The following is a 54,293-nucleotide window of genomic DNA, read 5'->3' on the forward strand; positions in this document are numbered from 1 at the left end:
TCCTGATCCTGGATCTCGGCGAGATCTCGTTCTGCGACTCCATGGGGATGAACGAACTCGTCGACATCATGCAGCGCTGCGAGTCCAGGGGCACCAGGCTGTTGCTCGGAGGCGTTCAGGGGGTGATGGCCCGCGTGTTGTCGATCACCGGGTTGCGCCACGCTTTCGAGGTGTTCGCGGTGTTCGACGACGCGCTGCGGACGGCCATCGCCCACGCCTGAACGGTCGCTAGGTGAGCGGGATCGGGCGCCCGCTGCGCCCGTCCGCCGGGGTCAGCCGTTTCTCACGGTGTAACGGGACCGTCAGCGACGCCGTGCCGTCCCTGACGTGGACCGGCAGTGTGAGCAGGCCCTCGCGGGCCTCGTGGCGTCCGGTGCGCGGGGTGGTGCGCAGCCAGATCAGCAGCTTTCTGTCACTGGCGAGCAGGGCGACCTCGGCGCAGCCGCACTCGCGCGGCGCGGCGGGCCAGCTCAGCAGCAGTTCGTTGCCATGCCTGACCTCGGCGGTGTGGGGGACCTGGGCACGCTCGTCGCAGGAGGCGGGCATCGGGGTGGCGGTGGTGCGGGTGGGCGGGGTGGCGGCGGTGCGGGTGGGCGGGGCCGGCAGTGGGCGGGCGGCGGCCGGCCGGACGGGGATGGCGGGGTGCGGGAGGGAGGTCATCGCGATCGTGCCGGCCTCCAGCAGGGCTAATGTCGCGATCGCGGCCGCCCGCTCGCGATTGCTGCCCTTGATGAGCAGCCAGAGGCAGAGGGGTGCGAGCAGGAGCCAGGCCATGCCGAGCGAGAGGGGCAGCAAGTCGAACCTCCCACGGGATGGAGAGTGGTCACTCTCCGTGTTACTCCGGTTTCGGAGTGGGTTCGCCCTCTTCGATATCACATGACCGCAGCGTTGCCCAGTGCATACCCTTCGTGATCACCCCAGGGCGGGCGCGCCTCGCAGGACGGCGCCCGCGTCGCGCAGCTCGGCCATCGCCGCCTCCGTGGTGGCCGCGGCGACCCCGGCCGTCAGGTCCAGCAGGACGCGCACCGCCAGCCCGTGCTTGACCGCGTCGAGGGCCGTGGCGCGCACGCAGTGGTCGGTGGCGATGCCCACCACGTCCACCTCGCGCACCCTGCGCTCCCTGAGCCAGTCGGCCAGCGTCTCGCCGTCGCCCGACGTGCCCTCGAACCCGCTGTACGCGGCCTCGTACGCCCCCTTGCTGAAGACCTCCTCCACCGCCGACACGTCGAACGACGGGTGGAAGTCGGCGCCGGGGGTGCCGGCCACGCAGTGGGCGGGCCAGGTCGCGACGTAGTCGGGGGAACCGGAGAAGTGAGTGCCGGGGGAGATGTGGTAGTCGCGGGTCGCCACGACGTGGTCGTAGCCGTGGTCGGCCACGTGGCGGGTGATCCCCGCGGCCACCTCCGAGCCCCCGGCCACGGCCAGGCTGCCACCCTCGCAGAAGTCGTTCTGCACATCGACGATGATCAACGCGGTGCCCATACGCAGCACCATACGTCAGGCGAACTCGGTGGGGATCGCCGCGTACCCGCGGCCGAGGTGGAGGGCCTCCTGGGGGAGGGTGGCGACGGCGGCGGCATGGCGGTCACGGGCCGCCGCCAGGGGCTCGCGGCCGACGACCTCGCCGTCGCGCACCAGCTCGTGCAGCAGGGGGACGCCGCCCTCCGGGGCGAGGCCGCCGGTGGTGATCAGCTCGGTGTCGGCGTGCCCCTGTTCGTCGAGCAGCCGGTACGCCTCCTTGCGGCCCCCGCGGGACGGCTTGCCCACCGACCGCTTGGCCACGGCCTCCAGCTTGCCCGTGGCCGTCTCGCGCGCCACCAGCTTGTACACCAGGGCCGCCGTCGGCACGCCCGAGCCGGTCACCAGGGAGGTGCCGACGCCGTAGCCGTCCACGGGGGCGGCGGCGAGCGCGGCGATGGCGTACTCGTCGAGGTCGGAGGTGACCAGGATGCGGGTGTCGAAGGCGCCGAGCGCGTCGAGCTGCTCGCGGACCTCCTGCGCCGCCGCGGCCAGGTCGCCCGAGTCGATGCGGACCGCGCCCAGCTTGTCGCCCGCCAGCTCCACGGCGATCCGTACGGCGTCGGGCACGTCGTAGGTGTCGACCAGCAGCGTGGTCTCCGGCCCCAGCGAGGCGATCTGGGCCTCGAACGCGGCCCGCTCCGAGTCGTGCAGCAGCGTGAACGCGTGCGCCGCCGTACCGGCCGTGGGCACCCCGTACAGGCGTCCTGCCATCAGGTTGGAGGTGGAGGCGAACCCGGCGATGTAGGCGGCCCTGGCGGCCGCCACCGCGGCGGCCTCGTGCGTGCGGCGCGAGCCCATCTCGATGAGCGGCCGCTTGCAGGCGGCGTTGGTCATGCGGGAGGCGGCGGAGGCGATCGCGCAGTCGTGGTTCAAGATGGACAGCGTGACGGTCTCCAGCAGCACGGCCTCGGCGAACGTGCCCTCCACCACCATGATCGGGGAGGCGGGGAAATAGAGGTCGCCCTCGCGGTAGCCGTAGATGTTCCCGGAGAAGCGGTAATCGGCCAGAAACGCCAGAGTGGGCTCGTCCACGACTCCGTGCTCGCGCAGATAGGTGAGTTCATCGTCACCGAAACGGAACCGTTCGAGCTCGTCCAGGACACGTCCCGTGCCGGCGACAACCCCGTATCGCCGCCCCCCTGGCAGGTGGCGGGCGAACACCTCGAAGACCGCGCGGCGGTGGGCCGCACCGCTCCGCAGAGCGGCCTGCAGCATCGTCAGCTCATAGTGATCTGTGAGCAACGCAGTGCTCATGGTCATTGTCACGACTCGAAGACTACGGCTCACATAGGGCAGACTGCGGGATGTGGGTAGCACCGCTCCAATCGCCGTCGAGCGTCCGTCATCGGACGTCCGGCCCGATCTGCCATGGGTGACCATCGTCTGGAATGACCCGGTCAACCTCATGTCCTACGTGACCTATGTCTTCCAAACGGTCTTCGGCTACACGCGGGAGAAAGCCGAGAAACTGATGATGGACGTGCACCACAAGGGCAAGGCTGTCGTGTCCAGTGGCACGCGCGAGGAGATGGAAAGAGATGTGCAGATTCTCCACTCCTACGGCCTGTGGGCGACGCTCCAGCCGGACTCGGTCAAGTGAAGCGCAAGAGGGCAGTGAGGCGGCACCGGTGAGCTCGGGGTTCTCGCGGGGAAGAAACGGCGGCGTCGTGGCGGTGTTCGAGGCGGCGGAGATCTCGCTGCTGCGCTCGCTCGTCTCGATGATGCTCGGCATCGTCTCGCCGGGGCAGACCAGCGACGACCCGCTGGAGCGGGCCCTGGGCATCGGTGACGGCGCGGCGCCGTCCGATCCGGTGCTGGCCAGGCTGTTCCCCTCGGCGTACGAGGACGAGAAGGAGTCGTCGGAGTTCCGCCGCTACACCGAGGCCACGCTGCGCGACGGCAAGCGGGCCGACGCGCAGACCGTGCACGAGACGGCCCGCTCCGGGCGCTTCGAGCTGTCGCCCGAGGAGGCGCAGGCGTGGCTGCGGTCGCTGAACGACCTGCGCCTGACGCTCGGCACCAAGCTCGACGTGACCGAAGAGGTGCACGACGAGATCGCCACGATGTCCGAGGACGACCCCCGTTACCCGGCCTACGTGACCTACGACTGGTTGACCTACCTCCAGGACAGCCTGGTCCGGGCGCTCTGGTAATTTCCGGGCATGCTGTCGATCCCGCAGGAACTGGTGGACAAGATCGTCGCCCATGCCCGGGCCGATCACCCGGACGAGGCGTGCGGCGTCATCGCGGGCAAGAACGGCGTTCCCGAGCGGTTCATCCCGATGGAGAACGCCGAGCGTTCCCCGACCTTCTACCGCTTCGACTCGATGGAGCAGTTCCGGGTGTGGCGGGAGATGGACGACCTGGACGAGGAGCCGGTCGTGATCTACCACTCCCACACCGCCACCGAGGCGTACCCGTCGCGCACCGACGTCTCCTACGCCTCCGAGCCCGAGGCCCACTACGTGCTGGTCTCCACGAGGGACGAGAACGAGGTGGAGTTCCGCTCCTACCGCATCCTCGACGGAGTGGTAACGGAGGAAGAGGTAAGGTTTCTCCCATGATGGCCAGGCCGGTGCAGAGCTTCCTCTTCGCCCATACTCCTGCTGTCGTCGTCTACGACTGTCTCTGACGCGGAATCCGCATCCAGCCATCGGCGTTGCATGCCGATGGGACGACGACCTGATCTGAGGAGACTGACCGCGATGGCCATCGAGGTTCGCATTCCGACCATCCTGCGTAACTACACCGACGGCGCCAAGGCCGTCAGCGCCGAGGGCAAGACCCTCGACGAGCTGATCAGCAATCTCGAGGCCGCGCACCCCGGCATCAAGGAGCGCCTGGTCGACGACGGCAGCCTGCGCCGCTTCGTCAACGTCTACCTGAACGACGAGGACGTGCGCTTCCTCGGCGGCCTCGGCACGCCGGTGTCCGACGGCGACACGGTGACCGTGCTGCCCGCAGTCGCCGGCGGGTGACATGCGTTTCGACTCACTGATCGACTCGGTCGGCCGCACCCCCCTGGTGGGGCTGCCGAGGTTGTCGCCCTCCGCCGACGTGCGGATCTGGGCCAAACTGGAGGACCGCAACCCGACCGGCTCGATCAAGGACCGGCCGGCCCTGTGGATGATCCAGGAGGCCGAGAAGGACGGGCTGCTCACGCCGGGCTGCACGATCCTGGAGCCGACGAGCGGCAACACCGGCATCTCGCTGGCCATGTCGGCCAAGCTCAAGGGCTACCGGCTGATCTGCGTGATGCCGGAGAACACCTCGGAGGAGCGCCGCCAGCTCCTGCGCATGTGGGGCGCCGAGATCATCTCCTCCCCGGCGGCCGGCGGCTCCAACGAGGCCGTGCGGGTGGCCAAGGGGCTGGCCGCGGAGCACCCCGACTGGGTGATGCTCTACCAGTACGGCAACCCGGCCAACTGGCGCTCCCACTACGAGACCACCGGCCCCGAGATCCTGGCCGACCTGCCCACGGTCACCCACTTCGTGGCCGGGCTCGGCACCACGGGCACCCTCATGGGGGTCGGCCGGTTCCTGCGCGAGCGGGTGCCGGACGTTCAGATCGTCGCGGCCGAGCCGCGTTACGGCGAGCTGGTGTATGGGCTGCGCAACGTGGACGAGGGGTTCATCCCCGAGCTCTACGACGAGTCGGTGCTGACCACTCGCTTCTCGGTGGGCTCGGCCGACGCGCTCAAGCGCACCCGCGAGCTGCTGGCCGCCGAGGGCATCTTCGCCGGCGTCTCGACCGGGGCCGCGCTGCACGCCGCGCTGGGCGTGGCCAGGAAGGCCGTCAAGGCAGGTGAGCGGGCCGACGTCGTGTTCGTGGTGGCCGACGGCGGCTGGAAGTACCTGTCCACGGGCGCCTACGAGGGCACCCTGGAGGAGGCGGAGGAGCGCCTGGAGGGCCAGCTCTGGGCCTGAGAGCGTAAGAAGAAGGGCGGCCGGTCATCGTCGACCGGCCGCCCTTTCGTTTTATCGCTGTCAGTTGAACAGCAGCCGCAGGGAGAACGTCGCCTCGGTGTCGGTCTGCGTGCCGCTCAGCCCGACGGCCCGCAGCACCTGGGCGTTGGCCTTGTCGTCGCCCTCCATGGAGGCCAGGTAGAGCTTCTCGACCTTGTCGAGGTCCACGAAGAGCGCGTAGTTCACGTCGGCCGCGTTGGGGATCGCCGTCTGGAACGTCTCCGAGTCGGCCAGCGTGCCCTCCGCGGCCAGCGCCTTGGCGTACTCGTCGGTGGTCGCCACCGTGAAGACGCCGTCGCCGGAGACCTTGGCGATCTGCGGGGCCGCGCCGCCGTTCTGCGTCAGCGCCGCCTGCACCTTGTCGAGGATGGCCTGTGCCTTGGCCGGGTCGGTCATGATGCGCACGCCGCCCTTGATCTGGTCGCTGTCCAGGCCCTGGCTGTCGACGGCGACGGTGAAGTTCTTGCCGAAGACGGTGGCCAGGTCGCCGGGCAGCTCCAGGCCGAACTGGGTCTTGGCCTGCTGCAGCATCTGGCTGATCTCGGTGCTGCCGGCCGCCGTGGCCTGCTTCTCGATCTCGGCCCACTGCTTGGTGACGATCTGGTCGAGGCCGGAGATCGACAGGGCGCCCGCGGTGGAGGCGGGCAGCGTGCCGAGGTCGGCCTTGGGCAGCTCGCCCTGCGGGGTCATGCCCTTGGCGCCGCGCACGATCCCGGCCAGCTCGACGTAGGCGCTGTCGAAGCGCAGGGCGCCGGCGAACCTGGCGTCCTTGACCTGGTCGACGGCCGCCTGCTGGTCGGCGGGGATCTCCTTCTTGGCCAGCTCGACCAGGCCGCCCATGTCGGCCCAGAACGACAGCACGCCCTGCTCGCCGACGGTGCCCATGTCGTCGCTGAACTCGGCGTTGTCGGACAGGCTGCCCTCGGCCTGGGCGTACTTGTCGGCCAGCGCCTGGGTGGAGCTGAGCAGCGCGTAGTCCTCGCGGAAGGCCACGCCGTACTTGTCGCCGTCCATCAGCTTGGCGATGCCGGCCTTGGCCAGCTCCTGGTCCTTGACCTGAACGGCCACCGCGACGTCGGGCTCCTCCTTGCCGGAGGGGACGGCGGCGAAGCCGATCCGGCTGCCCAGCCACGGGTCGACGTCCTTGGCGAAGTCCAGCTTGCTGTCCTCGTCCTGCTCGTTGACCAGGTCGAAGAGCGCCTTGCGCGGGTCCTCGCCGGAGAAGGAGTCCTTGGTGACCGTGAACTTCCTGGCGAGCTGGAACAGCGCCAGCTTCTGGTTCGCGGCCGGGTCCAGGTCGAGGCGGGCGTAGGCGATCGAGTTCGCGGGGAGCACGTCGTTCGGCTGGGTGCCGCCGCCGCCGAAGGCGCCCACGGCCCAGACCGCGCCGCCGCCGAGGAGGATCACGGCGAGCGCCGCCGAGACGGCGATGATCCAGCTCTTGCGGCCCTTCTTGACCGGCGCGGGCGGGCCGAAGCCGTCGGGGCCCTGCTGCTGCCAGCCGCCCTGCTGAGGCTGTTGCTCCTGCTGCCAGCTCTGCTCCTGCTGCCAGCCGGCCTGCTCCTGCTGCCAGCCTTGCTGAGGCTGTTGCTCCTGCTGCCAGCCGCCTTGCTGAGGTTGCTGCTGCCAGCCGCCCTGCTGGGGCTGCTGCTCCTGCTGCCAGCCCTGCTGGGGCTGCTGGCCGCCGTACTGGGGCGCGCCGCCGTAGGAGGGCTGCTGCTGCCCGTACTGGGAGCCGTAGGAGGGCTGCTGGCCGTAGGACGCCTGCTGACCGTAGGCACCCTGACCTTGAGCGTCGTACTGCGGCTGGCCGTACTGCTGCTGCTGGTACGGCTGCTGCGGCGGGTAGGGCGGGCCCGGGTACTGAGCCGTCGGCTCCTGCTCCGGTTGCTGCCCCTGGTTCCAGTTGTACGCCGTGGTCCGGTCAGGATCCTGGCCATAGGGGGGATTGTTCGCAGACATCACTCAACTCACAATGTGGACTTTTGACCACAGAGAAAGTAGCTGATGTTGCTAGACGGGCGCTTGCAATGTGCTGAAGTTGGAATTAGACCCTGTTCAGCTCTTTTCTCAGGACATCGATGTGCACCTCGCCGTCCCCGTAGTCCGTGACGTTCTCCCACGGCACGAACGTGCAGCCGGCGTAGACCAGGCGTGCCAGCGTCTGGGACAGCCAGGCCGATCGGCCCTGACGATCACGGGTGAGACCGAGCAGCAGCGGGGCGCGGCGGCCGGAGACGACCAGGCCGTAGACCGTGTGGCTCTGCTGGAGCTCGCCCCTGTGCCTGACGACCCGGATGTCCACCACGAAACCGACCCACACCCCGTTGGAGTCCCAAACGGACTGACCGATGAGTTCGGTGACACTTGCCATGATCAAACGTTGTCAGCCGAATCACGTTTTCGCAGGTAGGCGCGCTGAGGGAAGAATGCTCTAGAGTGTCTAGAACATAGTTCCAGATATGAGGCAGGGCGGATGACCAAGTTCGACGAGGCCACGCAGGCGATCCGGGTGGACGAGAACACCTACGACGTGTGTCTCGACCCTGGATACGCGATCGGCGGCCCGCTCAACGGCGGCTACCTGATGGCCGTGATCCTGCGCGCGGCGGTGGACGCCTCGCCTTTCGAGCACCCCGTGAGCCAGACGGCCCAGTTCCTGAAGGCGCCGGTCGCCGGGCCCGCGCAGGTCAGGATCGAGCCGCTGAAGGCGGGCAGGACGGCCGCGTTCGCCAGGGCGACGCTGGTGCAGGACGGCGTGGGCGTGATCGAGGGCCTGATCACCACGGCCACCTTGCACGACGCCGAGCCGCTCTACCGCGACGAGGCGCCGCACCGCATGCCCCCGATCGAGGACTGCGTCAAGCTGCCCGACCCCAAGCCCGAGTCGGGCATGACGCTGAACGCCCAGATGGACCTGCTGTTCGACCCGCCCACCATCGGCTGGCTGAAGGGCGAGCCGACCGGGCGGCCGGAGTCGCGGGCGTACTTCAGGATGGCCGAGCCGCAGGACCCCGACCCGTACGTGCTGGCGCTGGCCGTGGACGCGCTGCCGCCCGTGGTGTTCTCCGCCGGCGGGCGCGGCTGGGCGCCCACCGTGGACCTCACCTGGCACCTGCGCGCCCTGCCCGCGCCCGGCTGGCTCACGCTCATCGGCAGCGGCCGGCTGGTCGCCGACGGCTGGTTCGACGAGGAGGTGGAGGTGCGCGACTCGGCCGGGCGTCTCGTCGCCCAATCCCGTCAGCTCGCCCGGGTCGGAAGGGGCTGAAATCTCGCACTGAATGCGCTTCCGGTGTGAGGAAGGCAACAGCCTTCCACGCCACACGCGCCGCAGTGTGAGCATTCTTACGCAGTGTTGATCGTGCAGGTCGCCTACCCTCTAGAGCGTGCCGGACGCAAGTATTGGGATCTTCGACAGCGGGGTCGGCGGCCTGACGGTCGCACGTGCGATCATCGACCAGCTCCCTCACGAATCCATCACCTACGTGGCCGACACGGCCCATCAACCGTATGGGCCCAAACGCATCGCGCAGTTGCGCGCGTACGCCCTGGAGGTCATGGACCACCTGGTCGAGCAGGACGTCAAGATGCTCGTGATCGCCTGCAACAGCGCCAGCTCGGCCGTGCTGCGCGACGCCCGCGAGCGCTACGACGTCCCCGTCGTCGAAGTGATCATGCCGGCTACCCGGCGCGCGGTACGCGCCACCCGCAACGGCCGGGTCGGCGTCATCGCCACCAGGGCCACCATCGACTCCATGGCCTACCACGACGCCTTCACCGCGGCGCCCGACGTGCAGCTCACCGGCGTGGCCGCCCCACGCCTGGTGGACTACGTCGAGCGCGGGGAGACGACGAGCGACGAGCTCATCGAGGTCGTGCGCGAGTACCTGGAGCCCGTCAAGGCCGCCGGATGCGACACGCTCATCCTCGGCTGCACGCACTACCCGCTGCTCACCGGCGCCATCTCCTACGTCGCCGGCGAAGGGGTCACGCTGATCTCCAGCGCCGACGAGACGGCCAAGGACGTCTACCGGATCCTGCACGACCGCGATCTGGCGGCGGGAAGCGGAGCCACCCCCCGGCACCGCTTCCGCGCCACCGGCGACTCCCTGCTCTTCGCCCGGCTCGGGCGACGATTCCTGGGCCCGGAGATCGACGTGGTCGAAGTAGCACCAGTGGGGGGTACTACCTATAACGGGAGGCCCACATGAAGGTGACCATCGTCGGATGTTCCGGGAGCTACCCCGGCCCCGACAGCCCCGCATCCTGCTACCTTCTCGAAGCCGACGGGTTCAGGCTGCTGCTCGACCTCGGCAGCGGGTCGCTGGGCGCGCTGCAACGCCACATCGGCCTGTACGACGTGGACGCCATCTGCCTATCGCACCTGCACGCCGACCACTGTCTCGACGTGTGCGGATACCACGTGGCACGCACCTACGGCCCTTCCGCGCCGTATCCCCTGGTGCCGGTCTACGCGCCCGCCGACGCGCCCGCCCGGCTGGCGGCCGCGTACGGCATGCCGGAGGAGCCGGGGCTGGAGACCGCGTTCGAGTTCGTGACGCTGACGCCGGGCTCGTACGAGATCGGGCCGTTCACGCTCACCGCCGGGCTGGTCAACCACCCCGTCGAGGCGTACGGCTTCCGCGTCGCCAACGGCGGCAGGAGCATGGCCTACTCCGGCGACACCGGCGAGTCGAGCGAGCTGGTCAAGCTGGCCGCCGGCACCGACCTGCTGCTGTGCGAGGCGTCCTTCGTGGAGGGTCCCGACCTGCCGCCCGGCCTGCACCTGACCGGCCGCCAGGCGGCCGAGCACGCGGCCAAGGCCGACGTGGGCAGGCTCGTGCTGACGCACCTCGTCCCGTGGAACGACCAGGCCACCGTGCTGGAGGAGGCCTCGGGCGGCGGTTACGCGGGGCCGGTGGAGCTGGCCCGCAGCGGCGCCGTCTACGACCTCACCTGACGGCCCGATCTCGACAGCCCGGGCCCGGCAGTGCGGTCAGGCCTTGGCCTGGAGGTCGGTGTAGTCGCGCGCGTGCGGCAGCGGCGAGAACAACAGCGGCACGAACGCCACCATCCGGCCGATCATGAGCAGCCACAACGCCTCCCGTACCCCGATCTGCTGCGCGACCAGCCCGCCGACCAGCGCGCCCAGCGGCATCACGCCCCACGTCACGAAGCGCACCGACGCGCTGACCCGGCCGAGCAGGTGGTCGGGGGTGACGGTCTGCCGGTAGGTGGTCTGGCCGACGTTCGACATGGCCGCGGCCCAGGAGATCATGATCGAGGTGACGGCGAAGCACACCACCCGCCAGTCGGCCTGCGTCATGGGCAGCAGCAGCCCGGCCGGAGCGCCGATCAGGACGGCCAGCCAGGTCGCCCTGGCGCTGCCCAGCCTCCTCGACAGCCAGCCGCCGGTCAGCCCGCCCAGCACGCCGCCGATCCCGCCGGACATGAGCAGCACGCCGACCGCGCCGGGCGACAGCCTGACGGTCTCGGCCAGGAACAGCACCGACAGGCCGAGCACGCCGCTCACGCACAGGTTGTTGATCCCGGACGTGGCCACGAAGGCCCTCAACAGCCGGTCCCGCCACACGTACGACAGGCCCTCGCGGATGCCCCGCAGCAGCGGCCCGTGCTCGGCGTCGGCGGGCGGTTTGTCCGGCACCTTGATCGCCAGCAGCAGGAACGCCGAGGCCAGCGCGCCGATCGCGGTGGCCACGATCGTGCGCGGCGCGCCCAGCAACTGCACCAGCGCGCCGCCCACCCCCGGCCCCGCCAGGAACGCCCCCGACCGGATGATCTCCAGCTTGGCGTTGCCGTCGCTGAGCTGCGGCGTGCTCACCAGATGGGGCAGGTACGTCTGGTCGGCCACGTCGTTGAACACCTGTGAGACCCCCGCCAGCAGCGCCACCGCGAACATCATCTCGATCGTCAGCACGTCGAGTGCGGCCGCCGCCGGGATGCTTCCCAGCAGCACGAACTTCGCCAGATCGGACGCCATCATCACGCGGCGCTTGCGCAGCCGGTCGACCCACACCCCCGTGGGCAGACCGATCAACAGGAACGCCGCCGTCTGTAACGACGACAGCACCCCCACCTCCGCGGGTCCAGCGTGCAACACCAGCACGGCTACCAGCGGAAGGGCCACGCGCGAGATATTCGCCCCAAGTTCGTTCGCCACATGCGAACTGAGGAACCGGAGGAAGTCAGGGTTTCGCAACACCCCCGTTGTCATTGCGTAAGGATCCATGTGGCGGACACATTTGGTCAAGAGTGTCGTGCCGCGGAGATAGGGTGATCTGCATGTCCAGACAGGATGGCCGCAACCCCGACCAGCTACGCGCGATAACCATCACCAGGCAATGGCTGACGCATGCCGAGGGGTCCGTGCTGGTCGAGTTCGGCGGCACCCGCGTGTTGTGCGCGGCGTCCGTCCAGGACAGCGTGCCGCGCTGGCGCAGGGGCAGCGGCCAGGGCTGGGTTACGGCCGAATACGCCATGTTGCCGCGGGCGACCAATACGCGTAACGATCGTGAATCGGTCCGCGGCAAAATCGGCGGGCGCACGCACGAGATTTCCCGCTTGATCGGCCGTTCACTGCGCGCCTGCGTCGATTACAAGGCGTTGGGGGAAAACTCCATTCTGCTCGACTGCGACGTGCTGCAGGCCGACGGCGGCACCAGGACGGCCGCCATCACCGGCGCCTACGTCGCGCTGGCCGACGCCGTCGCCTGGATGCGCGAGCGCCGCATGTGCCCCGGCGACCCGCTCATCGGCTCCGTCGCCGCCGTCTCCGTCGGCGTGGTCGGCTCCGTGCCGATGCTCGACCTCTGCTACACCGAGGACGTCGCCGCCGAGACCGACATGAACGTCGTGATGACCGGCGACGGCAAGTTCGTCGAGGTCCAGGGCACGGCCGAGGGCGCTCCCTTCGACCGGCGGGCGCTCGACCAGCTCCTCGACCTGGCCGTGGCCGGCTGCGAGGAGCTGACCCTGATCCAGCAGGAGGCCCTGGAGTCATGAAGATCGTGCTGGCCACCCGCAGCGAAGGCAAGATCGCGGAGCTGCGCCGCATCCTCGCCGGGTTCGACATCGTCGGGCTCGAAGAGTTCCCCTCGATCGGCGAGATCGCCGAGACCGGCGTCACGTTCGAGGAGAACGCCCTGCTCAAGGCGCACGCGGTCGCCCAGGGCTCGGGCCTGCCCGCCGTCGCCGACGACTCAGGGCTCTGCGTCGACGTGCTCAACGGCATGCCGGGCGTCTTCTCGGCCCGCTGGGCCGGCCGCCACGGCGCCGACGACGCCAACCTCGACCTGCTGCTCGCCCAGGTCTCCGACGTGCCCGACGACAAGCTCACCGCCCACTTCGCCTGCGCCGCCGCGCTCGCGCTGCCGTCCGGGGAGCACCGGGTGGTGGAGGGCACGCTGCCGGGCAGCCTCGTCCGTACGCGCCGCGGGTCCGGAGGGTTCGGGTACGACCCGATCTTCGTGCCAGAGGGGGAGACGCGCACCACGGCCGAGCTGACGCCCGAGGAGAAGGACGCCATCAGCCACCGGGGCCGGGCCTTCCGCGCGCTGGCGCCCGTGGTGCGGGAACTGCTCGCGTCGTAACCCCCGCGTAAGGATTGCCCTGCCCGCGGGGACGTACCTTCGTGGTTGTGCAGAGGAAAACAACGGTTCCCGCGTGGGCGGGGGCCCTGGCGGGATTGGTCTCCGGGGGCGTCGCCCTCGGGGTCGCGCAGCTCGTGGCCGCCCTCGTGGGGCCCACGACCTTCCCCGTGGTGGCCGTCGGTGACGCCACCGTCGATCTGACGCCTGCTCCGGTCAAGGACTTCGCCATCCGGGCGTTCGGTGAGAACGACAAGGCCGTGCTGGTGGGCGGGGTGCTGGTGGTCCTCGCCGCCGTGGCCGCCGTCATCGGGCTGGTGGCGCGGCGGCGGGTGTGGATCGGGTATCTGGGGTTCGCGCTGTTCGGGGTCGTCGGCGTGCTGGCGGTGGTCACGCGTCCGGACGCCGGAGCCTTCGACGTGGTGCCTACCGTGGTGGGGGTGGCGGCCGGGGCCTGGGCGCTGGGGTGGCTGCTGCGGCGTGCGGTGGCCGGCGAGACGACTGGCGTATCCGGCGAGACGACTGGCGTATCCGGCGAGGCGACTGGCGTATCCGGCGAGGCGACTGGCGTATCCGGCGGCGCGGAGCCGGAGCCGGAGGTGGAGCGGCCGGCGGTCATGCGGGCCGGCGGCGAGGCGCTCACGTTCGACCGGAGGCGGCTGCTGACCGGCGTCGCCGGAGGCGTGGTGGTGGCCGGGGCGGGCGCGGTGCTCGGGCAGCAGCTCGGCAGCCGGCGCACCGTGGACGCCGCGCGCGGCGGGGTGACGCTGCCCAGCCCGGCGGTCGCCGCCAAGCCCATCCCGGCGGGCGCGGACCTGCGGATCGGCGGGCTGTCCCCGTTCATCACACCGAACAAGGACTTCTACCGGGTGGACACCGCCCTCGTCGTCCCCCAGGTGGACCCGGCCGACTGGACGCTGCGCATCCACGGCCTGGTGGACCGCCCCGTCGAGCTCACCTTCGCCGACCTGCTGAAGCTGCCGCTCACCGAGGCGGACGTCACGCTGACCTGCGTCTCCAACGAGGTCGGCGGCCCCTACGCGGGCAACGCCCGCTGGCTGGGCGCGCGGATGGCCGACGTGCTGCGCAGCGCCGGCCTGCGGTCCGGCGCCGACATGCTGCTGTCCACCTCGGCGGACGGCTTCACCTGCGGCACCCCGCTGGACGTGGTGATGGACGGCCGCGACGCGCTGTTCGCCGTGGCGATGAACGGCGAGGCGCTCCCCGTCGACCACGGCTTCCCCGTGCGGCAGGTGGTGCCCGGCCTGTACGGGTACGTGTCGGCCACCAAGTGGGTCGTGGACGTCAAGGTGACCAGGTTCGACCAGGACGAGGCGTACTGGACGCCGCGCGGCTGGTCCGCCAAGGGCCCGATCAAGACGCAGTCGCGCATCGACGTCCCCAAGCCGGGCGGCTCGCTGAAGGCGGGCTCCGCGACGATCGCCGGGGTGGCGTGGGCGCAGCACACCGGGTTGGACGCGGTGGAGGTGCGGGTGGATCGCGGGCAGTGGCGGCAGGCCAAGCTGGCCGAGGTGCCCGGGCCCGACACGTGGCGGCAGTGGTCGATCGACTGGGCGGCGACGCCCGGCGAGCACACGATCGAGGTGCGGGCGACCGACGCCGCCGGGCGTACGCAGACCGAGCAGCCCGCCCCGCCCGCGCCCGATGGCGCGACCGGCTGGCACTCGATCACCGTGCAGGTGGCGTGACGCCCCCGTTTGGGGTGTTTTCGCAGGTGAAGACACTGGTGAGGGCGGAGATTCTTCGCGGAGTCCGTCCCCTTGACACGGCGCCGCCTCTACGATCGATCGTCGAGCATGACAGGAGGCAGGCCGTGGTCAGCGAGCGCAAGCCGAGTGTCCGGTGGGCCCTTCAGGATGGGCGGTACAACCCTGTGGTGGGCGAGGGCGTGCGGTGGCTCGACTACGAGCTGGCCGCCGCCCCGGCGCGGATTGACGCCGATCCGGCCGCCGACGAGGTGTGGGCGGTTCAGGCGCGACCGGGCGAGGCACTGCCCGGTTATGAGCCGGTCGCCCGCCGGGGGTGGGACGGTGGTGCGGAGTTCGGCGTGCCCGTCGCCGTCGCCGAGCAGGACTGGTTCGACGGGCCCAACCGGCCGCCCAAGCTCGCCGACAGCCGCCCGTACGGGATGCCGGGCGGGCTGGCCCAGCCGGACCCGCAGGTGGAGCGGGACCTCGCCGACGCGCTGCGGTCCGGCGCGAGATTCCCTGACCCGCGCGGCACCTGGGTGCGCCTGGTGAACGGCGGCGGCCCTGCGGACGACCCGTTCCGTTCGTCCAACGCCGCCGACTGCGCGCTGGCCGTGCTGTCCACCTGGCACGGCGAGCCCGCGACGGCCGCGCCGAGGCTGCCCGAGTACGACCGGATCGGCCGCCCGGTGCTGACGGGCGAACAGGGGAGCGTGGCCAGGATCGAGCGCTGGACGGGCCACCGTCTCCAGTACGCGGGCCAGGGCAGGCACGCCTACCCGCTGATCGCACGGCGGTTGCTCGACGCCGGGCACGGTGCGGCGGCCGTGATCGTGGTGCGCTGGCCCGGCGGCGGCTCGCACGCCTGGAACGCGGTCAACCACGACGGCGAGGTGATCTGGATCGACGCCCAGCGGGGTCACATGTCGGTCGAGCCGCCGTACCGGACGGTGACCGGGGTGTTCTGCGTGATACTCGATCGGCGGGGGCGTCCGCGATGAACCTGGAGGAGGCCAGGGCGCTGGCCGAGGAGTACTACAACGGCGTGCGCCCGCCTGAGGAGGCGCTGCCGGTGGGGGTGTTCGGGTTCGACGGCGGGTACGTGGCGTGGGTCCGCGACTTGGAGCCCGACGATCCGGCGAGGTTGCCGGAGACGGTCGGGGGCGGGTGCGTGGTGATCGACCGGTTCACGGGTGAGGTGGTGGCGCGGCCACTGCTGGACCCGGAGACCGTGGCCGACCTGTGGCCCGGCCGCACCCCGCGCTGACCCGCACTGCCCGCGCTTGACCCGCCCCCGACCCGCACTGCCCGCGCTTGACCCGCCCCCGACCCGCACTGCCCGCGCTGACCCCCGCAGGGACGAGGCCGGGCGCCGCCCCCATAAGACGCCCGACCTGCACGTACCCTCTATCCGGGTTTTTCGTATTTATTCGGCAAAGGGGTATTCGTCCGGGTCAGCCGGTGGCGAGGGAGTCCACGATCGAAGCCCGGGCAGCCCGCCGGCCAGGCAACACCGCCGCCAGCACCCCCGCCACCCCCGACAGCACCACGAACAGCACGATCTGCCCCACGGGCGCCGAGAACAGAGCCCCGTTCAGCATCGCGCGCATCGCCGCCCACCCGAAGGCGACCCCCAGCGCCACCCCCACCAGCGCCCCGATCAGCCCGAGCACCAGCGCCTCCACCGACAACATGCGGCGGAGCTGCGGCCGGGACAGGCCGAGGGCGCGCAGCAGGGCGGACTCTCTGGTCCGTTCGTGGACGGAGAGCGAGAGCGTGTTGGCGATGCCGAGCAGCGAGATGAGGATCGCCAGCCCCAGCAGCCCAGTGATGATCATGAGCAGCATGTCGAGGGTCTCGTCGAACTGCCCGCGTACCTCCGTCGAGCTGGACACCAGCACGGTCGGATAGGGCGCGGCGGCGGCGTCCACGACCGCGCGGGCCTTGTCGGCGGGCACGCCGTCCGCGATGGTCACCATCACGCGGGAGTCGGGCACCGCGCCGAAATACGACTCGAACGGCTGCTCCGCGACCGTGACGGGCGGCAGCGACGACTGCTCGCCGTCGAGCAGCGCGACCACCTTCAGCGACACGGTGCCCGCGCGCTCGGTCCGCATCGTCACCGTGCCCCCCACCCGCGCGCCGACCCGCTCGGCCGTGACCTCGTCCAGCGCCACCTGGCCCGCGCCGAACCCGCTCATCGAGCCGGCGGTGACGAACGGGTCGATGCCGCCGCTGAACGTCCCCACGGTCAGGCGCTTTCCCGCCACCCGCGTCTCGACCTCGCGGATCTGCCCCACCGACGACAGCTCGGGACGGCCGCGCAGCTCCTCGGCCACGGACCTGGGGATGACGGAGTCGCGTTCCTGGGCGGCCAGCAGGTAGTCGACGGGGAACTGCTCGTCCAGCTTGGCCGTCATCGTCAGCCTGGTGGACGCGGTCACCACCGTGATCAGCGTCATCAGCGTCACCCCGATCGTCAGCGCGACCGTGGTGGTGGCGGCCCGGCGCGGGTTGCGTCCTGAGTTGTCCACCGCCAGGCGGCCAGGCACCCCGAACAGCCGTCGCGGGATCCAGCCCACCAGCGCGCTCAGCGGCTTGACCAGCACCGGGCCCAGGATGAGCACCGCCAGGAAGGTCAGCGTGCCGCCGCCCATGACCGCGAAGAGCGCGGGCTCACCGGGCTCCAGCACGAACGCGCCGGCGACTGTCACGCCGAGCCCCGCCACCAGGAACAACGCCGCGAATCCCGTGCGCACCAGGCCCGTGCGGAACGTCTGCTCCTCCGGCTGGCCGCGCAGCGCCGCGATCGGCGGCACGCGGGTGGCTGAGCGGGCGGGCAGCAGGGCCGCGCCCATCGTGACGACGACCCCCACGGCCAGGCCGGTCGCGATGGTCAGCGGGGTGAGCGAGACCGCCGCGTCCGTGGGCAGCGGGGCGTCGAGCGCGCCGAGCACGGTCAGCGTGAGCGTCGCCAGGCCGTACCCGATGAGCAGGCCCAGCACGGAGGCGAGCAGGCCCACGACGGCCGACTCCAGCACGATCGAGCCGAACACCTGCCCGCGCGTGGCCCCGATGCAGCGCAGCAGCGCCATCTCCCGGGTGCGCTGGGCGACGAGGATGTTGAAGGTGTTGTAGATGACCAGCGCGGCCACCATCATCGCGACGACGCCGAACATCAGCAGCCCCAGCGTCAGCATCTGCGACTGCACGCCGGCCGCCGCCGCCAGGTCGTCGGCCAGCTCGGCGCCGGTCTTGACGGTGTACGCGCCGCCGATGGCCGCCGCCACGGCCTGCTTCGACACCGTGCCCGCCACGTCGATCTCCGCGTACCCCTTCGCGCCCGTCATGCGCTGCGCGACGGCTGGGGTGAAGCCGACCGCGCCGGTGTAGGTGAGCATCTGGTCCACGCCGGTGTCGATCAGACCGACCAGCCTGAACGTGTGCCGCTCCTGCCCGGGGTCGAGCACCGTGATCGAGTCGCCGATCCGGAAGCCCTGGGCCTTGGCGGTGTTCTCGTCCAGGACGGCGGCGCGGTCGTCGGTGCCGGGGCCGGTGCCGGAGACCACGTCGGTGCGGTCGAGCGGGCCGCGGACGACGGACAGGGCCGTGGTGGGCAGGTTGCCGGCGGCCTTGCCGTCCTTGCCGAGGACGGGCGCGCTCGCCTTGATCAGCCCCTGCGCCTCGGTCACGCCGGGCAGCGCGCGCACCCGTTCCAGCACCTCCCCGGGCACCGTCCCGTCGCGGCCGGCGGGCAGCACGGCGACGTCCACCTTGCCCGCGTCGGCCGTGACGCGCTGGTCGAAGCCGGACTGGACGGTGTCGTTCAGCACGAACGTGCCCGCGATGAACCCCACTCCGAGCATGATCGCCAGCGAGGTGAGCAGCAGCCTGAGCCGGTGCGCGCGCAGCCCGGCCAGCGCGGTCCTGAGCACCTCACGCCTCCAGCCGGACGAGGGTGTCCAGCACGCTCTGCGGCGTCGGCGCGGCCAGCTCGGTGACCAGCTCGCCGTCGCGCAGGAACACCACCCGGTCGGCGTACGAGGCCGCGACCGGGTCGTGCGTGACCATGACGATGGTCTGGCCCAGCTCGCGGACCGAGGTGCGCAGGAAGGACAGGACCTCGGCGCCGCTGCGCGAGTCCAGGTTCCCCGTGGGCTCGTCGGCGAAGATCACCTGGGGTTTGCTGATGAGCGCCCTGGCCACGGCCACCCGCTGCTGCTGGCCGCCCGACAGCTCGGCGGGCCGGTGCGCGAGCCTGTCGCGCAGCCCGACGGTCTCGATCACCCGGTCGAACAGCACCTGGTCGGCCTGGCGGGCGGCGATGTCGAGGGGCAGGCGGATGTTCTGCTCGGCGGTGAGCGTGGGCAGCAGGTTGAAGGCCTGGAAGATGAAGCCGATCCGCTCCCTGCGCAGCAGCGTGAGCTGCTTGTCGCCCAGCCCGGTCAGCTCCACGTCGCCGATGTGCACCGTGCCGGACGTGGCGGCGTCGAGGCCGGCCAGGCAGTGCATGAGCGTGGACTTGCCGGAGCCCGACGGGCCCATGATGGCGGTGAACGCCCCGGTGGCGAAGGACACGTTCACCCCGCGCAGCGCGTGCACCCGGGCGTCGCCCTGGCCGTACACCTTGCTCAGGTCGGTGGCCACCACGGCGGGCGGGGCCTGGCGCCGGGTCTCTGTGAGCGTCACTTTCACTCCTTGTCGTGATTTGCAGCCGCGACTCACGCTAGGAGTGGAAATTAGGTATCTCGTGGGCCTTGAGGAGGGACTTCGGGTGCGCCGCTGGATGACCCCGCTCAGACTTTCGGCCGATGCGTGGGCACCACCAGCCCCGCCTCGTACGCGAACACCACCACCTGCGCCCGGTCGCGCAGCCCCAGCTTGGCCAGCACCCGCCCCAGATGCGTCTTGACCGTCGCCTCCGCCACCTCCAGGCGCGCCGCGATCTCCAGGTTCGACAGGCCGCGCGCCACCATGAGCAGCACCTCCCGCTCGCGCGGCGTCAGCTCGCCCACCGCCGGCGTCACCGGGGCGTCGGCCGGGAGCTGCGCGGCGAAGCGGTCCAGCATCCGCCGCAGCGTGGCAGGCGACACCACCGAGTCGCCCGCGTGCACGACCCTGATCGCGCTGACCAGGTCGGCCGGCGGCACGTCCTTCAGCAGGAACCCGGCCGCGCCCGCCTTGACCGCCGCGAAGGCGTACTCGTCGAGGTCGAACGTGGTCAGGATGAGCACCTTCGGGCCCTGGATGTGCCTGGTGGCCTCCACGCCGTCCATGGTCGGCATGCGCACGTCCATCAACACCACGTCCACCTCGGTGGTCTTCAGCAGCTCCAGGGCCGTGACGCCGTCGCCCGCCTCCGCCACCACCTCGATGTCGGGCTGCGCCCCGAGCACCATCCTGAACCCGGCCCGCAACAGCTCCTGGTCGTCGACCAGCATCACCCTGATCATCTACGCCGCCTTCGCCATGGGCAACCTCGCCAGCACCTCGAATCCGCCGCCCTGCCGGGGGGCAGCCGACACCGCGCCGCCGTACATGCCGACCCGCTCGCGCATGCCGATCAGGCCGTGGCCGCCGGAGCCCGGCGGAGCCGCCGCGCCCCGGCCGTTGTCGGTCACGCGGACGACCAGCTCGGAGCCGAGGTAGTCGATCTCCACGGCGGCCTCGACGCCGGGGCCGCCGTGCTTGAGCGCGTTCGTCAGCGCCTCCTGGACGATGCGGTAGACCGTGAGCTGCTGGCCCTCCGGCAGCTCGGCGGGCGCGCCGCCGACCCGCAGGCTCGCGGGCACGGCCGAGCCGCGGACGAGATCCTCCAGCTGGCCCAGGCCCGGCTGGGGCGTGTAGTCGGTGCCCTCGTCCTCGTTCTCGCGCAGCACGCCCACCATTCTGCGCATCTCGGCGAGCGCGGCGCGGCCGGTCCTGGAGATGTTCCTGACGGCCAGGCGGGCCTGCTCCATGTCGCTGTCCATGGCGTAGCCCGCGCCGTCGGCCTGCACCACCATGACGCTGACGTTGTGGGCCACCACGTCGTGCAGCTCCCTGGCGATCCTGGCCCGCTCGGCCGCCGCCGCCATCCTGGCCTGCTGGTCGCGTTCGCGCTCCGCCCGTTCCGCGCGCTCCTCCAGGCCCTCCAGGTAGCGCCGGCGCGTGTTGGCGTACAGGCCGGTCAGCCAGATCGTCACCACGAAGATCGAGCCGCTGAAGAACATCCCGAACGTGGCGATCTCCCAGTTGAGCAGCGCCAGGAACACCCCCAGCTCCGCCACCAGGCACGCGGCCAGCGCCCAGCGGAACGTGCACTGGTAGGCCACCGCCCACAGCGCCACCAGCACCGCGAGGTTGGCGGGCTGCAGATCGACCTCCGCCAGCCACTGCCCGAAGCTGACCAGCGACACGACGGCGAACGAGACGAGCGGCCTGTCGCGCCACCACAGCGGCACGATCAGCGCAGCCGCCAGCCCCAGGTAGGCGGCCACGTGGAGGTGGACGTCGCCGCTCGGGGGAGTCATCGCCGCGTACGGCACCGCCAGGAGGGCGCACAACGCCCCCAGGGGGCCCACCCGGAGGACGCCCGCCCACTTTGCGTGGCGCGTGGACCACGCCCGTACCCTGCCGAACACATCATCACGATATGTAGCACCGATCGGACATTGGTCCACCTGAAGGCGGAAGTGCGAGTACGACCCAGGTCTTACATGGATTTGCTCTTACATGGGGCTTACGGTGGCTTTGGCATCCTCTATTACTGGGAGCGCCCCCTGCGGGGCGAGTAAAGGGAGATCGTGATGGCGGATCATGATCGCGACGCCGGGTCGCGCGGCGAAGAGGAAGCGCCGCGCGACCCGACCTTGTCTCAGCCGACGCGGGAGCTGCCTGAGCCGGGACCGCTGAAGTACGGCGAGCAGGCCGACCAGGCCTACGCCTACATCCCGCCCACCAAGCCGAACCCCGCCCCGTGGGAGCGCGAGTCCTCCTCGTCCTTCGGCGACTACCTGCGCCGCAGACGCACCCAGGTGATGGGTGCCGGGCTGATCGGACTGCTGGTCGGCGGCCTGCTCGGCGGCGCCACCGTGGCGGCCTTCAACGACGTCGCGCACGAGGGCGACAGGTACGACATGTTCGTGGAGGAGCCGGGCTGGGGGCGGCACCGCCATTGGGGGCCCGAGCTGAGAGCGCCCGACTGCTACCTCGAAGAGGACCGCGGCGCCTGTGTCCTGCCGCCGTATGACGAGATCGTGCCCGACGAGTCGTCGGACTCCGACTATCTCTATCCGGAGCCCACCTACACCGGCTGACAGGTGTGCGGGCGGGGGGACTCGAACCCCCACAGTGTCTCCACCAACAGGACCTAAACCTGCCGCGTATGCCATTTCGCCACGCCCGCGCATCCCCGCCGCAGCGGGCTGGACACAGTTTAGCGCTCCACATGCGGGCTGGAGGCGTTTGTGACGACGAGGGCCCTTCACGCGGAAGGGCCCGCCGGCTGTCAGGACAGGCCGAGCTTCTTCGTGAGCGAGGCCACGTGGCCCGTCGCCTTCACGTTGTAGAGCGCCTGCTCCACCTTGCCGTCGCCGTCGATGACGAACGTCGAGCGGATGACCCCCACGACCTCCTTGCCGTACAGCTTCTTCGTGCCGTACGCGCCGTACGCCTGGTGCACGGCCAGGTCGGGGTCGGACAGCAGCGGGAAGGTCAGCGCGTCACGCTCGGCGAACTTGGCCAGCTTCTCCGGCTTGTCCTTCGACACGCCGAGGACGACGAAGCCCTCGTCCGTGAGCCTGCCGAGGTTGTCGCGGAAGTCACACGCCTGCTTGGTGCAGCCGGGAGTCATCGCGGCAGGGTAGAAATAGAGGATCACCCGCTTGCCGCGGTAGGTGTCGAGCGAAACGTTACCGCCGTCGGCTGTGGGTAGCGTGAACTCCGGCGCGGCGTCGCCGGGCGTGAGTCTGGTCTCGGTCAATGGGCCCTCCTGGGTTCTTCCAGCCAACCTACCGGCCCGGCCGTTGTGCCGTACGGCGCGCCGACCTGACAGACTGATCACGACCAGAACGGACGGAGCCCGCTCGGCACGCGGCGCGGGGCACGCGCGTACGGTCGAAAGGAGAGCCATGGCTGACACCGATCCCGACGAGCTGGAGCGGCGGATCGCACGGACGCGCGCGGAGTTGGCGCACACGGTCGACGCCATTGCCGACCGGGTGAGCCCCAAGCGGGTGGCCGAGCGCACGGTGGCCGACGTCAAGAGCAGGGCGGGTTACTTCGTGGCGTCCGTGGGCGACGCGCTCGGGGTGACGCCGCGGCCGGTCGAGTTCGGCGACAACCCCGAGCAGGTGTGGGACGAGGAGCGTCCCGAGGTGGGGCCGCTGCTGATCGGGGTCGGCGCGGTGCTGGTCGTGGGGGCGGCCATCGTGCTGTGGCGCCGCAGCCGCCGCAGGCGCGGCCTGCGCTAGAGGAACGTCCGGCCCTCGCCCCGGTACGTCGGCACCGACTCCGCGACGGTGTCGCCGTCGATGAGGTGCAGCGCGTCGAAGTGCTCGCACAGCTCGCCCGCCTTGGCGTGCCTGAACCACACCCGGTCGCCGATCCGCAGGTCCTGCGCCGCCTGGCCGAGCAGCGGCGTCTGCACCTCGCCCGCGCCCTCCTCGGGCGCGTACCGCAGGCCCGGGGGCAGGTACGGCTGGGGCGCCCGGGCAGGGCCGACCGGCCCGGAGGCGAGGTAGCCGCCGCCCAGCACGGTCACCACGCCCGCGGCCGGGCGGCGCACCACCGGCAGCGCGAACAGCGCGGCCGGCTGCCCGGTGAAGCGGCGGTAGAAGTCGAACAGCCGCGGATGGAAGAACCCTGAGCCCGCCGCCAGCTCCGTCACGGCCTTCTCCCTGGTGGTGAGCTCGACGGAGCCGGTGCCGCCGCCGTTGACGAACTCCAGGTCGGCGAACTGGCGCACGGCGTTCACGACGCGGCCCCTGCGCACGATCAGCTCCCTGGCGGACAGCGACTGCATGACCCGGATGAGGCGGGTGCGGGCGGCGTTCGAGGGCGGGGCGTCGCCGACGCCGGCGATCTGCGCCTCGTACGCCAGCAGCCCCGCCAGTCGCAGCCCCGGCCGCTTGGCGATGGCGGCGGCCAGCTCGGCTGCCTCGTGCGGCTCCCTGATGGGGGAGCGCAGGGCGCCCGCCCGGCGGCCGAAGGCGACGAAGGCGGCGTCGAGATCGAGGCACAGCCGGATCTCGGCCCGCGGGCGCACCTCCGACACGGCCGCCTCGATGTGATCGAGGTGAGCGGCCGAGTCGACCGTCACGGTGATCTCGGCGGCGGCGCGCGCGTCACCGGCGAGAGCGGCCAGCGCCCGCCGGTCGGCCGTGGGGTAGGCCACGAGGATGTCGGTGAGGCCGTTCCCGGCCAGCCAGAGCGCCTCGGGCAGCGTGTACGCCATGATGCCGCGGAAGCCGTCCATGGCCAGGATGCGCTCCAGCAGGGGGCGGCTGCGGATGGACTTGCTGGCCACCCTGATCGGCTTGCCCGCGGCGCGGCGGACCAGGTCGGCCGCGTTGGCGCGCAGGGCGGCGAGATCGACGACGGCGAACGGGGGTTCGAGGGCCGCTGTGGCGCGGTCGTAGCGCTGGCGGTCATCCATACCGGCAGCGTAACCGCATAAGGGGCAAATGAATATGAGACTTGTTCGCGTTAGCTGTCCTCCCCGTAATGATCGGGCAAATCGGCGGCGAGGGCGCGGTTCAGGCCATGCGGGGCCCATGTACCTCTGACGTTGTGATGACCACGCTTCAGCAGATACTGCCCGGCGCCGTCGTCGCCCCGCGGGACACCGGGCTGCGCAGGGCACGCAGGGTCCTCAGGCCGGCGCGAGCCGTCCCGGGAGCCCTGGTCGCGCTCACGCTGACCGCCGGACTGGGGGCGACCGCGGCCGAAGTGGTGTCCGCGCTGCTCGGCGCGCCGCTCGGCTGGGTGCCGGTGAACGAGGTGGTCGAACTCGCGGGCCGCACCACCTGGCCCGACACCGCCACCTCCGCCCTGGTGTCGGCCGCCGCCGGCACGCTGATGCTGCTGCTGGCGGCCGTGCCCGGCCGCTCGGGGCTGGTGCCGGTGGAGACGTCCGACCCGCTGATCGTCATCGGCATCACCCGCTCCGGCCTGCGCCGCACCCTGTGTGCGGCGGCGCGGCAGGTGGCGGGGGTGGACAAGGCCCGCGTACGGCTGCGCCGGCGCACCATCGAGGTCACGGTCACGACCGGGGCGGAGAGCTCCGGCCAGATGCTCAGGCAGGTCGGCACGGCCGTGGGCGACCGGCTGGCGGGCGTGGGCACGCTGGGCACGGGCGAGGTCGTGGTACGGCTGCGCAGGAGGGCCGTGTGAGCGCGATGAAGTGTCACCCACCGGTCGGGAGGGCCGTGTGATGCGTCAGTACCCCGGTAACCGCGTCGGCCTGGCGGTCGTCGGAGCGACGCTGCTGGGCGTGGGTGGATACGCCTGGCTCCGCGGCCACGACCGCTTCTTCGACCTCCCGCCCACCGCCAAGGTCCTGCCCGCCCAGGCACACCGGGCGCTGGCCGAGGACCCGTGGCCGCTGTGGTTCCTGGCCCTCGGCCTGCTGCTGCTGGCCCTGGTCTCGCTGCGCTGGCTGCTGGTCGGCCTCGGCTGGGGCCGCCGCGGCACCCACAACGGCACCGGCACGGCCATGCTCTTCGTCGGGCTGAAGGGCGTGGACGGGCTGAGCAGGACGGGCGTGCGGGTCGCGGAGGACGGCCTGCGCATCGGCCTGACCTGCCCGTCGGCGGCGGACATGGGTGCGGTGGTGAGCAAGCTGGACCAGGACATCGTGGGACGCATCCGGCGCGAGGTACGCGACGACGAGACGCCCGCGCTCGTCCGGCTGCACGTGCGGCGATAGGGGGCGCCCAAGCAGGCGATCAAAGGTTCGGGCGGACTACTTGAACAGTGATCACCTCGGCGCCTTCATGCGAGGTGATCGTGTACCAGATGGTGACGTCGTCGCTGACGAGGTTCAGCTCGTAGGCGTTCGGGACGCCGTCCATGGGGTCGGCGAGCGTGGGCCGTGGCTCGTCCAGGAGGGTGAAAATGGCGAGTTGAACGGGTCTGCGGAGACCTTCTGGAAGGGCCTCGATCTGTTCCTATGCGCGCTCAGGAAAAGCGATACGCCGGTCAGCCAACGATGCCCCACTCGGCCGCCAATTCATCGCGGGTGAACGTTCGCACCCGGCCCGGGGCGGCCGCGTTGTCCATGATGGCCTGCATGGCCTGCTGACGCCCCACCTCTCGCCGCAGCCGTCGGACCTCGGCCTTCAGCGCCTCGTATTCGTCACGAGGGATCGTGACCACCTCGTCCTGGTGATGCGACGTCATGTCTTCACGTTACCTTCTCGCCAGGACATTCTCAGGGGTGTCAGCGAGACCGGTGGCCGCCGCCCCGGCCACCGGGTCAGCACTCGATGACGTTGACCGCGAGCCCGCCCCGCGACGTCTCCTTGTACTTGTCGAGCATGTCCCGCCCGGTGTCCCGCATCGTCTTGATGGCCTTGTCCAGCGCCACGTAGTGCTTCCCGTCGCCGCGCAGCGCGATGCGGGCCGCCGTGATGGCCTTGTTGGAGGCCACGGCGTTCCGCTCGATGCACGGGATCTGGACGAGGCCGCCGATCGGGTCGCAGGTCAGCCCGAGGTTGTGCTCGATGCCGATCTCGGCGGCGTTCTCCACCTGCTCAGGCGTCCCCCCGAGCACCTCCGTGAGTGCGGCGGAGGCCATCGAGCAGGCCGAGCCCACCTCGCCCTGGCAGCCCACCTCGGCGCCCGAGATCGAGGCGTTCTCCTTGAACAGCACGCCGATCGCGCCCGCCGTCAGGAGGAAGCGGATGACGCCGTCGTCGTCGGCGTGCGGGACGAAGCGGGTGTAGTAGGTCAGGACGGCCGGGATGATGCCGGCGGCGCCGTTGGTGGGGGCGGTGACGATGCGGCCGCCGGCGGCGTTCTCCTCGTTGACGGCCAGGGCGAACAGCGTGACCCAGTCCATGGCCTGCAAGGGGTCCTTCTCCGCGGGCTCCGACTGCAGGCGGCGGTGGAGCTGGTTGGCGCGGCGCTTGACCTTGAGGCCGCCCGGCAGCACGCCCTCCTTGGAGATGCCGCGGCGCACGCACTCGGACATGACCTGCGACAGGCGCAGCAGGCCGTCGCGGATCTCCTCCTCGGTGCGGCCGAACGCCTTCTCGTTCTGCAGCATCAGGGCGGAGATCGACAACCCGGTGTTGGAGCAGTGCTTGAGCAGCTCCTCGCCGGTGGTGAAGGGGTAGGGCAGCACGGTGTCGTCGGGCTTGATGCGGTCGGCGCCGGTGGCCTTCTCGTCCACCACGAAGCCACCGCCGACGGAGAAGTAGACCTTCTCGCGGAGCTGCTCGCCGGAGGCGTCGCGGGCGGTGAAGCGCATGCCGTTCGGGTGCTCGGGCAGGGAGATCTTGCGTTCGAAGACGAGGTGCTCGCCGATGACGAAGGGGATCTCGTGGGTGCCGTAGAGCTTGACGGTGCCCGACTCGCGCATCTGCGCGATGCGGGCGTCGACGGTGTCCACGTCCACCAGCTCGGGCTTCTCGCCGGACAGGCCGAGCAGGACCGCCTTGTCGCTGCCGTGGCCCTTGCCGGTCAGGCCGAGCGAGCCGTACAGGATGGCCTCCACGCTCGCGACCCGCTCCAGCAGGCCGTCCTCGTGCAGGCCGCGGACGAACTTGTGCGCCGCCGCCATCGGGCCGCCGGTGTGGGAGCTCGACGGGCCGATGCCGATCTTGAAGAGGTCGAAGACGCTGATCGCCATTGATGTGCGCCCTTCATGAGAGGCCGGGGCCCGCGCGGGGCCCCGGCGGTTGGGTCAGGACCCGCCCGAGGTGAGAGCGGTGTACTCCTCAGGCGAGAGCAGGTCCTCGGGGTCGCCTTCGACGCGCACCTTGAACATCCAGCCCTCGCCGTACGGGTCGCTGTTGACGAGGCCCGGGTCGTCCACGACGGACTGGTTCACCTCGGTGATCTCGCCGCCCACCGGGGAGTAGATCTCGTTCACGGACTTGGTCGACTCCACCTCGCCGACGGAGTCGCCCTGCTCGACGCTCGTGCCGACCTCGGGGAGCTGCACGTAGACGACGTCACCAAGGGCCTCGGCGGCGAAGGCCGTGACGCCGATCGTCACCGTGGTGCTGTCGTCAAGACCGGCCACCCACTCGTGCTCCTTGGTGTAGCTCAGGTCGTCAGGGATGTTGCTCACTTGTTCCTCCTGTAAAAGGGCAGCTCAACCAGGTCCATAGGTTCATGGCTGCCCCGGATGTCCACAGCCAGGCCTGAATCGGCGCCGGTGTCGACGTAGGCCATCGCGATGGGCTTTCCCAGGGTCTGGGAGGGCGCACCGCTGGTGACCTCGCCGACGACGACGCCGTCCTTGGTGACCGGGTAACCGTGGCGCGGCACCCGGCGGGTCCGCGCGACGAGGCCGACGAGCCTGCGCCGCGGCGTGTCGTCCTTGACCGCCTCGAGCGCCGACCTGCCGACGAAGTCGCCCGGCTTGTCGAATTTCACCACCCTGCCCAGCCCCGCGTCGAACGGGGTGAGCTGCTCGCTCAGCTCGTTGCCGTACAGCGGCATGCCCGCCTCCAGCCTGAGCGTGTCGCGGCTGGACAGGCCCGCGGGCCTGATCCCGTACGGCTCCCCGGCCGCGGTGATGGCGTGCCAGAGCGGCACGGCGTCCTGGTTCGCCACGAACAGCTCGAACCCGTCCTCGCCGGTGTAGCCGGTACGGGCGATCAGCGCCTGCCGGCCGTCCACCACGCCGGGCAGGCCCGCGTAGTACTTCAGCCCGTCGAGGTCGGCGTCGGTGAGGGTGGCGAGGATCTCCTGCGAGCGCGGGCCCTGCACGGCGATCAGCGCGTACTGCGCGGAGCGGTCGTCCACCTGCGCGTCGTAGGAGGCGGCGCGTTCCCGCAGCTCGGCGGCGACCCGCTCGTAGTTGGAGGCGTTGGCCACGACCATGAACTCCTCGTCGCCGAGCCGGTAGACGATGAGGTCGTCGAGCACCCCGCCGCGCTCGTTCACGATCATGGTGTACCTGGCCCTGCCGGGCGCCAGCGCCGACAGGTGGCCGACCAGCGCGTGGTCGAGTGCCTGGCCCGCCTGCGGACCGGTCAGGAAGATCTCGCCCATGTGCGAGAGGTCGAACAGCCCGGCCGCCTCGCGCACGGCCCGGTGCTCCGCGGACTCGCTGCCGTACCGGAGCGGCATGAGCCACCCGGCGAAGTCGGTGAGGGTGGCGCCGAGGCTCTCGTGAACGTCGCGTAGCGGTGTCGGTCGGGACATTTGTCGCACCTCAGGACAGGAGTGGATGCCAGCATCCTCCCCCTCTGTCATCGATGCCTGAGAGCTTCGCCCGACTTTTGCCGGACTTTCACCTTCGGCGAGGCCGCACGGGCCTGCTTTCCAGAGGACACCTCGTCCGTGCGGTCCTTTGCCTTGAGAGGTTTGCGGGGAGGGCTTGCTCCTTCAGGGGCCCTGACCGGCTGTCAGGGCGCTCTCCCGCACGGTTTCGACGGTGATGTCCGTCAGCCTAGTGCCGTAACGGGGCTGTTGTCGCGTCCGTCTCAGCAGGCTCGCACGAGCGCCTCGAACAACGCGTGGTCCTCGCCCGCCTCCGGATGCCACTGGACGGCCATGGTGAACGCTCCCTGGGCTTCCACGGCCTCTATCGTGCCGTCCTCGGTGGTGGCGGTGACCGTCAGACCCGGGGCGAGCCGGTCCACGGACTGGTGGTGGTAGTGCGGGACCGGTACCGGCTCCTCGCCCAGCACCTTGGCCAGGCCGGTGCCGGGGACGGGGGTGACGGGCAGGTGCCCGAAGACGCCGGGCCCCGGGCAGTGGTCGGTGTGTCCGACCACGTCGGGCAGGTGCTGGTGCAGGCTGCCGCCCAGGGCCACGTTGAGCACCTGGAGGCCGCGGCAGACGCCCAGGAAGGGCAGCTCGCCGTCCAGGGCGGCGGCCAGCAGGGCGAACTCCGCCTCGTCCCGGAATCTCCTGACGTAGCCGCTGCGCTCGTGCGGCTCCGCGCCGTACCTGGCCGGGTCGATGTCGCCGCCGCCGGCCAGGATCAGGCCGTCCAGACGGCCGGCCAGCCCGGCGGGCTCACCCGCCGGGGGCAGCAGGACCGGCTGGCCGCCCGCGCGCACGACCTGCTCCACGTACGTGTACGGCAGCAGCGCGGCAGGGGTGTCCTGCCACACCGTGAACGAGGCGGTCTCGGCGTAGCACGTGATACCGATGACGGGTCTCATGGCTACAGCGGCGTGACGTAGGCGCTGGAGATGCCGCCGTCCACGAGGAAGTCGGCGGCCGTGATGAACGAGGCGTCGTCGCTGGCCAGGAACGCCACCGCGGCCGCGATCTCCGACGCCTCGGCGAAGCGGCCCACGGGCACGTGCACCAGCCGCCGCTGCGCCCGTTCCGGGTCCTTGGCGAACAGCTCCCGCAGCAGGGGCGTGTTGACGGGCCCTGGGCACAGCGCGTTGACCCTGATGCCCTCCCTGGCGAACTGCACGCCCAGCTCCCGCGTCATCGCCAGCACCCCGCCCTTGGAGGCGGTGTAGGAGATCTGCGAGGTCGCCGAGCCGAGCACGGCCACGAACGAGGCGGTGTTGATGATCGAGCCCTTGCCCTGGCGGCGCATGTACGGGATGACGTGCTTGCAGCACAGGTAGACGCTGGTCAGGTTCACCTCCTGGACGCGGCGCCAGGCGTCGATGCCCGTCTCCAGGATCGAGTCGTCGTCGGGCGGCGAGATGCCCGCGTTGTTGAAGGCGATGTCCACACTGCCGTACGTGTCGTACGCCGTCCGGAACATCCGTACGACGTCGTCCTCGCTCGTCACGTCCACCCGGACGAACAGGCCGCCCACCTCGGCGGCGGCCTTGACGCCCGACTCCTCGTCGATGTCCGCGCAGACCACCTTGGCACCCTCGTCGGCGAACCGGCGGGCCGTGGCCAGCCCGATCCCGCTGCCCGCGCCGGTGATGACCGCCACCCGATCCTGCAACCGCTGCATGTGCGCACTCACTCCGTCGAAATGAAGACGTTCTTGGTCTCGGTGAACGCCGCCAGCGCGTCAGGGCCGAGCTCCCTGCCGAGGCCGGACTGCTTGAAGCCGCCGAACGGGGTCCAGTAGCGGACCGAGGAGTGGGAGTTCACCGACAGGGCGCCCGACTCGACGGCTATGGCCACGCGCAGCGCCCGCCCGACGTCGCGGGTCCAGATGGAGCCGCTCAGGCCGTAGGGGGTGTCGTTGGCGATCCGTACGGCCTGTGCCTCGTCCTCGAACCTGGCCACCGACACCACGGGGCCGAAGATCTCCTCGGTGAACGCCCGGTCGGTGACCTCGGGGGTCAGGACGGTCGGCGGGAACCAGTAGCCCTTGCCCTGGGGGCAGGACGCCTGGAGGTAGGGGGTGCCCTCGACGAAGCTCCGGACGCGTTCCAGGTGCTCGGCGCTGATCAGGGGGCCCATCTCGGTGGCCTCGTCGAGGGGGTCGCCGACCACGACGCCGCGGACGGCCTCGGACAGGTGCTCCATGAACGCGTCGTAGACGCTCGCCTGGACGAGGATCCTGGAGCGGGCGCAGCAGTCCTGCCCGGCGTTGTCGAAGACGGCATACGGTGCGGTTTTTGCCGCTTTTTCGAGATCCGCGTCGGCGAAGACGATATTTGCGGACTTGCCGCCCAGCTCCAGCGTGACCCGCTTGACCTGCCGCCCCGCCTTGGCGGCGATCTCCTTGCCCACCTCGGTCGAGCCGGTGAACACGATCTTGGCGACGCCGGGATGCTCCACCAGGCGGGCCCCCGCGACCTCCCCTGCCCCAGGCAGAACCTGGAGCACCCCCTCGGGGAGGCCCGCCGCCAGGGCCAGCTCGGCCAGCCTCAGCGCGGTCAGCGGAGTCCACTCGGCGGGCTTCACGATCACCGTGTTACCCGCCGCCAGAGCGGGGGCGGCGCCCCACATCATGATCACCATGGGGAAGTTCCACGGCACGATGATCCCGACGACGCCCAGCGGCTCCTGGAACGTCAGGTCCACGCCGCCGGGCACCGGGATCTGCTTGCCGTGGTTGCGTTCGGGGGCGCCGGCGTAGAAGTGCAGCACGTCACGGACGTTGCCGGCCTCCCAGCGGGCGTTGCCGATGGTGTGGCCGGCGTTGGCCAGCTCCAGCCGGGCCAGCTCCTCGCCGTGCTCGTCCACCAGATCGGCGAACCCGCGCAGCAGCCGCGCCCGGTCGCCCGGCGACACCTCGCGCCAGGCCGCCTGCGCCTTCCTGGCACGCTCCACGGCCCGGTCGACCTCGGCCGCGTCGGCGAGCTCGACGTCGGCGACGACTTCCTCCGTCGCCGGATTGACGATCTTCATGTGTCACATCCGCTCGAAGCCACGGAACAGCTCCCAATCCGTCACCGCCGCGTCGAACGCGGCCAGCTCCACCCGCGCGTTGTTCGCGTAGTGCTCCACCACGTCGTCGCCGAACGTCTCGCGCGCCAGCTTCGACGCCTCGAACAGCGCCAGCGCGTCCCGCAGCGTGTGCGGCACCGTCTCGGCGCCGGAGTCGTAGGCGTTGCCGGTGCACGGGTCCTCCAGCGGCAGCTCCGCGTCGATGCCGTGCAGCCCGGCCGCGACCAGCGCCGCCACCGCCAGGTACGGGTTCACGTCGCCGCCCGGCACCCGGTTCTCCACCCGCAGCGAGGGGCCGTGGCCGACCAACCGCAGCGAGCAGGTGCGGTTGTCGACGCCCCACTTCACGGCTGTCGGGGCGAAGCTGCCCGGCACGTACCGCTTGTAGGAGTTGACGTTGGGCGCGTACATCAGGGTCAGCTCCCGCATATGGGCGAGCTGGCCCGCCACGAAGCGCGCCCCGAGCGGCGAGAGCCCGAACGGCCCCGCTCCCGCCATCACCGGGTCGCCGTCGAGGCTGCGCAGCGAGATGTGGATGTGGCAGGAGTTGCCCTCGCGCTGGTTCGGCTTGGCCATGAACGTGATCGACCGGCCCTCCTGGGCGGCGATCTCCTTGGCGCCGGTCTTGTAGATGACGTGGTTGTCGCAGGTGCGCAGCGCCTCGTCGTAGCGGAAGGCGATCTCGTGCTGGCCCAGGTTGCACTCGCCCTTGGCCGACTCGACGTACAGGCCCGCGCCCTCCATCTCGCGCCTGATGCGCCGCAGCAGCGGCTCGATGCGGGCCGTGCCCAGCAGCGAGTAGTCCACGTTGTACAGGTTCGCGGGGGACAGGTCGCGGTACGCGCGCCGCCACGCGTCCTCGTAACTGTCGTCGTAGACCACGAACTCCAGCTCCGTGCCGACGTAGGCGGCCAGCCCCCGGTCGGCGAGGCGGGCGAGCTGCCTGCGCAGGACCTGGCGCGGGGAGGCGGTCACGTCGCCGCCGTCCTCCCAGGCCAGATCGGCCATCAGCATCGCCGTCCCCTCGTGCCACGGGACCCGGCGCAGCGTGCCGAGGTCCGGCTTCATCACGAAGTCGCCGTACCCGCGATCCCAGGACGACATGGCGTAGCCGGGGACGGTGTTCATGTCCACGTCCACCGCCAGCAGGTAGTTGCAGCCCTCTGAGCCGTGATGCAGCACCTCTTCGAGAAAGTAGCGCGCCGACAGCCTCTTGCCCTGCAACCGGCCCTGCATGTCGGCGATCGCGAGCAGCACGGTGTCGATCCGGCCTGAGGCCACCTCGTCGCGCAGCTCGGCGACGGACAGGAACCCGGTGCTCGCTCGATCGCTCACGCTCATGCGGCTCCGATCTGGCCTGAGGCGCTTTCCCGTTGATTGGGCTAGTCTCAGACCATTGATCAGTATGGCGGGATCGCTTGTCAAGACCTGAGGACACGTTGGACGAGTCGGCGCGTTTGATGACGGTGTTGCGCCCTGTCAGGGCGGGCAACGCCTTCGAGGAGACCGTGGAACGGCTGCTCCAGGCGATCAAGCTGGGCGTGGTCCCGCCCGGCCACAAGCTGCCGCCCGAGCGCGAGCTCGCCGTCCAGCTCGGCATCAGCCGGGTCACGCTGCGCGAGGCCATCCGGGCGCTGTCGGACGCCGGCTACCTCGACGTGCGGCGCGGCCGGTACGGAGGAGCGTTCGTCACCTACGTGCCGCCCGCCCCGGACGCCGGCGACCTGCGCCAGGCCGTCAACAAGATGGGCATGGCCGAGCTGTCCGACGCGCTCACCTTCCGGCTCGCCGTGGAGTGCGGCGCCGCCCAGGTGCTGGCCGCCGCCGAACTCGCCGACGACAAGCGGGCCACGCTCACCCGCAGGCTCGCCGAGCTGAACGAGGCGGGGCTGAAGGACTACCGCCGCCTCGACACGGCCTTCCACCTGTCCATCGCCGAGCTCACCGGCTCCACCCTGCTCGCCACCACCTGCGCCGACGCCCGCTCCCGCGTCAGCGACCTGCTCAACGCCATCCCGATGCTCCAGGTCAACCTCGACCACGCCGCCGTGCAGCACCAGGCCATCGTGGACGCCATCCTCGCCGGGAACCCCGACGCGGCCCGCCAGGCGGTGGTGGAGCACCTGGAGGGGACGGCCGCGCTGTTAAGGGCCTTCCTGTCCTGATACGCCGGGAACATCCGAGCGGCTCGTACCATCGAAGCCAGGGTCATATGGGCAACTGGTTTCAGCAAAGCATCGTCGCCACGGGACGGCTCCCGCTGTTCTGCTACTTCGTCATGCTCATCGCCGCCTTCATCGCCACCCGCATCAACGTCCGCTTGATCAGGGCGAAGGTCGGCTGGTTCCGCAACGTCAACGTGGGCGAGATGCACATCCACCACGTGGTGTTCGGCGTGGTGCTGATGCTGGTCGGCGGGGTCACGCTCATCGTCTCGCCCGGCTCCCAGGCCGGCACCGCCGTCGCCGCCTCCGTCTTCGGCGTCGGCTCCGCCCTCGTGCTCGACGAGTTCGCGCTCATCCTGCACCTGCACGACGTGTACTGGGAGGAGGAAGGCCGCACCTCGGTGGACGCGGTCTTCATCGCGGTCGCCGTGACCGGCCTGCTCCTCATCGGATTACGGCCACTCACCTGGGACTACGGCACCCCCGTCAACCCCGCCGCGCTGATCGTCGCCAACCTGGCGCTGGCCGTCGTCACCCTGCTCAAGGGGAAGATCTGGACGGGGATGGCCGGGCTGTTCGTGCCGCCGATGCTGCTGGTGGGCGCGATCCGGCTGGCGCGGCCGGGGTCGCCGTGGGCGCACTGGTTCTTCGCCAGGCGGTCGCCCAGGAAGATGGCCAGGGCGATTCATCGGGAGGAGCGGTGGCGGAGGCCGGTGATCAAGGTGAAGATCGCGTTTCAGGAGTTTCTTTCCGGGCGGCATGATCTGCCTTCCAGTCGGCGCGGTCGTCGGCATACTTGAGGCATGGCACTTCCGTCGTTCTATGAAGGGCTGGACGAGAAGGTCCCCGAATCGTTGGGTGATCTTCAAGGCCCGGCCGATGGTGTCGTCGCCCTGCCGCCGCATCTGGCATGGTCGGGGTTCACCGAGTTCGACCTCGCCAAGCCGATGGTTCGGATGGAGATGTACCGCACGGTTATCACCGCCGGGCGTCGCGTGGACTACGAGGCGTACCTCAACGCCGATCACCTCGTCTCCGACTGGCCGACGCTGCGCCGAGGGCTGGGGCCTGGCTACCGGCACGCCTGGGAGAAGAAGCTCCCTCTCCGTAAGACCGCCGTCTGATGAGATTCCCGCCCTTTCAGGAGCGGCTGCTGCATGCCGTGCTGCCCGTCTGCGATCACTACGGCCTGGTGCTGGCGGGCGGTTACGCGATCAAGGCGCACGGCTTCACCGACCGGCCGAGCAACGACCTCGACTTCGCCACCGCCGTCGACATGCCGTTGCCCGACGTCGCGCAAGGCGTGATTGGAGCGTTCCAGGAAGCCGGGTTAGACGCGTCGGTCATCGAGGTCACGCCCCGCATGGGCAGGCTGATGGTACGCGACCTCGCCACCGGCGAGACTTGCGAGTTCGACCTTCTGCGAGAGGCGCTCCAGCAGCGGCCCGCCACCTGCGGCACGCTGAAGGTGCTCGGCCTGGACGACGCCGTCGGGCTGAAGATGCGGGCGGTGCACGAGCGCAGCCTCGCCCGCGACATCATCGACATCGCCGCCGTCTCTCCGCACTACACCTACCGGGCGCTCGAACAACTCGCCGCGATGCACCACGACTTCTTCTCCGTGCACGAGCTCCTGTCGCGGCTGGAGTTCGTCGACCTCATGCCGGATGAGAACTTCGAGGTCTACGGCGTGCGGGAAGAGCAGATCAAGGAGATCCGCCGCTTCACGCAGGGCTGGATAGACGACATCAAGCTGCGCCGTGCCGACGACGGGGATGTCGACTACGACGGCGATGACGTACCGGAGATCGACTAGAGAGCCGCCACCGACCGCAACGCCAGCCCCGCCCCCAGCACGACCACCATGGCGGCCGTCCCCAGCGGCGCCAGCCCCGACAGCCTGGCGGCCAGCCGCCGCCCGGCCGATGCGCGCCGCTCCAGCCGGTCCACCAGCTTGACCAGGAGCAGCCCCGTGACGGTGAGCGTGGCGGCCATGCCGACGCCGTAGGCGGTCACCAACGCCACCCCGAACCAGGTCCGCCCCAGCGCGATCGCCCCCAGCAGCACGATGAGCGCCGAGGGGCTGGGCACGAGACCACCCGCCACCCCGAGCCCGATGAGGCCCGCCCGCTTCGGAGGGTCCCCATGCCCATGCCCGTGCCCGTGGCCGTGCCCATGACCGTGCCCATGACCGTGGCCGTGGCCGTGGCCGTGGCCGTGGCCGTGGAGCGACGAGCGGCGGGTGCTGAGCAGGAGGCGCAGGCCGATGACGGCGATCAGCACCCCGCTGGCCACCCCCAGCCAGGCCAGCACCGACTCCCCGGCCAGCGCCGTGAACACCGTCAGCAGCAACCCCACCACCAGCACCCCGGCCGTGTGGGTGGCCGTGACCGTCGCGCCCACCACCAGCGCGTCACGCGGCCGGCCGCGCCGCCCGGCCAGGTACGCCGCCATGATGGTCTTGCCGTGCCCGGGGATCAGCGCGTGCCCGGCCCCCAGCACCATGGCCAGCCCCACCGCGAGCAGCCCGAGGGGCAGCGTCAGCGAGTCCGAGCCGATCAGCCCGGTGAAGGTGCGGTCGAGCGCCGCCAGCGCCTCGCCGATCGGGCCGCCGACCTCGATGCCGAGCGAACTGCCTGGCCCGCTCCCGCCGGACGGCGTGCCGCCGGAAGGGGATCCGGCGGGCAGGCCGAGGGCGGGGCCAGCGGCCGTGAAGGTGGCCTCGCGCTGGTCGAGCGGGTTGGACAGCAGGTCCTCCGGGTAGGCCCGCAGCTCCTGGCTGATGCTGGTCTCGGGTACCGAGGAGTCGGTCAGGCGGACGCCGTCCCCGACGGCGGTGATCTCGCGCCAGCCGATCCTGTCCTGCTCGAAGTCGTCGGTGAACTTCACGGCCCCCGAGGCGTGGACTTCGGCCACGAGCCGGCAGGACAGGCGGCTGGTCTCCAGGCCCCCTTCGCCGGGGGCGTAGGCGAAGGCGGAGCCGGTCACCTGGAACGGCACCACCTGGCCGGCCACCTCCAGCCGCTGGGCGCCGGCCAGGGCGGTGCAGCGGCGGGCCGCGTAGGTGGCGTCGACGTCGGGCTTGGCCTGGAGGGTCGGCAGCTCGGCGAGGTCGACGACGGCGTCGTTACTGATCTGGGTGGGGGAGACCCGCAGGCCGTTGTAGTGGTTGACGGTGAAGCGGCCGAGCGGGTGGAGGGTCGTCCGGGCTTCGGCGGCGCCCGTGAGCAGGACGGCCGTGGACAGCGTGAGGAGCAGGGCCGCCAGGGCGAGCCGGAGCAGTCTCATGAGAACCTCGCCAGTGCGGACAGCGTCGGGTCGAAGCCGGGGTCCACCCGCGCGGAGCGGCCGAGTGCCTGCTCGATCCTGGCGCGGTGGTAGGTGATCAGCGGGTTCTGCCAGCCGGTCGCGGTGGCCTCCTTGGCGTGGCGGAGCGCCTCTTCGGGCTTGCCCGACTTGAACAGCGCCCAGGCCAGGGCGTCGGCGGCGACGAGGTTCGGGTTGCGGGCGTACTCGGCCCTGGCGTGCCGCACGGCCTGCTCGGCGTCGCCGTGGTCGGCCAGGAACTCGGCCCACGTCAGGTCGTCGCGCACGCCCGCGGCCTGGAAGAGCTTGCGCTGGGCGTCGAGCAGCGTCCAGTCGGCCGGTTGTCCCGCCTTGATCCTGGTCTCGCCCTGCTCGATGAGGTACTGGGGCAGGGGGAGCCGCTTGACCACGGTGTCGTAGAGGTCGAGCGCCTCGGTGAGACGGCCGCCGAGGGCGGCGGCCCTGGCCTGGCCGGCGAGGGCGGGCGTGTAGGCGGGGTAGGCCTGGAGAGCCTTGGTGTACCAGCCGGTGGCCGTCTTCAGGTCGCCGGCGTGCAGGGCCAGCTCGCCCAGGTAGTAGCGGCTGTAGGCGAGGTCGGCGGGTGACCAGGCGTCGGCGTGGGCGTACTCCAGGTACTTGCGTGCCGCGTCCCGGTCGCCGCGCAGCTCCGCCGCGTACGAGGCGCGGGCGAAGGCGGCCACGCCGGGGCGCAGTCCGAGCATCTTGTCCACGGCCTGCTGCGCGCCCTTCAGGTCCCCGAGCTGGGTTCTGGCGTCGGCCAGTACGCCGTAGGCGGGGGCGCTGTAGGAGTTGGCTTCGATGGCGCTCTCGGCCAGCCGGACGGCGTCCTTGAACTCGTGGCGTCCGGCGGCCAGCGCGGCCTGCCCGGTCAGGACCGTGTCGTCGCGGGCGTTCAGCTTGGCGGCCGTGGCGAGCGCGCCTTCCGCCTTGGTGTAGAAGGCCGGGTCGCCGGTGACCCTGGCCTGGTCGACGTACTGGAGGCCGAGCTCGGCCCAGCCGCGGTAGTCGCCGGGCAGGCGCTTGAGCCGCTCCTGCAGCGTCTCCCTGCGCGGCTGGTCGGCCGCCGGCCGGGTGGCGGGGGAGGAGGTGAAGGAGATGATCGTGAAGATCACCGCCCCGATGAGGGCGATGCCGGCGAATATCGCGAACGCGCGCATGGGCCTGTAGCTCCAGAGCTGGATGTGGGGCCGGCCGGCCGTGACGGGGAACACGGCCGGCCGGCCCTTTTCTGTGGCGGCAGACGATGGGAGACGGGATGCCTGCCGCCGGGGAAGGACCGGCCGGGTTGGAGAGGGAACCGACCGGTCAAGTGGTCATCGCTGGTTCACTGCCACGTTGCTGGGCAGCGGGATGTACGGGAACGTCTTGTCGAAGGGCTTGTCGTTCGCGTCCACCTTGTCCGTCAGGCCGGGGATGAGCTTGCCGCTCTGCGCGGCGCCGGCGACGGCCTGCAGCTCGATGTCCACGACGTCGTCGGCGAGCCGGCGGCCGTTCGGGAAGCCCTGCAGGTCACCGCCGAGGACGCCGAGCCTGTTCGGGTCCTTGGTGACGGGGATCGACATGTTGAGCCTGAGCTGCTCGGAGCCGCGCTGCTTGCCGGCGTCCTTGTTGAGCGACTGGGCGTTGAGGTCGGCCTTGATGGGGCCGTTGTTCTTGGCGATGCCGCTCAGGAAGATCTGCACCAGGTCGTTGCGCGGGGTCGCGGGCGCCTTGATGCCGTAGATGGACTCCAGGAGCCTGGCGACCTCGGGGTTGGTGACCCGGTCGACGAGCGCCTTGACGTCGGCGTCCTTGGACGGGTCGAGCGCGTTGTAGGCGTCCTTCATGCCGGCGGCGGCCACCAGCTCGTTCACCAGCGGGTTGCACAGGCGGGAGACCTGCACGAACGAGCTGCCGTTGAACTTGTCGGTGGTGGAGCAGACGCCGATCACCGGGTTGCGCTTCGGGTCGCCCTTGAGCGCCAGGTCGGCCTGGGGGACCTGGAGTGCCACGGTGTTGACGTTGTAGCCCTTGAGGGTGTCCTGGCCGACGAGGGACAGGTCGCCGCCGTAGAGCAGGTCGAACACGCGCAGGTCCAGGAAGAAGGCCTCGTCCGCCTGCCCGGAGTAGGTCTTGCCGCCGCCGGGAAGGCTCTTGATCGCCTGGTTGCGCAGGGTCGCGTAGTTCGGCATGGAGGCGGCGCCGACGTTGCTGGGGGCGACGGGACCGTCGCTGACCAGGGTCTTGGAGCCGCTGGGGGTGATCCGCTTGAGCGTGTAGCGCTGGCGGAAGAGCAGGTTCTTGTCGTCCAGCGAGGTGACGGGACCGTTGTTGTAGAGGAACGTGTCGTTGCCGCGCTTGTCGTCGTTGCGGAACGTCCACTCGTACGTGATGTCGGTCTTGCCGTCGCCGTCGTTGTCGATCTTTATGTTGTGCCGTGACTTGGTGGCGAACGGGTAGAAGTTCGGGCCGCCGTTGGGCTCTTCGAACGGGATCCAGTTCGAGATCAGGGTCACGGAGTCGGGCTTGTCAGGGCTGACGAACGCGTACACGTCGGTGTTGTCGTGCTGCGGGTCGTTCGAGATCGCTGGGGCCTCGCGGTGGGAGGAAGCGGTGCCGGAGTCAGTGCGGAACGCGGCCATCGACGAGGCGGCGACCGCTACGGCGAGACCTATCCCGACTAGAGCGCGCCGGTGGATCCGGAGCTCCATGTTCGGTCCTTTCAGAAGGGCTGATCGTGACTTTCGAGGTTCCGGCCGGGTTCCTCGACGCCCTATTCGTCCGTGGGCCGCCGCCGGATGTCGGTCTCCTCCTTGAGAATGAGGGTCAACCAAAGTTGACATACTTTGGTCGTCAATTTAGGTTGACGTGGTATCGGGGGTGCCGATCGCGGCGCTTCATTCGTTGTCGGGAAAGTTGAGCAATATCGTGAGAGGAGTCGCGGTGGTCAAGGAGCTGCTCGCCTACGTCCGCCCGCACCGGAGAGTGCTCGTCTGGGGCGGGTTACTGAGCCTGATCGGCTCCGCGGCGGGGCTGTCGATGCCGTTGCTGGCCAAGTACGTGGTGGACGCCTTCGGCCAGGGCGTGTCGATGGCCGGGCCGCTGATCTGGCTGACCGTGGCGGTGCTGATCGGCGCGGTCGTCTCGGCCGGGGGAAGCTACCTGATGGAGCGGACGGGCGAGGGCATCGTGCTCGGCGCCCGGCGCCGGCTCGTGGACCGGATGTTGCGGCTGAAGGTCGCCGACGTGGACCGGCTCAAGCCCGGCGACCTGTTGTCGCGGGTCACCGGTGACACGACGTTGCTGCGCGCGGTGCTGACCAACGGCATCGTGGAGTCCGTCAGCGCCGCCTTCATGCTGGTCGGCGCGATCGTCATGATGGCGGCCATGGACGGCGTGCTGCTGCTGGTCACGCTGCTCATCGTGGTGGTCATCGGCGGGATGGTGGCGCTCATCATGCCGAAGATCCAGCGGGCGCAGTCGCACGCCCAGGAGGCCGTGGGCGAGATGGGCGCCGTGCTGGACCGGGCGCTGCAGGCGTACAGGACCGTCAAGGCCAGCGGCGCGGAGGAGCGGGAGATCGGCGTGGTCGGCGAGGCCGCGACGCGGGCCCGCGACCGCGGGCTGCAGGTCGCCGGCTGGACGTCGCTCGCGGGGGTGGCGACGTGGATGGCGGTGCAGATCTCGTTCCTGGCGGTGCTGGCGGTGGGCGGCGCGCGGGTCGCCTCGGGCACGCTGGACGTGTCGTCGCTGATCGCGTTCCTGCTCTACCTGTTCTACCTGGTGCCGCCGATCGGGCAGCTCGTGCAGGGCGGCGTGCAGTTGCAGCAGGGCCTGGCGGCGATGGCGCGGATCAAGGAGATCGAGGACCTGCCGGCCGAGCAGGTGAGCGTCGCCGCGCCGGCGGCCGGGCGGCCGGTCGGGGTGCGCTTCGAGGACGTCGTCTTCCGCTACGGCGACGACCGCCCCGTCGTGCACGACGGCGTCACCTTCGAGGTGCCGCCGGGCGGCCTGACCGCGCTGGTCGGGCCGTCGGGGGCGGGCAAGTCCACGGTGTTCGCGCTGCTCGAACGCTTCTACGAGCACCAGGGCGGCACGATCGTGGTGGACGGCAGGGACATCCGCGAGTGGCCGCTGGGCGAGCTGCGGGCCGCGTTCGGCTACGTCGAGCAGGACGCGCCCGTGCTGGCCGGCACGCTGCGCGAGAACCTGCTGTTCGCCGCCCGCGACGCCACGGAGGAGGAGCTGCGCGCGGCGATCGCGCGCACCCGGCTCGACGACCTGGTGGACAGGCTGCCCGAAGGGCTGGAGACGGCGGTCGGGCACCGCGGCGTGCTGCTGTCGGGCGGCGAGCGGCAGCGCGTGGCGATCGCCAGGGCGCTGCTGCGCAAGCCCAGGCTGCTGCTGCTCGACGAGGCCACCTCGCAGCTCGACGCGGTCAACGAGCTGCGGCTGCGCGAGGTCGTCGCCGAGGTCGCGCGGGAGACGACGGTGCTGGTCATCGCGCACCGGCTGTCCACGGTGACGGGCGCGGACCGGATCGTGGTCATGGAGGGCGGCGGCGTGCGGGCCGTGGGCACGCACGAGGAGCTGGTGGGCGAGGACGAGCTGTACAGGGAGCTGGCGGCCACCCAGTTCCTGGTCAGCTGAGGACTTCCCGCAACAGCCCGGTCTGCCACTGCGGCTGACGCCGGATTCCGGGCTAGTCTCTTCGTGAATGGGTTCATTCACGAAGGGACCGCCCATGAGCAGGACCGTCCGCGCCCCGCGAGGCACCACCATCACCGCGAAGGGCTGGCCGCAGGAGGCTGCGCTGCGCATGCTCCAGAACAACCTGGACCCCGAGGTGGCCGAGCATCCCGAGCAGCTCGTCGTCTACGGCGGCTCGGGCCGGGCGGCGCGTGACTGGCCGTCGTTCGACGCGCTGGTCAGGACGCTGACCACGCTGGAGGGCGACGAGACGCTGCTGGTGCAGTCGGGGCGCCCGGTGGGCGTGTTCCGCACCCACGAGTGGGCGCCCCGGGTGCTCATCGCCAACTCCAACCTGGTGCCCGACTGGGCGAGCTGGGAGGAGTTCCGGCGGCTGGAGGCGGCCGGCCTGACGATGTACGGGCAGATGACCGCCGGCTCGTGGATCTACATCGGCACCCAGGGCATCCTCCAGGGCACCTACGAGACGTTCGCCGCCGTCGCCGACAAGCGCTTCAGTGGCACGCTGGCCGGGACGATCACTCTCACGGCGGGCCTCGGCGGCATGGGCGGCGCCCAGCCCCTGGCCATCACCATGAACGGCGGCGTGGCCATCTGCGTCGACTGTGACCCGCGCTCGGTGGCCCGCCGCATCGAGCACCGCTACCTCGACGTCGAGGCGGCCTCCCTGGACGAGGCGCTGCGGCTGGCCTACGAGGCCCGCGACGCCCGCAGGCCGCTGTCCATCGGCGTCGTCGGCAACGCCGCCGAGGCGCTGCCCGACCTGCTGGCCCGCGGCGCGGAGATCGACATCGTCACCGACCAGACCTCGGCCCACGACCCGCTGATGTACCTGCCGCTCGGCGTGGCCTTCGAGGACATGGCCACCGAGCGCGACAAGGACCCGGCCGGCTTCACCGAGCGGGCCCGCACGTCCATGGCCCGGCACGTCGAGGCCATGGTGGGCTTCAAGGACGCCGGGGCCGAGGTCTTCGACTACGGCAACTCCATCAGGGGCGAGGCCAAGCTGGCCGGCTACGCGCGGGCCTTCGACTTCCCCGGCTTCGTGCCCGCCTACATCAGGCCGCTGTTCTGCGCGGGCAAGGGCCCGTTCCGCTGGGCCGCGCTGAGCGGCGACCCGGCCGACATCGCCGCCACCGACCGGGCCATCCTGGAGCTGTTCCCCGAGAACGAGGCGCTGGCCAGGTGGATCAGAAAGGCCGGCGAGAAGGTGCACTTCCAGGGCCTGCCCGCGCGCATCTGCTGGCTCGGCTACGGCGAGCGCGACGTCGCGGGCGAGCGGTTCAACGACATGGTGGCCTCCGGCGAGCTGCGTGCGCCGGTCGTCATCGGCCGCGACCACCTCGACAGCGGCTCCGTCGCCTCCCCCTACCGGGAGACCGAGTCGATGGCCGACGGCTCCGACGCGATCGCCGACTGGCCGTTGCTCAACGCCATGCTCAACACCGCCTCCGGCGCCGCCTGGGTGTCCATCCACCACGGCGGCGGCGTGGGCATCGGCCGCTCCGTCCACGCCGGCCAGGTGACGGTCGCCGACGGCACCGCGCTGGCTCGCGAGAAGCTCAACAGGGTGCTCACCAACGACCCGGGCACAGGCGTGATGCGGCACGTGGACGCGGGGTACGAGGAGGCCAATGAGGTGGCTGAGAACAAGGGCGTACGTATTCCGATGCGGGAGTCGTGACTCTGCAACGGGATGAGAATGCCGGCCCTGCGGCGTTGGAGGTGGCGTGGCGGACGGATATCACGGTGGGCTCGACGTGCTCCTGGATGGACGGAGGCTGTCGCCCGTACAACGGAGGATCGCGCACTATCTCAGCGAGCACCTGGACGAGGCGATCTTCCTGTCCAGCGTGGAGCTGGCGGAGCGGGCCGGGGTCAGCCAGCCGTCCGTGACCAGGTTCGCCATGGTCCTGGGCTTCGCGGGCTACCCCGAGCTGCGCCAGGCGCTGCGGCCGCTGGTGCTCGGCGGCGGCGTGGAGGCGCCGCAGGAGAGCCTGCTGCGCGGCGCCATCGACTGCGAGATCCGCAACCTCGCCCTGGTCAGGGAGCGGCTGGCGGCGTTCCCGCTGAAGGAGCTGGGCGAGCAGCTCGCCGCCACCGAGCCGCTGCCCGTGCTCGGGCTGCGCGTCTCGTGCGGGCTGGCCACCACGTTCGCCTACTACGCCCGCCGCATCCACCCCGACGTGCGGCTGCTCACCCATGGCGGCTCCGAGCTGATCGACGGGCTGCACGCGGCCCGCAGGGCCGGGGCCGAGTGGGTGGTGGCCGTGGTCCTGCCGCGCTACCCGGCGGAGGTGCTGCAGGGGCTGGAGTACGCGGAGAAGCTCGGGCTCAGGGTGGCCGCCATCACCGACAAGCCCGCCTTCCCCGCCGAGATCGTGCTGGACGCGCCGGTGGGCGACCGGCTCGTGTTCGACTCGCACGCGGCGCCGCTGGCGCTGGCCATGGCCCTGGTGGAGGCCATGGCCGACGCCGCGCCGCTGCGCACCCAGGCCAGGCTCGACGAGTACGAGCGGATGACCGAGGAGACCGGCACGTTCCTACCCGGCGATCTTTCCTAGCGACCGCATCGACCACATCGTGGTGATCACCGCCAGCGCCACGAACAGGCCGAACGCGATCGGGATCGACGGGTCGCCCAGCCGCCCGTCGAACAGCGCCCGCCCCGCCTCGACCGCGTGGTAGAGCGGGTTGGCCGGCGCCAGGAACCGCATCCAGTCGGGCGCGAACGAGATCGGCACGAACAGCCCGGCCAGCAGCATGACCGGCAGCATGAACAGGTTGAGCGTCTGCGACATGCCGTTCTCGTCCCGTACGGTCAGCGCCAGCCCCTGCGACAGCCCCGAGGCGAACAGCCCGGTCGCGGCCATCAGCAGCAGCACCAGCACCATCTCCAGGGCGCCGATCCGCACGCCCATGGCGATGGCCACGACCAGCACCAGGATCGCCTGGAAGACCAGCACCACCATGTCCTTGGCCACCCGGCCGAGCACGATGGCGGGCCGCCAGGCGGGGCTGACGGCGTAACGCTCCAGCGAGCCGCCGCGCAGCTCGGCGATCAGCCCGAAGCCGGAGAACAGCGAGCCGAAGACGGCGATCATCATCATGGACGCGGGCGTGAACATGCGCAGCGCGTCCACCGTCGTGCCGCCCGGAGTCAGCGACTTCAGCAGCGGCGCGAACATCAGCAGGTACAGCACCGGCTGCATGATGCCGAACAGCGGCCAGATCGGGTTGCTGAACGACTTCCTCAGCTCGTAGCCGGTGAACAGGACGGTGTGGCGGATCATGTGTCGGCTCCAGCGTCGCGAAGGGTGCGGCCGGTCTTGGCCAGGAAGACGTCGTCAAGCGTGGAGCGGTCGAGCGCGATCGAGGTCAGGCCGACGCCCTGCTCCTCCAGCGCGCGCAGCAGGGCGGGCAGCGTGTGCTCGCCGTCGTCCACGTAGACGCGCAGCAGGTCGTCGTCGGTGCGGACCTCGCGGGCCAGCGGCTTGAGCGTTTCCGCGGCGTGCTCCTGCTCGTCCACCCTGAGCGTGATCACGTCGCCGGAGACCTCGCGCTTGAGGTCGGACGGGGTGCCCTCGGCCACGACCAGCCCGTGGTCCACGATCATCAGCCGGTCGCACAGCGCGTCGGCCTCGTCCAGATAGTGGGTGGACAGCAGCACGCTGGTGCCGGCCTCGCGCAGTTGCCTGATCCGATCCCACAGGTTGGCGCGGTTCTGCGGGTCGAGGCCGGTGGTGGGCTCGTCGAGGAAGAGCAGCGGCGGGTTGTGCACGAGGCCGATGGCGATGGCCACGCGCCGCTTCTGCCCGCCCGACAGCGTACGGCCGGGACGGTCGGCCATCTCGGTCAGGTCGAAGCGCTCCAGCACCTCGGCGGTGGCCCGCCGGGGATCGGCCACGGCGTGGATCCGCGCGGCCATCATGATCTGCGCCCGCGCGCTCGTGGTCTCCTCGACCCCGCCGGCCTGGCTGACGTAGCCGAGGTCGCGCCGCACGCTCGCGGGCTCCTTCAACAGGTCGTGCCCCGCGACGGTGGCCGTGCCCGCGTCGGGGACGATCAGCGTGGACAACATCCTGATGGTGGTGGTCTTGCCCGCGCCGTTCGGCCCCAGCACGCCGAAGATCTCACCCTTCTTCACCTCGAGGTCCACGCCGCGCACGGCCTCGACGGTCTGGGTGCCCTTCCTGCTCCTGGTGCGGAACGTCTTGCGCAGGCCGTACGCCTGGATGATCATCGTGCTCCTTCGGTCCCTCAGGTTCGCCTTCGGTGCAGCCGGTCGAGCCGGGCCATCCTGCCATGCGACACGAGCGATATCTCCTGCTTTTCCGGCGGTGCGGTGGGATCAATAAGCTCCTCCTATGACTGATCGACCGAAGGCGCTGGTCACAGGCGCCTCCAGGGGTGTCGGCGCGGCCGTCGCGAGAGCCCTGGCCTCGACCCATGACGTGCTCCTCGGCGGCCGGGACGAGGCGGCGCTGACGGCGCTGGCCGCCGAGCTGCCCGGCTCCCGGCCGTGGCCGGTGGAGCTGACGCGGGTCACGGCGGCCGACGTCGAGGACGTCGAGCGGCTCGACGTCCTCGTGCACAGCGCCGGGGTCAGCGTGCTGGGCCGCATCGCCGACCAGCCCGCCGACGTGTGGCGGCGGACGATGGAGGTCAACGTCGTCGCGGTCGCCGAGCTGACCCGGCTGCTGCTGCCCGCGCTGCGCGCGGCCGGCGGCCACGTCGTGTGCGTCAACTCGGGCTCCGGCCAGCGGGCCAACCCCGACTGGGCGTCGTACGCGGCCAGCAAGTTCGCCCTCAAGGCGTTCGCCGACGCGCTGCGACTGGAGGAGCCCGCGCTCCGGGTCACCACCGTCTACCCGGGCCGGACCGCCACCGACATGCAGCGCGGCGTGCGTGCCTTCGAAGGAGGCGAGTTCGAGCCGGAGAAATACCTCCGGCCGGAATCCGTGGCCCGCGCGGTGCTGGCCGCCGTCACGGCCGGGCCCGACGCGCACCTCACCGAGCTGACCCTGCGCCCCCGGGGAGGCCCGGTCAACTGAAAGTGAATGGATCCATTCACTAGAGTGGCTGCATGCTTGAGCCACTCGCACACCTGGGACGAGATCCGGAGACCGGCGGTTACCTTCGCGACGCGTGGTCGGAAGCCGACCTGGAGCTGCGCGAGTGGTTCGCGGGCGAGGCCGCGCGGCGCGGCCTCGCCCTGCACGACGACCGCAACGGCAACCTGTGGGCCTGGTGGGGCAGCCCGTCGCCGCGGCGCCCCGGCGTCGTCACCGGCAGCCACCTCGACTCCGTACGGCAGGGCGGCGCCTACGACGGGCCGCTCGGCGTGGTGTCGGCCTTCGCCGCGCTCGACCTGCTCCGCGAGCGGGGCGTGACACCGTCCGTCCCGCTGGGGGTGGCCTGTTTCAGCGACGAGGAGGGCGCCAGGTTCGGCGTGCCGTGCGCAGGCTCGCGGCTGCTCACCGGGGTGCTCGCGCCCGAGCGGGCGCTCGCGCTCACCGACGACGACGGCGACACGCTGGCCGACGTGCTGAAACGAGCCGGGCGCAGGCCGCACGAGCTGGGCAGGGACGACGAGACGCTGGCCTGCGTCGGCACGTTCGTCGAGCTGCACGTCGAGCAGGGCCGCGGGCTCGTCGCCGAAGGCCGTCCCGTCGGCGTGGCCGAGGCGATCTGGCCGCACGGGCGGTGGCGGTTCGACTTCCGCGGGCGGGCCGACCACGCGGGCACCACCAGGCTGGCCGACCGCGACGACCCGATGCTGCCGCTGGCCCGCATGGTGCTGGCCGCGCGCGAGTCGGCCGAGCGGCGCGGGGTGGTGGCCACCGTCGGCAAGGTCCGCGTCTCGCCCGGCAACGCGAACGCCATCCCCGGCCTCGTCTCGGCCTGGCTCGACGCGCGCGGCGCGTCCGAGCAGGCCGTGCGCGCGCTGGTGGCCGAGCTGTCGCAGGAGGCGGAGGTGCGCGAGGAGTCGTGGACGCCGGTCGTCACCTTCGACACGGCGCTCAGGGACCGGATCGCCAGGGCCGCGGGGGGCGACACGCCCGCGCCGATCCTGCCCACGGGCGCCGGTCACGACGCCGGGATCCTCGCCGCGGCAGGCGTCCCGAGCGCGATGTTGTTCGTCAGGAACCCCACGGGCGTGTCCCATTCCCCCGGTGAGCATGCCGAACGGGCAGACTGCGAGGCGGGAGTCGTGGCACTCGCGGACGTGCTGGAGGAGCTGTGTCGGTGACCTACTGGTGCGAGTGGGCGCTGGAGGAGCTGTGTCGCTGACGTACTGGTGCGAGCAGGCCTGGCTGCCCGGCGGGGTCGCCGCCGACGTGCTCGTCCAGATCGACGGCGCCAGGATCACGCGGATCACCCAGGGCACGCCGGGCCCGGCGGCCGTGCGGTTGCCTGGGCTGACGATCCCCGGCCTGGCCAACGCCCACTCCCACGCCTTCCACCGCGCGCTGCGGGGCGCCACCCAGCGCGGCGCGGGCGACTTCTGGACCTGGCGCGAGCGCATGTACGAGGTGGCCGGCCGCCTCGACCCCAGTTCCTACCAGCGGCTGGCCACGGCGGTGTACGCCGAGATGGCGCTGGCGGGCGTCACCTGCGTGGGCGAGTTCCACTACCTGCACCACGACCAGGGCGGCCGCCCCTACCAGGACGACCCCAACGCGATGGGCCACGCCCTCATCAGGGCGGCCCGCGCCGCGGGCCTGCGCATCACGCTGCTCGACACCTGTTACCTGTCGGGCGGCATCGGCGTCCCCCTGTCCGGCGTGCAGCTCCGCTTCAGCGACGGCGACTCGGAACGCTGGGCGACCAGGGCCGGCCTGCTGGCAGCGGCCTACGAGGGGCAGCCCGACGTGGAGATCGGCGCGGCCATCCACTCGGTGCGGGCGGTGCCGCCCGACCAGATGCCGGTCGTGGCGGAGTTCTCCCACCGGCACGCGGCCCCCCTGCACATGCACGTCTCCGAGCAGCGGGCGGAGAACACGGCGTGCGTGGAGATGTACGCGGCCACGCCCGTCCAGGTCCTGCACGAGCGCGGCGCGCTCGGCCCGCGCTCGACCGCCGTGCACGCCACTCACCTGACCGACGTGGACGTCGAGCTGCTCGGCCAGTCGGGCACCTACATCTGCATGTGCCCCACCACCGAACGCGACCTCGCCGACGGCATCGGCCCCGCCAGGGCCGCCGCCGACCGGGGCGCGCAGATCACGCTGGGCTCCGACAGCCACGCCGTGATCGACCTGTTCGAGGAGGCCAGGGGCATGGAGCTGAACGAGCGGCTGGCCAGCAGGAAGCGCGGCCACTGGCCCGCGGCCGACCTGCTCGCCGCCGCCGGCGGCGCCGGCCACGCCTCGCTCGGCTTCCCCGACGCCGGCCTGCTCGTGCCCGGCGCCTGGGCCGACCTGGTGTCGGTACGCCTCGACTCCGTACGCACGGCGGGCACGTCAGGGCTGGAGGCCGTGGTGTTCGCGGCGACGGCGGCCGACGTGCACTCCGTGGTGTCCGGCGGCCGTCGGGTCGTGGAGAACGGCGAGCACGTGCTGGGCGACGTCGCTGCCCTGCTGACCGAGGCGATCGAGGAGCTGTGATGACCACTGCCACGACCACTGCCACGACCACGCTGATCGACGGGATCGGCCTGCTCTACACCGGCGACCCGGAACGCGAGGAGATCGCCGACGCCGCGCTCGTCATCGAGGACGGCCTGGTCGCCTGGTCGGGCCCGGCCGCCGAGGCGCCCGCCGCCGACGAGCGGGTGGACGCCGCGGGCCGGGCGGTGATCCCCGGCTTCGTCGACAGCCACAGCCACCTGATCTTCGCCGGTGACCGTACGGCCGAGTTCCAGGCCCGCATGTCCGGCGAGCCTTACACCGGGGGCGGCATCAGGACCACGGTCGCCGCCACCCGCGAGGCCGGCGAGGCCGAGCTGGCCACGCACGCCTTCTCCCTGGTACGCGAGATGCGCGCGCAGGGCACCACCACCGTGGAGATCAAGAGCGGTTACGGCCTGTCCGTCGAGCACGAGCGGCGCTCGCTGGAGATCGCCACCACGCTCACCGACGAGACCACCTTCCTGGGCGCGCACGTCGTGCCCGCCGGCATGGACACCGACGCCTACGTGCGGCTCGTGTCCGGGGAGATGCTGGAGGCGTGCGCCCCGTACGCGAAGTGGGTGGACGTGTTCTGCGAGGAGGGCGCGTTCGACGGCGACCAGACGCGGGAGATCCTGACGGCCGGGCAGAAGGCGGGGCTCGGCGTGCGCGTGCACGCCAACCAGCTCACCGAGGGGCCGGGGGTGCGCATCGCGTGCGAGCTGGGCGCCGCCTCGGCCGACCACTGCACGCATCTGAGCGCGGCCGACGTGGACGCGCTGGCCTCGTCGGGGACGGTGGCGACGCTGCTGCCGGGGGCCGAGTTCTCCACCCGGTCGCCGTACCCGGACGCGCGGCGGCTGCTGGACGCCGGGGTGAGCGTGGCGCTGGCCACCGACTGCAACCCGGGCTCGTCGTTCACCTCGTCGATGGCGTTCTGCGTGGCGCTGGCCGTGCGGGAGATGCGGATGACACCGCTGGAGGCGATCAGGGCGGCCACGTACGGCGGGGCGCGCGCGCTGCGCCGTACGGACGTAGGCTGGTTGAGGCGCGGAGCTCGCGCGGACCTCGTCATCCTCGATGCCCCCTCCTATGTCCACCTGGCTTACCGGCCCGGCGTCCCCCTCGTTCACCAGGTGTTCCTCGGCGGTCTCCTCCTTTAGGAGGACATCCAGAACCATCCCGCAGGCGTAGTTGTTGAGGGAATCTTTGCATCTGGCCGGACGTTGGCCGGGTATAGAACGCAGCTGCGGAACGAGGTGCCTGGGGATGGCAAGGCCTACGGGGAGTCGCACGCAGGAGCAGCATGTCGCTGACCGCGATCTGCTGGGGACGTATCTGGCCGAGATCGGCCGCGTCCCGCTGCTCACGGCGGAGGAGGAAGTCGAGCTCGCCAAGCGGATCGAGGCGGGTCTCTTCGCGGAGCAGCTGCTCGACAGCGGGGGCTCGGAGCCGCGGATCGGGGACGCGGCCGACGAGGAGCTGGAGCGCCTGGCCATCTCGGGCCAGCGAGCCAAGGAGGAGTTCATCCAGGCCAACCTGCGCCTCGTGGTGGCGGTGGCCAGGAAGTATTCGGGGCGGGGCATGCCGCTGATCGACCTGGTCCAGGAGGGGAACCTGGGTCTGGTTCGCGCGGTGGAGAAGTTCGACTACCGCCGGGGGTACAAGTTCTCCACCTACGCCACGTGGTGGATCAGGCAGTCGGTGGGGCGGGCCATCCACGAGCAGGCCAGGCCGGTGCGCCTGCCGACGCACGCCGGTGAGCAGATGACCCGGCTGATGCGGGTGCGGCGCGACATGCTGGCGGAGTTCGACGCCGAGCCGACCGACGACGACCTCGCCGGGATCCTCGACCTGCCGATCGAGCGGGTCCGCGAGCTGCGCCGCTGGGCCTCCGACCCGGTCTCGCTCCAGCTCGGGGTGGGCGACGAGGACGAGACCGAGCTGGGCGACATGATCGCCGACGAGACGTGGGCCGATCCCGAGCAGCAGGCGATCGACATCCTGGAGCGGGAGCGGCTCGACCAGTGGCTGACCGGGCTCGAAGGCGTCACCAGCGAGATGCTGCGGTGGCGGTACGGGCTGGTGGACGGCCGCGAGCACACGCTGACGGAGGTGGGCGAACGGTACGGCATCGGCCGCGACCGGGCCCGCCGCATCGAGCGTGACGCGCTGGCGCGGCTGCGCAAGATGGCCACCGCGGCCGCCTGACTTCTCGGCAGGCCGCCGCCGACGCACCTGGGGAGGTGGCGCGTCGGCGGCGGCCTTTCTTGTTCCGCGGTCAGTCCGTGCGCAGCAGGCGCCGCAGGAACTCCTCGACGGCCGCCTCCGCCGTGGCCTGGTCGCCGCCGCGCGCCACCAGCAGCGCGCTCTCGTTGACGGCCGCCAGCAACATGTGCGCGTGCAGGTCCAGGAAGCCGGCCGGCACCGCTCCTGTGGCGCCGAGCGCCGCCTTCAGCATGCCGAACGAGTAGCGCTCCTCCATGGCGCGCCACCGCTCCCACCCCAGCACCGCCGGGGCGTCGATGAGCACGATGCGCCTGATGACCGGGTCGGCGGCCAGCCGGATCCAGGTGCGCAGGCCGATCAGCAGGGCCGCCTCCGCGCTCGGCGCGTCCCGCACCGCTTCGGTGATCTTCTTTCCCACGGCGGCCTCCGTGGCTTCCAGCACCGCCTCGAACAACGCGTCCTTGCCCGCGTAGTGGTGGTAGAGCGCGCCTCTGCTCAGCCCTGACTCCTGCAGCACGGTCTCGATCGAGGTGTCGTCGTAGCCCCTGTCGGCGAACAGCCGCGTGGCGATGGTCAGGACCTTCTCGCGGGTGGCCGCACCACGCTCTGCCTTGAGGTTCATGGACCCACTGTAGACAAACCGACTATCGGTCGGTAATTTCATAGACCGACAGTCGGTTTGTGAAATGGAGGAGCCTCCCATGAAGGGAATCAGCTACGTGGACGTGGGCCAGGGGCCGGTCAGCCTGTTCGTGCACGGCGTCGGCACCAGCTCCCATCTGTGGCGCAACGTCATCGCCGAGCTGCGCGACGAGCGCCGGTGCATCGCCGTCGACCTGCCGCTGCACGGCGGCAGCGCCCCGCGCGACGACCTGTCCATCCCCGCGCTCGCCGAGGCCGTCGAGGAGCTCTGCGAGCACCTCGGCCTCACCGGCATTGACCTCGTCGCCAACGACACCGGCGGCGCGGTGGCCCAGATCTTCGCCGTACGGCACCGCGAACGCCTGCGCACACTCACCCTCACCAACTGCGACGTGCACACCAACACCCCGCCCGAGGCGTTCAAGCCCACCGTGGAGCTGGCCGCCAAGGGCGAGCTGGCCGCGCTGACCGCGATCCTGCTCGACCAGCCCGAGCTGCTGGCGCAGACCGCGCTCGGCGAGGGCTACGAGCACATCGAAGACCCGGCGGCGGTGGTGGACGCCTACCTCAGGCCGATCCTCAGCAAGCCCGGCGGCGGGCAGGCGTTCGAGCGCCTGCTGACCTCCATCGACGCCAAGGACATGATCGCCATCGAGCCGCAGCTCACCGTGCTCACCGTGCCGACGCTCCTGGTGTGGGGCACGGGCGACCCGTTCTTCGAGCTGAGCTGGGCCCGCTGGCTGCGCGACACGATCCCGGGAGTCAAGGAGATCGTGGAGATCGAGGGCGGGCGGCTGTTCTTCCCCGAGGAGCGGGCCGCCGAGCTGGTGCCGCACCTGAGGAGGTTCTGGGCCCAGACGTAAGATCGACGGCATGCGAGTCGAGACGTTGCGCCGTTATCCGGTCAAATCCATGCTCGGGGAAGAGATCGCCGAGAGCCGGGTGAGCGAGCGCGGGCTCGACGGCGACCGGGCGCGCGCCGTGCTCGACGTCGCCACAGGAAAGATAGCCAGCGCCAAGAACCCCCGGCTCTGGAGCGCGCTGCTGACCGTCGAGGGCTCGCGGGCGCCGGGCGACGCGGAGCTGTCGGAGCTGCTCGGGCGCGAGGTCCGGCTGATCGACGTGCCGCCGGAGGGCGCCGAGCTGGAGCGGTCCGTGCCCGAGCGGGTGCTGGCCGAGGGCATCGAGGCCGAGGTGCCCCACACCATGACCACGATCGGCGCGGGCTCGCCGGAGGGCACGTTCTTCGACTTCGCGCCGATCCACCTGATCACCACCTCCACCGTCGAGCGGATCGGCGCGCTCGGTCCGCGCGGGCACGTCGAGGCCCTGCGTTAC

The 54,293-nt window shown here is 71.0% G+C and carries 59 protein-coding genes, 1 tRNA gene and 1 riboswitch (2 of these 61 only partly in view); of the genes, 32 read left to right on the top strand and 28 right to left on the bottom strand.

All coding sequences use genetic code 11. From position 1 onward, the window contains the following. A protein-coding gene (locus tag FXF51_RS14815; protein WP_148435026.1) for an STAS domain-containing protein crosses the window boundary here: on the top strand, positions 1-221 show its 3' portion. 157 nt of this gene lie to the left of the window's left edge; only the last 221 of its 378 coding nucleotides appear in the window; the start codon falls outside the window, past its left edge; the stop codon is at positions 219-221. Between the two features lie 7 nt (positions 222-228). Here FXF51_RS14815 and FXF51_RS14820 read toward each other — a convergent pair whose 3' ends face one another. From FXF51_RS14820 to FXF51_RS14830, 3 genes are all read right to left on the bottom strand, one after another. After that, on the bottom strand, positions 229-795 hold the full coding sequence (locus FXF51_RS14820; protein WP_148435027.1) for a hypothetical protein: 567 nt from the start codon (positions 793-795) through the stop codon (positions 229-231). 117 nt (positions 796-912) lie between these two features. Then, positions 913-1,482 (bottom strand): isochorismatase family protein, encoded by a 570-nt coding sequence (locus FXF51_RS14825; protein ID WP_148435028.1) that lies wholly within the window; start codon positions 1,480-1,482, stop codon positions 913-915. Positions 1,483-1,497: 15 nt separating this feature from the next. Beyond that, on the bottom strand, positions 1,498-2,781 hold the full coding sequence (locus tag FXF51_RS14830) for a nicotinate phosphoribosyltransferase (RefSeq protein WP_411268361.1): 1,284 nt from the start codon (positions 2,779-2,781) through the stop codon (positions 1,498-1,500). A gap of 46 nt (positions 2,782-2,827) precedes the next feature. Between FXF51_RS14830 and clpS the strand changes: the two genes are divergently transcribed. The 5 genes from clpS to FXF51_RS14855 all read left to right on the top strand — a co-directional run bounded on the left by clpS (position 2,828) and on the right by FXF51_RS14855 (position 5,448). Then, positions 2,828-3,121, top strand: a complete 294-nt coding sequence (gene clpS, locus FXF51_RS14835; protein ID WP_148435030.1) for an ATP-dependent Clp protease adapter ClpS — start codon at positions 2,828-2,830, stop codon at positions 3,119-3,121. Between the two features lie 28 nt (positions 3,122-3,149). After that, positions 3,150-3,674 (top strand): DUF2017 domain-containing protein, encoded by a 525-nt coding sequence (locus FXF51_RS14840; protein ID WP_148435031.1) that lies wholly within the window; start codon positions 3,150-3,152, stop codon positions 3,672-3,674. A 9-nt stretch (positions 3,675-3,683) separates the two neighbouring features. After that, complete coding sequence (locus FXF51_RS14845; protein ID WP_148435032.1) at positions 3,684-4,085, top strand: Mov34/MPN/PAD-1 family protein; 402 nt, start codon at positions 3,684-3,686, stop codon at positions 4,083-4,085. A gap of 141 nt (positions 4,086-4,226) precedes the next feature. After that, entirely contained in the window at positions 4,227-4,499 is a 273-nt protein-coding gene (locus FXF51_RS14850) for a MoaD/ThiS family protein (RefSeq protein WP_148435033.1), read from the top strand. 1 nt (position 4,500) lies between these two features. After that, a complete protein-coding gene (locus tag FXF51_RS14855; RefSeq protein WP_148435034.1) occupies positions 4,501-5,448 on the top strand; it encodes a PLP-dependent cysteine synthase family protein in 948 nt (315 codons plus the stop codon). A 60-nt stretch (positions 5,449-5,508) separates the two neighbouring features. Here FXF51_RS14855 and FXF51_RS14860 read toward each other — a convergent pair whose 3' ends face one another. Further along, positions 5,509-7,449 (bottom strand): DUF3352 domain-containing protein, encoded by a 1,941-nt coding sequence (locus tag FXF51_RS14860; protein ID WP_148435035.1) that lies wholly within the window; start codon positions 7,447-7,449, stop codon positions 5,509-5,511. 85 nt (positions 7,450-7,534) lie between these two features. Further along, on the bottom strand, positions 7,535-7,861 hold the full coding sequence (locus FXF51_RS14865) for a hypothetical protein (protein ID WP_148435036.1): 327 nt from the start codon (positions 7,859-7,861) through the stop codon (positions 7,535-7,537). 102 nt (positions 7,862-7,963) lie between these two features. On the opposite strand from FXF51_RS14865, the gene FXF51_RS14870 reads away from it, so the two are divergent. The 3 genes from FXF51_RS14870 to FXF51_RS14880 all read left to right on the top strand — a co-directional run bounded on the left by FXF51_RS14870 (position 7,964) and on the right by FXF51_RS14880 (position 10,447). After that, positions 7,964-8,755, top strand: coding sequence for a thioesterase family protein (locus FXF51_RS14870; RefSeq protein WP_148435037.1), 792 nt, complete (start codon positions 7,964-7,966; stop codon positions 8,753-8,755). Positions 8,756-8,873: 118 nt separating this feature from the next. Next, positions 8,874-9,698: a glutamate racemase gene (gene murI / locus FXF51_RS14875; RefSeq protein WP_148435038.1), complete on the top strand. Its 825-nt coding sequence runs from the start codon at positions 8,874-8,876 to the stop codon at positions 9,696-9,698. Further along, positions 9,695-10,447: an MBL fold metallo-hydrolase gene (locus tag FXF51_RS14880; protein WP_148435039.1), complete on the top strand. Its 753-nt coding sequence runs from the start codon at positions 9,695-9,697 to the stop codon at positions 10,445-10,447. The genes murI and FXF51_RS14880 overlap by 4 nt, the downstream gene beginning before the upstream one ends. Positions 10,448-10,483: 36 nt before the next feature. Here FXF51_RS14880 and FXF51_RS14885 read toward each other — a convergent pair whose 3' ends face one another. Then, a complete protein-coding gene (locus FXF51_RS14885) occupies positions 10,484-11,737 on the bottom strand; it encodes an MFS transporter (RefSeq protein ID WP_148435040.1) in 1,254 nt (417 codons plus the stop codon). 53 nt (positions 11,738-11,790) lie between these two features. On the opposite strand from FXF51_RS14885, the gene rph reads away from it, so the two are divergent. From rph to FXF51_RS14910, 5 genes are all read left to right on the top strand, one after another. Then, positions 11,791-12,510 carry a ribonuclease PH gene (gene rph, locus FXF51_RS14890; RefSeq protein WP_148435041.1) on the top strand — a complete coding sequence of 240 codons (720 nt, stop codon included), beginning with the start codon at positions 11,791-11,793 and terminating at the stop codon, positions 12,508-12,510. Then, positions 12,507-13,097, top strand: coding sequence for an RdgB/HAM1 family non-canonical purine NTP pyrophosphatase (gene rdgB / locus FXF51_RS14895; protein ID WP_148435042.1), 591 nt, complete (start codon positions 12,507-12,509; stop codon positions 13,095-13,097). The genes rph and rdgB overlap by 4 nt, the downstream gene beginning before the upstream one ends. A 47-nt stretch (positions 13,098-13,144) precedes the next feature. After that, entirely contained in the window at positions 13,145-14,803 is a 1,659-nt protein-coding gene (locus FXF51_RS14900) for a molybdopterin-dependent oxidoreductase (protein ID WP_148435043.1), read from the top strand. A gap of 125 nt (positions 14,804-14,928) precedes the next feature. After that, positions 14,929-15,804, top strand: a complete 876-nt coding sequence (locus tag FXF51_RS14905) for a toxin glutamine deamidase domain-containing protein (RefSeq protein ID WP_148435044.1) — start codon at positions 14,929-14,931, stop codon at positions 15,802-15,804. Continuing rightward, the gene (locus FXF51_RS14910; RefSeq protein ID WP_148435045.1) at positions 15,801-16,070 is read left to right on the top strand and encodes a hypothetical protein; all 270 of its coding nucleotides are present in this window, start codon (positions 15,801-15,803) and stop codon (positions 16,068-16,070) included. Before FXF51_RS14905 ends, FXF51_RS14910 begins: the two co-directional genes overlap by 4 nt. A 187-nt stretch (positions 16,071-16,257) precedes the next feature. Here the strand turns inward: FXF51_RS14910 and FXF51_RS14915 are convergent, their stop codons facing one another. The 4 genes from FXF51_RS14915 to FXF51_RS14930 form a co-directional block, all read right to left on the bottom strand. Then, the gene (locus FXF51_RS14915) at positions 16,258-18,738 is read right to left on the bottom strand and encodes an ABC transporter permease (protein WP_148435046.1); all 2,481 of its coding nucleotides are present in this window, start codon (positions 18,736-18,738) and stop codon (positions 16,258-16,260) included. 1 nt (position 18,739) lies between these two features. After that, entirely contained in the window at positions 18,740-19,492 is a 753-nt protein-coding gene (locus FXF51_RS14920; protein WP_262379530.1) for an ABC transporter ATP-binding protein, read from the bottom strand. Between the two features lie 107 nt (positions 19,493-19,599). Continuing rightward, a complete protein-coding gene (locus FXF51_RS14925) occupies positions 19,600-20,256 on the bottom strand; it encodes a response regulator transcription factor (RefSeq protein WP_148435048.1) in 657 nt (218 codons plus the stop codon). Continuing rightward, positions 20,257-21,426, bottom strand: coding sequence for a sensor histidine kinase (locus FXF51_RS14930; protein ID WP_148435049.1), 1,170 nt, complete (start codon positions 21,424-21,426; stop codon positions 20,257-20,259). It abuts the gene before it with no gap. A gap of 165 nt (positions 21,427-21,591) precedes the next feature. Between FXF51_RS14930 and FXF51_RS14935 the strand changes: the two genes are divergently transcribed. Then, positions 21,592-22,101, top strand: coding sequence for a SipW-dependent-type signal peptide-containing protein (locus FXF51_RS14935; RefSeq protein ID WP_148435050.1), 510 nt, complete (start codon positions 21,592-21,594; stop codon positions 22,099-22,101). Positions 22,102-22,107: 6 nt separating this feature from the next. Here FXF51_RS14935 and FXF51_RS14940 read toward each other — a convergent pair. Then, positions 22,108-22,190: transfer RNA gene (locus FXF51_RS14940), tRNA-Leu, on the bottom strand. Between the two features lie 102 nt (positions 22,191-22,292). Further along, positions 22,293-22,766, bottom strand: a complete 474-nt coding sequence (bcp, locus tag FXF51_RS14945; RefSeq protein ID WP_222871281.1) for a thioredoxin-dependent thiol peroxidase — start codon at positions 22,764-22,766, stop codon at positions 22,293-22,295. A gap of 148 nt (positions 22,767-22,914) precedes the next feature. Here bcp and FXF51_RS14950 point away from each other — a divergent pair, with 148 nt between their 5' ends. Next, the gene (locus FXF51_RS14950; RefSeq protein ID WP_148435052.1) at positions 22,915-23,256 is read left to right on the top strand and encodes a DUF3618 domain-containing protein; all 342 of its coding nucleotides are present in this window, start codon (positions 22,915-22,917) and stop codon (positions 23,254-23,256) included. Here the strand turns inward: FXF51_RS14950 and FXF51_RS14955 are convergent. After that, positions 23,253-24,440 carry an amino acid deaminase/aldolase gene (locus FXF51_RS14955; protein WP_148435053.1) on the bottom strand — a complete coding sequence of 396 codons (1,188 nt, stop codon included), beginning with the start codon at positions 24,438-24,440 and terminating at the stop codon, positions 23,253-23,255. The two genes, FXF51_RS14950 and FXF51_RS14955, sit on opposite strands and share 4 nt — an antisense overlap. Before the next feature lie 137 nt (positions 24,441-24,577). Here FXF51_RS14955 and FXF51_RS14960 point away from each other — a divergent pair, with 137 nt between their 5' ends. Continuing rightward, positions 24,578-25,177 carry a DUF6286 domain-containing protein gene (locus tag FXF51_RS14960; protein WP_148435054.1) on the top strand — a complete coding sequence of 200 codons (600 nt, stop codon included), beginning with the start codon at positions 24,578-24,580 and terminating at the stop codon, positions 25,175-25,177. A gap of 40 nt (positions 25,178-25,217) precedes the next feature. Next, a complete protein-coding gene (locus FXF51_RS14965) occupies positions 25,218-25,712 on the top strand; it encodes a hypothetical protein (protein WP_148435055.1) in 495 nt (164 codons plus the stop codon). 19 nt (positions 25,713-25,731) lie between these two features. Here FXF51_RS14965 and FXF51_RS62580 read toward each other — a convergent pair whose 3' ends face one another. The 9 genes from FXF51_RS62580 to FXF51_RS15005 all read right to left on the bottom strand — a co-directional run bounded on the left by FXF51_RS62580 (position 25,732) and on the right by FXF51_RS15005 (position 33,625). Next, the gene (locus tag FXF51_RS62580) at positions 25,732-25,857 is read right to left on the bottom strand and encodes a hypothetical protein (RefSeq protein ID WP_262379531.1); all 126 of its coding nucleotides are present in this window, start codon (positions 25,855-25,857) and stop codon (positions 25,732-25,734) included. Positions 25,858-25,984: 127 nt separating this feature from the next. Then, the gene (locus tag FXF51_RS14970; RefSeq protein WP_148435056.1) at positions 25,985-26,185 is read right to left on the bottom strand and encodes a hypothetical protein; all 201 of its coding nucleotides are present in this window, start codon (positions 26,183-26,185) and stop codon (positions 25,985-25,987) included. A gap of 76 nt (positions 26,186-26,261) precedes the next feature. Beyond that, positions 26,262-27,638 (bottom strand): L-serine ammonia-lyase, encoded by a 1,377-nt coding sequence (locus tag FXF51_RS14975; protein ID WP_148435057.1) that lies wholly within the window; start codon positions 27,636-27,638, stop codon positions 26,262-26,264. A gap of 54 nt (positions 27,639-27,692) precedes the next feature. Then, positions 27,693-28,082 carry a glycine cleavage system protein GcvH gene (gene gcvH, locus FXF51_RS14980; protein WP_148435058.1) on the bottom strand — a complete coding sequence of 130 codons (390 nt, stop codon included), beginning with the start codon at positions 28,080-28,082 and terminating at the stop codon, positions 27,693-27,695. Continuing rightward, positions 28,079-29,164, bottom strand: coding sequence for a glycine cleavage system aminomethyltransferase GcvT (gcvT, locus tag FXF51_RS14985; RefSeq protein ID WP_148435059.1), 1,086 nt, complete (start codon positions 29,162-29,164; stop codon positions 28,079-28,081). The genes gcvH and gcvT overlap by 4 nt, the downstream gene beginning before the upstream one ends. Positions 29,165-29,295: 131 nt before the next feature. After that, positions 29,296-29,393: riboswitch (glycine riboswitch) on the bottom strand. A 52-nt stretch (positions 29,394-29,445) separates the two neighbouring features. After that, positions 29,446-30,132, bottom strand: coding sequence for a gamma-glutamyl-gamma-aminobutyrate hydrolase family protein (locus FXF51_RS14990; RefSeq protein WP_148435060.1), 687 nt, complete (start codon positions 30,130-30,132; stop codon positions 29,446-29,448). Positions 30,133-30,134: 2 nt separating this feature from the next. Then, positions 30,135-30,899, bottom strand: coding sequence for a 3-oxoacyl-ACP reductase (locus FXF51_RS14995; RefSeq protein WP_148435061.1), 765 nt, complete (start codon positions 30,897-30,899; stop codon positions 30,135-30,137). Between the two features lie 8 nt (positions 30,900-30,907). Beyond that, positions 30,908-32,251, bottom strand: a complete 1,344-nt coding sequence (locus FXF51_RS15000) for an aldehyde dehydrogenase family protein (protein ID WP_148435062.1) — start codon at positions 32,249-32,251, stop codon at positions 30,908-30,910. A 3-nt stretch (positions 32,252-32,254) separates the two neighbouring features. Continuing rightward, complete coding sequence (locus FXF51_RS15005; protein ID WP_148435063.1) at positions 32,255-33,625, bottom strand: glutamine synthetase family protein; 1,371 nt, start codon at positions 33,623-33,625, stop codon at positions 32,255-32,257. A 125-nt stretch (positions 33,626-33,750) separates the two neighbouring features. On the opposite strand from FXF51_RS15005, the gene FXF51_RS15010 reads away from it, so the two are divergent. Genes FXF51_RS15010 through FXF51_RS15025 form a run of 4 tightly spaced genes read left to right on the top strand, consistent with a single transcriptional unit; the run spans position 33,751 to position 36,271 of the window. Then, a complete protein-coding gene (locus FXF51_RS15010) occupies positions 33,751-34,455 on the top strand; it encodes a FadR/GntR family transcriptional regulator (RefSeq protein WP_148435064.1) in 705 nt (234 codons plus the stop codon). 47 nt (positions 34,456-34,502) lie between these two features. Then, positions 34,503-35,255 carry a hypothetical protein gene (locus tag FXF51_RS15015; RefSeq protein ID WP_148435065.1) on the top strand — a complete coding sequence of 251 codons (753 nt, stop codon included), beginning with the start codon at positions 34,503-34,505 and terminating at the stop codon, positions 35,253-35,255. A gap of 3 nt (positions 35,256-35,258) precedes the next feature. Further along, entirely contained in the window at positions 35,259-35,579 is a 321-nt protein-coding gene (locus FXF51_RS15020; protein WP_148435066.1) for a hypothetical protein, read from the top strand. Continuing rightward, positions 35,579-36,271 (top strand): nucleotidyl transferase AbiEii/AbiGii toxin family protein, encoded by a 693-nt coding sequence (locus tag FXF51_RS15025; protein WP_148435067.1) that lies wholly within the window; start codon positions 35,579-35,581, stop codon positions 36,269-36,271. The genes FXF51_RS15020 and FXF51_RS15025 overlap by 1 nt, the downstream gene beginning before the upstream one ends. Here the strand turns inward: FXF51_RS15025 and FXF51_RS15030 are convergent. From FXF51_RS15030 to FXF51_RS15040, 3 genes are all read right to left on the bottom strand, one after another. Then, positions 36,268-37,743, bottom strand: coding sequence for a nickel/cobalt transporter (locus tag FXF51_RS15030; RefSeq protein ID WP_148435068.1), 1,476 nt, complete (start codon positions 37,741-37,743; stop codon positions 36,268-36,270). The two genes, FXF51_RS15025 and FXF51_RS15030, sit on opposite strands and share 4 nt — an antisense overlap. After that, complete coding sequence (locus FXF51_RS15035) at positions 37,740-38,939, bottom strand: tetratricopeptide repeat protein (protein ID WP_148435069.1); 1,200 nt, start codon at positions 38,937-38,939, stop codon at positions 37,740-37,742. Before FXF51_RS15035 ends, FXF51_RS15030 begins: the two co-directional genes overlap by 4 nt. Before the next feature lie 156 nt (positions 38,940-39,095). Next, a complete protein-coding gene (locus tag FXF51_RS15040) occupies positions 39,096-40,472 on the bottom strand; it encodes a DUF4331 domain-containing protein (protein WP_148435070.1) in 1,377 nt (458 codons plus the stop codon). Between the two features lie 217 nt (positions 40,473-40,689). Here FXF51_RS15040 and FXF51_RS15045 point away from each other — a divergent pair, with 217 nt between their 5' ends. The 3 genes from FXF51_RS15045 to FXF51_RS15055 all read left to right on the top strand — a co-directional run bounded on the left by FXF51_RS15045 (position 40,690) and on the right by FXF51_RS15055 (position 45,035). Then, entirely contained in the window at positions 40,690-42,411 is a 1,722-nt protein-coding gene (locus FXF51_RS15045; protein ID WP_262379532.1) for an ABC transporter ATP-binding protein, read from the top strand. Between the two features lie 94 nt (positions 42,412-42,505). Continuing rightward, positions 42,506-44,155 (top strand): urocanate hydratase, encoded by a 1,650-nt coding sequence (gene hutU / locus FXF51_RS15050; protein WP_148435072.1) that lies wholly within the window; start codon positions 42,506-42,508, stop codon positions 44,153-44,155. 46 nt (positions 44,156-44,201) lie between these two features. After that, positions 44,202-45,035: a MurR/RpiR family transcriptional regulator gene (locus tag FXF51_RS15055; RefSeq protein WP_148435073.1), complete on the top strand. Its 834-nt coding sequence runs from the start codon at positions 44,202-44,204 to the stop codon at positions 45,033-45,035. Here FXF51_RS15055 and FXF51_RS15060 read toward each other — a convergent pair. Together FXF51_RS15060 and FXF51_RS15065 are read right to left on the bottom strand one after the other, a co-directional pair. Continuing rightward, entirely contained in the window at positions 45,015-45,764 is a 750-nt protein-coding gene (locus FXF51_RS15060) for an ABC transporter permease (RefSeq protein ID WP_148435074.1), read from the bottom strand. The two genes, FXF51_RS15055 and FXF51_RS15060, sit on opposite strands and share 21 nt — an antisense overlap. After that, positions 45,761-46,714, bottom strand: coding sequence for an ATP-binding cassette domain-containing protein (locus FXF51_RS15065; protein ID WP_187414379.1), 954 nt, complete (start codon positions 46,712-46,714; stop codon positions 45,761-45,763). Before FXF51_RS15065 ends, FXF51_RS15060 begins: the two co-directional genes overlap by 4 nt. A 124-nt stretch (positions 46,715-46,838) precedes the next feature. Between FXF51_RS15065 and FXF51_RS15070 the strand changes: the two genes are divergently transcribed. The 5 genes from FXF51_RS15070 (at position 46,839) to FXF51_RS15090 (ending at position 52,295) form a co-directional block, all read left to right on the top strand. Next, positions 46,839-47,525: an SDR family oxidoreductase gene (locus FXF51_RS15070; RefSeq protein ID WP_148435075.1), complete on the top strand. Its 687-nt coding sequence runs from the start codon at positions 46,839-46,841 to the stop codon at positions 47,523-47,525. Positions 47,526-47,557: 32 nt separating this feature from the next. Further along, the gene (locus FXF51_RS15075) at positions 47,558-48,724 is read left to right on the top strand and encodes an allantoate amidohydrolase (protein WP_148435076.1); all 1,167 of its coding nucleotides are present in this window, start codon (positions 47,558-47,560) and stop codon (positions 48,722-48,724) included. Between the two features lie 31 nt (positions 48,725-48,755). Further along, the gene (locus FXF51_RS15080) at positions 48,756-50,081 is read left to right on the top strand and encodes a formimidoylglutamate deiminase (RefSeq protein WP_148435077.1); all 1,326 of its coding nucleotides are present in this window, start codon (positions 48,756-48,758) and stop codon (positions 50,079-50,081) included. Next, positions 50,081-51,247 (top strand): imidazolonepropionase, encoded by a 1,167-nt coding sequence (gene hutI / locus FXF51_RS15085; protein WP_148435078.1) that lies wholly within the window; start codon positions 50,081-50,083, stop codon positions 51,245-51,247. The genes FXF51_RS15080 and hutI overlap by 1 nt, the downstream gene beginning before the upstream one ends. A 106-nt stretch (positions 51,248-51,353) precedes the next feature. After that, positions 51,354-52,295, top strand: a complete 942-nt coding sequence (locus FXF51_RS15090; protein WP_148435079.1) for an RNA polymerase sigma factor RpoD/SigA — start codon at positions 51,354-51,356, stop codon at positions 52,293-52,295. 70 nt (positions 52,296-52,365) lie between these two features. Here FXF51_RS15090 and FXF51_RS15095 read toward each other — a convergent pair whose 3' ends face one another. Next, positions 52,366-52,935: a TetR/AcrR family transcriptional regulator gene (locus FXF51_RS15095; protein WP_148435080.1), complete on the bottom strand. Its 570-nt coding sequence runs from the start codon at positions 52,933-52,935 to the stop codon at positions 52,366-52,368. 79 nt (positions 52,936-53,014) lie between these two features. Between FXF51_RS15095 and FXF51_RS15100 the strand changes: the two genes are divergently transcribed. Further along, the gene (locus FXF51_RS15100) at positions 53,015-53,818 is read left to right on the top strand and encodes an alpha/beta fold hydrolase (protein ID WP_222871282.1); all 804 of its coding nucleotides are present in this window, start codon (positions 53,015-53,017) and stop codon (positions 53,816-53,818) included. 10 nt (positions 53,819-53,828) lie between these two features. Continuing rightward, on the top strand, positions 53,829-54,293 hold the 5' portion of the coding sequence (locus FXF51_RS15105) for an MOSC domain-containing protein (RefSeq protein ID WP_187414380.1). It continues 297 nt past the right edge of the window; 465 of the gene's 762 nt are visible here — the first part of the coding sequence; its start codon is at positions 53,829-53,831; the stop codon falls past the right edge of the window.

Source organism: Nonomuraea sp. PA05, from assembly GCF_008086045.1.
Taxonomy (GTDB): Bacteria; Actinomycetota; Actinomycetes; order Streptosporangiales; family Streptosporangiaceae; genus Nonomuraea; species Nonomuraea monospora.

Coding starts and splice junctions, on each gene's coding strand:
- FXF51_RS14825 (WP_148435028.1), bottom strand. CDS start 1,482: ATGGGCACCGCGTTGATCATCGTCGATGTGCAGAACGACTTCTGCGAG.
- FXF51_RS14830 (WP_411268361.1), bottom strand. CDS start 2,781: ATGACCATGAGCACTGCGTTGCTCACAGATCACTATGAGCTGACGATG.
- FXF51_RS14845 (WP_148435032.1), top strand. CDS start 3,684: ATGCTGTCGATCCCGCAGGAACTGGTGGACAAGATCGTCGCCCATGCC.
- FXF51_RS14850 (WP_148435033.1), top strand. CDS start 4,227: ATGGCCATCGAGGTTCGCATTCCGACCATCCTGCGTAACTACACCGAC.
- FXF51_RS14855 (WP_148435034.1), top strand. CDS start 4,501: ATGCGTTTCGACTCACTGATCGACTCGGTCGGCCGCACCCCCCTGGTG.
- FXF51_RS14860 (WP_148435035.1), bottom strand. CDS start 7,449: ATGTCTGCGAACAATCCCCCCTATGGCCAGGATCCTGACCGGACCACG.
- FXF51_RS14865 (WP_148435036.1), bottom strand. CDS start 7,861: ATGGCAAGTGTCACCGAACTCATCGGTCAGTCCGTTTGGGACTCCAAC.
- FXF51_RS14870 (WP_148435037.1), top strand. CDS start 7,964: ATGACCAAGTTCGACGAGGCCACGCAGGCGATCCGGGTGGACGAGAAC.
- FXF51_RS14880 (WP_148435039.1), top strand. CDS start 9,695: ATGAAGGTGACCATCGTCGGATGTTCCGGGAGCTACCCCGGCCCCGAC.
- FXF51_RS14885 (WP_148435040.1), bottom strand. CDS start 11,737: ATGGATCCTTACGCAATGACAACGGGGGTGTTGCGAAACCCTGACTTC.
- rph (WP_148435041.1), top strand. CDS start 11,791: ATGTCCAGACAGGATGGCCGCAACCCCGACCAGCTACGCGCGATAACC.
- rdgB (WP_148435042.1), top strand. CDS start 12,507: ATGAAGATCGTGCTGGCCACCCGCAGCGAAGGCAAGATCGCGGAGCTG.
- FXF51_RS14910 (WP_148435045.1), top strand. CDS start 15,801: ATGAACCTGGAGGAGGCCAGGGCGCTGGCCGAGGAGTACTACAACGGC.
- FXF51_RS14925 (WP_148435048.1), bottom strand. CDS start 20,256: ATGATCAGGGTGATGCTGGTCGACGACCAGGAGCTGTTGCGGGCCGGG.
- FXF51_RS14935 (WP_148435050.1), top strand. CDS start 21,592: ATGGCGGATCATGATCGCGACGCCGGGTCGCGCGGCGAAGAGGAAGCG.
- FXF51_RS14950 (WP_148435052.1), top strand. CDS start 22,915: ATGGCTGACACCGATCCCGACGAGCTGGAGCGGCGGATCGCACGGACG.
- FXF51_RS14955 (WP_148435053.1), bottom strand. CDS start 24,440: ATGGATGACCGCCAGCGCTACGACCGCGCCACAGCGGCCCTCGAACCC.
- FXF51_RS14960 (WP_148435054.1), top strand. CDS start 24,578: ATGACCACGCTTCAGCAGATACTGCCCGGCGCCGTCGTCGCCCCGCGG.
- FXF51_RS14965 (WP_148435055.1), top strand. CDS start 25,218: ATGCGTCAGTACCCCGGTAACCGCGTCGGCCTGGCGGTCGTCGGAGCG.
- FXF51_RS62580 (WP_262379531.1), bottom strand. CDS start 25,857: ATGGACGGCGTCCCGAACGCCTACGAGCTGAACCTCGTCAGCGACGAC.
- FXF51_RS14970 (WP_148435056.1), bottom strand. CDS start 26,185: ATGACGTCGCATCACCAGGACGAGGTGGTCACGATCCCTCGTGACGAA.
- FXF51_RS14975 (WP_148435057.1), bottom strand. CDS start 27,638: ATGGCGATCAGCGTCTTCGACCTCTTCAAGATCGGCATCGGCCCGTCG.
- gcvT (WP_148435059.1), bottom strand. CDS start 29,164: ATGTCCCGACCGACACCGCTACGCGACGTTCACGAGAGCCTCGGCGCC.
- FXF51_RS14990 (WP_148435060.1), bottom strand. CDS start 30,132: ATGAGACCCGTCATCGGTATCACGTGCTACGCCGAGACCGCCTCGTTC.
- FXF51_RS14995 (WP_148435061.1), bottom strand. CDS start 30,899: ATGCAGCGGTTGCAGGATCGGGTGGCGGTCATCACCGGCGCGGGCAGC.
- FXF51_RS15000 (WP_148435062.1), bottom strand. CDS start 32,251: ATGAAGATCGTCAATCCGGCGACGGAGGAAGTCGTCGCCGACGTCGAG.
- FXF51_RS15010 (WP_148435064.1), top strand. CDS start 33,751: ATGACGGTGTTGCGCCCTGTCAGGGCGGGCAACGCCTTCGAGGAGACC.
- FXF51_RS15015 (WP_148435065.1), top strand. CDS start 34,503: ATGGGCAACTGGTTTCAGCAAAGCATCGTCGCCACGGGACGGCTCCCG.
- FXF51_RS15020 (WP_148435066.1), top strand. CDS start 35,259: ATGGCACTTCCGTCGTTCTATGAAGGGCTGGACGAGAAGGTCCCCGAA.
- FXF51_RS15025 (WP_148435067.1), top strand. CDS start 35,579: ATGAGATTCCCGCCCTTTCAGGAGCGGCTGCTGCATGCCGTGCTGCCC.
- FXF51_RS15030 (WP_148435068.1), bottom strand. CDS start 37,743: ATGAGACTGCTCCGGCTCGCCCTGGCGGCCCTGCTCCTCACGCTGTCC.
- FXF51_RS15035 (WP_148435069.1), bottom strand. CDS start 38,939: ATGCGCGCGTTCGCGATATTCGCCGGCATCGCCCTCATCGGGGCGGTG.
- FXF51_RS15040 (WP_148435070.1), bottom strand. CDS start 40,472: ATGGAGCTCCGGATCCACCGGCGCGCTCTAGTCGGGATAGGTCTCGCC.
- hutU (WP_148435072.1), top strand. CDS start 42,506: ATGAGCAGGACCGTCCGCGCCCCGCGAGGCACCACCATCACCGCGAAG.
- FXF51_RS15060 (WP_148435074.1), bottom strand. CDS start 45,764: ATGATCCGCCACACCGTCCTGTTCACCGGCTACGAGCTGAGGAAGTCG.
- FXF51_RS15065 (WP_187414379.1), bottom strand. CDS start 46,714: ATGATCATCCAGGCGTACGGCCTGCGCAAGACGTTCCGCACCAGGAGC.
- FXF51_RS15070 (WP_148435075.1), top strand. CDS start 46,839: ATGACTGATCGACCGAAGGCGCTGGTCACAGGCGCCTCCAGGGGTGTC.
- FXF51_RS15075 (WP_148435076.1), top strand. CDS start 47,558: ATGCTTGAGCCACTCGCACACCTGGGACGAGATCCGGAGACCGGCGGT.
- hutI (WP_148435078.1), top strand. CDS start 50,081: ATGACCACTGCCACGACCACTGCCACGACCACGCTGATCGACGGGATC.
- FXF51_RS15090 (WP_148435079.1), top strand. CDS start 51,354: ATGGCAAGGCCTACGGGGAGTCGCACGCAGGAGCAGCATGTCGCTGAC.
- FXF51_RS15095 (WP_148435080.1), bottom strand. CDS start 52,935: ATGAACCTCAAGGCAGAGCGTGGTGCGGCCACCCGCGAGAAGGTCCTG.
- FXF51_RS15100 (WP_222871282.1), top strand. CDS start 53,015: ATGAAGGGAATCAGCTACGTGGACGTGGGCCAGGGGCCGGTCAGCCTG.